The organism is Candidatus Sodalis pierantonius str. SOPE, from assembly GCF_000517405.1.
Lineage (GTDB): Bacteria > Pseudomonadota > Gammaproteobacteria > Enterobacterales > Enterobacteriaceae > Sodalis_C > Sodalis_C pierantonii.
On the sequence record NZ_CP006568.1, the window covers coordinates 2,130,686 to 2,188,356 of the forward strand.

Genomic DNA, 57,671 nt, shown 5'->3' on the forward strand with positions numbered 1-57,671 from the left:
GGAAAACCATCAACTGTCCGACGGCCGCATTGAAATACCGGCGGTGCTACGGCCCTACATGAACGGGCTGACCCATATCGGTTAAGGGTCCGACGATCGCAACGCGCCCGCCGAGGCGCGTTTTTTTTGCGCACCATCAGGCCTGTTTCCTGTTGTTGCGCAAAAAATGCGGCGACAGATTTTGGCCGATTGACTTTTTATGCCGTAGTGGCATGATGCGCGCAATCTCTTCTCTGAGGCTGCGTTTCCCATACCATGTCCGCCTATTCTCGCCCGGTGCTCTTACTGCTCGCGGGCCTCTTGTTATTGACGATTTCCATTGCCGGGCTGAACACGCTGGTGCCGCTCTGGCTCAGCCACGCCTCGCTGCCCACCTGGCAGGTCGGCCTGGTCAGTTCGTCCTATTTTACCGGTAATCTGGCAGGTACCTTGCTCGCTGGGGTGCTGATTAAACGGTTCGGCTTCACCCACAGTTATCATATGGCCTGTTTGCTGTTCGCGCTGGCCACCGCGGCGTTGGTGCTGGCGGATGGGTTCCCTAGCTGGTTGCTGCTGCGGTTCCTGGCCGGCGTTGCCTGCGCGCTGATTTGGGTGGTGGTGGAAAGCGCGCTGATGCGCAGCGGTACCGTTCATACCCGCGGCCAGCTGCTGGCGGCCTATATGATGATTTATTATTTGGGCACCGTCGTTGGGCAGTTGCTGCTAAGCGGCGTCGCCACCGCGTTGACGGCGGTACTGCCGTGGGCGGTCAGCCTGATGGTGAGCGCGATGCTCCCCTTGTGGTTCGCCCCACTGGCGCCTCCCAGCGCGAGTGCGCCGCGGGTCGCGCTCTGGCCGATGCTGTTGCGCCGTAACGCCAGGCTGGGCGTCAACGGCTGTATCATTTCGGGCATCGTGCTCGGCTCGCTGTACGGCCTGATGCCACTTTATCTGTCCCATCTCGGCCTGAGCGATGGCCACGTCGGCTATTGGATGGCGCTGCTGGTCAGCGCCGGTATCCTTGGCCAATGGCCGGTCGGGCGCCTGGCGGACCGCTACGGTCGTCTGATGGTGCTGCGGGTGCTGGTGTTTATGGTTATCCTCGGCAGTCTGGCGATGCTGAGTCATGCCGCGATGGCGCCGGCGCTGTTTGTGCTTGGCTGCTCCGGTTTTACCCTTTATCCGGTGGCGATGTCCTGGGCCTGCGAAAAGGTCAGCCCGGATGAACTGGTCGCCATGAACCCGGCGCTATTGCTCAGCTATACCCTCGGCAGCCTGTTCGGTCCGTCGATGACCGCCATGCTGATGCAGCGTTATTCGGATCATCTGCTGTTTGTCATGATTGCGGCGGTGGCGCTGGTGTACCTGGTGATGCTGCTGCGCAAATCGGATCGCCACCATACGCCGGTGGCCACCGCCTGAGATCAACGCCGGCTGAGGCACATCCTGCCGATGACTTAGCCGGCGTGAGCGCGTCTGCTCCCGGCGCCGGCATGCTTTTGCCCCGCGTACCGATTCGCCGCCGACGCGCTTTTCTCGCGTTAGAAACGGCCAGGCCTGCCGCCCCCGAGTCCGCTCTGGCGCCGGCTGGCTTACGCCGCGGAGGCGGTCCTGCCGTCGGCTTTTGCAGCCAGTGCGGTCTGACTCACCGTTGCGCGGTTGAGGGGGGCGGCACCGCGTCCTGGTACTAAACGTTTTCCGCCAGCGTTTGCGGCAGCGCGCTCGGTTGCATTTGCGCCTGCTCGTCATCATCGTGACGCATGAAGCGCCAGCAGCGGGTGTGATAACGCGCGACGCTATTGCGATGCGCCACGCTGACCAGCGTAATGTGCGGCAAGGTGTCAATCAGCAGACGATACATAAGCTGCTCATTCTCATCATCCAGCGCGCTGGTCGCTTTATCTAGAAACAAAATCTCCGGCTTTATCAGAAGGGCGCGGGCGAACGCCAGCCGCTGCTGTTCACCGGGCGAAAGCCAGTGGCTCCAATTGGCCTCGTGATTGAGGCGCGGCAGCAGATGTTTGAGGCGACACTGTACTAACACCTCATGCATTTGCGCTTCGGTAAAGTAATCCGGGTATCGGGGTAGCACAGCGCGCCTTTCAGTGTGCCGATGGGAATATAACTGCGCTGCGGTAAAAACAGCAGCTTACGATCCTCTTGCAGAGAAATGCCGCCGCTGCCATAGTGCCAAATGCCGGCTATGGCCCGCAGCAGCGTGGATTTACCACAGCCGGACGGCCCGGCCACCAGCACCCGCTCGCCGGGAGCAATGGACGCGGTGACCGGCGCAAAAAGGGCGCGGCCGTCGGGAACGTTGAGCGTTAACGCCCGCAAAGATAGCGCCTGAAGCGGGTCTCGCGCACGTTCGATAGGCGTATTTTGACTGCTATGGCGGTCTACCGTGGCGTTAAAACCCGCCAAACGGTTGATACAGGCTTTCCAATTAGCCAATTGGGTAAAGGCATCGATAAACCAGGACAGCGAGCCCTGAATCTGGCCGAAGGCGGAGTTAATCTGCATCAGCGTACCGAGCTGGATAGCGCCGGAGAAGTAGCGCGGGGCGGCCACCAGGATGGGAAAGATAATGGCAAACTGCCCATAAAAGTTGCTGGCGACGTTCAGCCGGCGACCGACACGCATGATGGACCACCAGTTATCCTTGATCGACGCGAAGCGGTCGTCCAGTTGTTTAGCCTCGCGCGGTTCACCTTGATAAAGCGCAATGGCATCGTTGTTTTCGCGAATGCGGATCAGCCCGAAACGGAAATTTGCCTCAAACTTCTCCTGCATAAAGCCCAAACTCACCAGAGGGCGGCCCACTTTCCAAATGATAAGGGAACCGACGCCGGCGTACAAAATGGCAAACCAGACCATATAGCCCGGAATGGTCACGTAATGGCCGCTGAACACAAAACTCAGCGGGCCGCTTACCGACCAAAGAATTGAAATAAAGGTGACGAAAGTGACCACACTGGACAGCAGGCCAAGGGTCAGCGAAAGGGTGCCGTTGGTCAAGGCGTTCAAGTCTTCGGCGATACGCTGATCGGGGTTATCCACCGTTTGCTGCTGTTCCGTATGATAGTAAACGTGATGAGACAACCATTTTTCCATGTACTGCCGGGTCATCCAGCGGCGCCAGTGCATCTGCAACCCTTGGGTGAGATAGATCTTATAGATGGAAAGCAGGATATACAGCAGCGCCAGCCAGGTGAATTTGAACAGTTGGCTTTTAAACACCGGGAAGTTTTTCGTTTGCAGCGCGTCATAAAACACCCGGTTCCATTGGTTGAATAACACGCTTAAATAAACGATAGCCAAAGACAGAATGATAATACGGCCAACAGGCCCCAGGCTCGCCATTTTTCTTCTGAACGTCAATACGGCGCAATTAGCCGCCAAATGTCCCGCCAGCGGGCTGCTTTAATGTAGTTTGCTTTCATAACCTCTAATCACATTTATTGTTCAAACAAATACGATATGACATTATACATTATGTATTGTTCATAAATTTGCAGGATTAGTAAGTAAACATGTAATACACCGGGGTTGGCGAAACGCCAGAGCGCGTCACGGGGGGGAGACAGGTCGCGGCCCGCCCACGGCGGGCTGTCGCTCGGCGCGCTCGCCTTAGTACATCACCTTGTGGCCATAGCCCGCCAAAATATCGCACACGCGATTCATGGTTTCGGTAGTGGGCGGTTTAACGCCTTCCAGCTTGTACTCCTCGCCCATGGCGATCCATTTATGTTTGCCCAGTTCGTGGTAAGGCAGCAGCTCGATTTTCTCGATATTGCTCATATGCTGGGTAAACTCGCCGAGCATATGGACCGATTTATCGTCGTCCGACCAGCCCGGCACCACCACATAACGCAGCCAGGTACGCTTGTTGATCTTGGCCAGATAGCGGGCGAAATCCAGGGGACGGTGATTGGACACCCCGACCAGATTCTGGTGGATATCGTCATTCATCTCTTTGATATCCAGTATCACCAAATCGGTGACCTCCAGCAGTTCGTCAATCACAGGATCGTAGCGACGAACAAAACCGTTGGTATCCAGACAGGTGTTGATGCCCTCGGCATGGCAGGCGCGGAACCAGTCGTGCACGAACTCCGCCTGCAAAATCGCTTCGCCGCCGGACGCGGTAGCGCCGCCGCCGGACGCGTTCATGAAATAGCGATAGGTGATCACCTCGCGCATTATCTCCTCAACGGTGATCTCCCGCCCGCCGTGGGTATCCCAGGTATCGCGATTGTGGCAATACAGACAGTGCATCAGGCAGCCTTGGAAAAAAATGATAAAACGAATGCCGGGGCCATCGACGGTACCGCAGGATTCAAAGGAATGGATACGACCAGTAACAGACATGGCAGGGAGTTCTCCATTGATAATGGAATAATAAATTTTGGCTGAAAGCCTGCTTACGGTAAGTATAGCCGTCAGACAAAACGCGCTGTTCCATTGGGCGCGCCGCGCCGAGTAAAAAGGCCCCACTTTCGTGGAGCCTTTATTTTACGCCCTTTAAGACGGTGTGGGAAATTACATTGATTCAGTGAAGGTACGGGTGATGACGTCCTTCTGCTGTTCTTTGGTCAGCGAGTTGAAGCGTACCGCATAACCGGACACGCGAATGGTCAGGTTCGGGTAATCTTCCGGATATTCCATGGCTTTCACCAGCATTTCCCGGTTCATCACGTTGACGTTCAGATGCTGACCGCCTTCAACGCCGGCTTCATGATGGAAATAACCATCCATCAGATCCGCCAGGTTGGCCTTACGTACGTCGTCGTCTTTACCCAGCGCTTTCGGCACGATGGAGAAGGTGTAGGAAATCCCGTCCTTCGCATAGGCGAACGGCAGTTTTGCCACCGAGGTCAGCGAGGCGACGGCGCCTTTCTGGTCACGGCCGTGCATCGGGTTGGCACCCGGTCCAAACGGCGCGCCGGCGCGACGGCCGTCCGGGGTATTACCGGTTTTCTTACCATACACCACGTTGGAGGTAATGGTCAGAATCGACTGGGTCGGGACGGCGCCGCGGTAGGTGGTCAGCTTCTGGATTTTCTTCATGAAGCGTTCAACCAGGTTGCAGGCGATGTCGTCGACGCGCGGGTCGTTATTACCAAACTGCGGGTATTCGCCTTCAATGTTGAAGTCGATAGCCAGGCCGTCTTCGTCGCGGATAGGGGTGACTTTGGCATATTTAATAGCGGACAGCGAGTCGGCGGCGATGGACAGACCTGCGATGCCGCAGGCCATGGTGCGTTAGACATCACGGTCGTGCAGCGCCATCAGCGAGACTTCGTAGCTGTATTTGTCATGCATGTAATGGATGATATTCAGCGCGGTGACATACTGTTTGGCCAACCAGTCCATGAAATGGTCGGTACGTTCCAGCACGCGATCATAATCCAGTACTTCGTCCACCAGCGGTTCCCATTTCGGACCGACCTGCATTTTCAGTTTTTCATCCACGCCGCCATTGATAGCGTACAGCATGGTTTTCGCCAGGTTGGCGCGAGCGCCGAAGAACTGCATTTGTTTGCCGACCACCATCGGACTGACGCAGCAGGCGATAGCGTAGTCGTCGTTGTTGAAGTCCTGACGCATCAGGTCATCGTTTTCATACTGCACGGACGAGGTGTCGATGGACACTTTCGCGGTGAACTTCTTGAAGTTCATCGGCAGTTTTTCCGACCACAGGATGGTCATATTCGGTTCCGGTGACGGCCCCATGGTGTAGAGGGTGTTCAGGAAACGGAAGCTGTTTTTGGTTACCAGGGTACGGCCATCGACGCCCATACCGCCGAGGGATTCGGTTGCCCAGATCGGGTCGCCCGAGAACAGTTCGTCGTATTCCAGTGTACGCAGGAAGCGCACCATACGCAGTTTCATGACCAGATGGTCGATGAGTTCCTGAGCCTGGTCTTCGGTCAATTTGCCGGCCTTCAGATCGCGTTCGATGAACACGTCCAGGAAGGTGGACACGCGGCCGAAGGACATGAGGGCGCCGTTTTGGGATTTCACGGCGGCCAGATAACCGAAGTAGGTCCACTGCACGGCTTCCTGCGCGGTGGTGGCCGGTCCGGCGATATCGCAGCCGTATTTGGCGGCCATCTCTTTAATCTGAGCCAGTGCGCGGTGCTGGTCGGCGATTTCTTCGCGCAGGCGGATGGTCTGTTCCAGATCTTCGCCGTTTTCCAGTTTGGTTTGCAGCGACTGGAACTGGGCGAATTTATCTTTCATCAGATAGTCGATACCGTACAGGGCAACACGACGGTAATCGCCGATGATGCGGCCACGGCCGTAAGCGTCGGGCAGACCGGTCAGCACGCCCGCTTTACGATAGCGCAGGATGTCGGGGGTGTAAACATCGAAAACGCCCTGGTTATGGGTTTTACGGTAGTCGGTGAAGATTTTCTTCAGGCCCGGATCCAGCTCGCGATCGTACGCTTTGCAGGAGCTTTCCACCATTTTGATGCCGCCGAACGGAATGATGGCGCGTTTAAGCGGCGCATCGGTTTGCAGGCCGACGATCTTTTCCAGTTTTTTATTGATATAGCCGGCGTCATGGGAGGTAATGGTGGTGGCGACATCGGTATCAAAATCGACCGGCGCATGAGTGCGGTTCTCGATTTTGATCCCTTCCATCACTTTTTCCCACAGCGACGTCGTGGCGGCGCTGGCGCCCGCCAGGAAAGCTTCGTCGCCTTCATAGGGAGTGTAGTTTTTTTGGATGAAGTCACGCACGTTGACTTCTTTCTGCCAGTCGCCTGCGGCAAAACCTTCCCAGGCCGTGGACAGTTTGTTATTCAGATCGGTCATTATACACCTACCTTCTAATGTGGATTTCGACAATCCGGCTTTGGCGGCACAACTTAGTGCTGGTTGTCACCGTGCAGATAAATTACCTAATACGTTAACCCTACCAGTAAACCACCGCCGATAATGTTGCCGATCGTAACCGGAATCAGATTGTCGGTGATGAAATTGGCGACCGTCAGGTTGGAGAACTGCTCCGGCGCCGTCCCAATGGCCTGCCAGAACGCTGGCGGGGCAAAATTCTTGATAACGATCCCCGTCGGAATCATAAACATGTTGGCGATGCTATGCTCAAACCCGCTAGCGACAAACATCGTGACCGGCATAATCATGGCGAACATTTTATCGAACATGCTGCGACCGGAATAACTGGTCCAGACCGCCAGGCAAACCATCAAGTTTGCGAGAATACCGAGGCAGACCGCCTCAACAAAGGTGTGATGCATTTTATGATCGGCGGTCTGCAATACGTTCAGACCCCAGGCGCCGTTGGCGACCATATGCTGACCCGCAAACCAGATGAGGGCCACAAATAGACAGTGCGCCTATCAGGTTGCCGATATAAACATTGATCCAGTTACGCACCAGCTGCGCCCAACTAATACGGCCGCTAGCCCGGGCCACGACAATCAGTACCGACGAGGGGCTTTGTTGAATAAATCGAACTTTTAGGTGACTGGCGGCTCTGATCACTACATTCGTTTCAACATCAGGTCCCCATGGCAAAGCAAAAGTTTAAAATTACCAACTGGCCCGCATATAACAATGCGCTCAGGCAGCGGGGGGACCTGACAGTATGGCTTGATGAGTCAGCCATTGCTGCATGGACTGAGAGTACACCACCTGAACATCGTGGCCGGCCGCTTCACTACACCGATATGGCCATTACCACGGTTCTGATGATAAAGCGCGTGTTTAACCTTTCGCTCCGGGCGTTACAGGGTTTCGTTGACTCGATTTTTAAACTGATGGGGCTGTCGCTGCGCTGCTCAGATTACTCTCTGGTCAGCCGGCGAGCAAAAACCGTCGACATCAGCATAAAAACGCCAACCCGCGGCGAAATCTCACACCTGGTCATCGATGGCACCGGCCTGAAAGTCTTCGGCGAAGGCGAATGGAAAGTCAGGCAGCATGGGGCTGAGAGGCGCAGAGTATGGCGCAAGCTTCATCTGGCAAGTAGATAGCGTGACACATGAAATTATCTGTGCCGATTTATCGCTAAGCGGTACGACAGATGCGCAGGCGCTGCTCGGGCTGATTAACCAAACCCACCGGAAAATCAGGGAAGCGTCGGCTGACAGTGCTTACGATACGCGTTACTGTCATGATGCTCTGCTGAGGAAAAAAATAAAGCCGCTTATCCCACCGCGAAGTGGTGCGCAATATTGGCCAGCTCGATACCATGAGCGTAACCATGCGGTGGCAAATCAGCATCTGAGCGGCAATAACGATACCTGGAAAAAGAAAGTAGGTTATCACCGGTGTTCACTGGCTGAAACGGCCATGTTCCGGTTTAAAACACTTCTGGGTGGTCATCTGAGTCAGCATGACGCTTTGTTGAATAAATCCTTAATTTTTGACGACTTCCTCCCTATCAGGGCGATTGTTACATGATGCGGACGCTGTTTGGCATTCCTAACAACGTGATCCGGTTAAGCGCTTTGACCATTGCCATAGCCTCACCTACCTGCGCGTCATAGTCATGCAGACTCAGATGACCACCCAGAAGTGTTTTAAACCGGAACATGGCCGTTTCAGCCAGTGAACACCGGTGATAACCTACTTTCTTTTTCCAGAGCCTGTTTAGAAATTTGTGTATTTGCCTGATTTTGATATGTTCAATCCAACATCAAAAACAGGTTAATTTATGGACGAAAAACAGTTGCAGGCTCTGGCTAACGAACTGGCCAAAAATCTCAAAACCCCTGAAGATCTCAGTCACTTCGATCGGCTGCTGAAAAAAATCAGCGTCGAAGCAGCTCTCAATGCCGAAATGACCCATCACCTCGGCTACGATAAAAATCAGCCTAAACCGGGGACCAACGCCCGCAACGGCTATTCCACAAAAACCGTTACCACTGGCGATGGCCCGCTGGCGCTGCGTACTCCGCGCGATCGTGACGGTTCCTTTGAACCGCAACTGGTGAAGAAGAACCAGACCCGGATTACCGGGATGGATAACCAGATTTTATCGTTGTACGCCAAAGGGATGACCACCCGCGAGATCGCCGCCGCGTTCAAAGAGCTGTATGACGCCGATGTCTCGCCGGCGCTGGTCTCAAAGGTCACCGATGCGGTCATGGAGCAGGTTGTCGAATGGCAAAACCGGCCTCTGGATGCAGTCTATCCCATTGTTTATCTTGACTGTATCGTTCTAAAAGTCCGGCAGGACAGCCGCATCATCAACAAATCTGTGTTCCTGGCGCTGGGCATCAACATCGAAGGCCAGAAAGAGTTGCTAGGTATGTGGCTGGCCGAAAATGAAGGCGCAAAGTTCTGGCTGAACGTGCTGACAGAGCTGAAAAACCGCGGCCTGAACGATATCCTTATCGCCTGCGTAGACGGGCTGAAAGGTTTCCCTGACGCTATTAACGCGGTGTATCCGGAGGCGCGGCTCCAGCTGTGTATCGTACATATGGTGCGCAACAGCCTGCGGTTCGTCTCCTGGAAGGACTACAAGGCCGTCACCCGCGACCTGAAAGCTATCTATCAGGCCCCTACGGAAGAAGCCGGCTTGCAGGCGCTGGAAGCGTTCTCCAGTGCCTGGGACATCCGCTACCCGCAAATAAGTCGAAGCTGGCAGGCAAACTGGGCCAATCTGGCCACGTTCTTTGCCTACCCAACGGACATCCGCAAGGTGATCTACACGACCAACGCCATCGAGTCGTTAAACAGCGTGATCCGGCATGCCATCAAAAAGCGCAAGGTGTTCCCGACCGACGACGCAGTGAAAAAGGTGGTGTGGCTGGCGATACAGGCGGCCTCACAGAAATGGACAATGCCTTTGAGGGACTGGCGCATGGCAATGAGCCGCTTTATTATCGAGTTCGGTGACCGCCTGGACGGTCACTTCTGAGAAAAGGCATTTACACAGAATCGTGTACAGGGTCTTTTTCCAGGTATCGTTATTGCCGCTCAGATGCTGATTTGCCACCGCATGGTTACGCTCATGGTATCGAGCTGGCCAATATTGCGCACCACTTCGCGGTGGGATAAGCGGCTTTATTTTTTTCCCCAGCAGAGCATCATGACAGTAACGCGTATCGTAAGCACTGTCAGCCGACGCTTCCCTGATTTTCCGGTGGGTTTGGTTAATCAGCCCGGGCAGCGCCTGCGCATCTGTCGTACCGCTTAGCGATAAATCGGCACAGATAATTTCATGTGTCGCGCTATCTACTTGCCAGATGAAGCTTGCGCCATACTCTGCGCCTCTCAGCCCCATGCTGCCTGACTTTCCATGCGCCTTCGCCGAAGATTTTCAGGCCGGTGCCATCGATGACCAGGTGTGAGATTTCGCCGCGGGTTGGCGTTTTTATGCTGATGTCGACGGTTTTTGCTCGCCGGCTGACCAGAGAGTAATCTGGGCAGCGCAGCAACAGCCCCATCAGTTTAAAAATCGCGTCAACGAAACCCTGTAACGCCCGGAGCGAAAGGTTAAACACGCGCTTTATCATCAGAACCGTGGTAATGGCCATATCGGTGTAGTGAAGCGGCCGGCCACGATGTTCAGGTTGTGTACTCTCAGTCCATGCAGCAATGGCTGACTCATCAAGCCATACTGTCATGTCCCCCCGCGGCCTGAGCGCATTGTTGTATGCGGGCCAGTTGGTGATTTTAAACTTTTGCTTTGCCATGGGGACCTGATGTTGAAACGAATGTAGTGATCAGAGCCGCCAGTCACCTAAAAGTTCGATTTATTCAACAAAGCCCCTGTCACCTATAAAAGTGTCGCGTGGCTTAAGTCAACTCAGCGCACGAAAACTGGCGGCGAGCGTCTGGGCGCCGTACATGCGGGCGAAGGCGTGCTGGTAGGATGCCGCCGCGCGCCCGCCCTCGTTTTTCAATTGCAGCAGCGTATGCAGGCAGCGGTAATAATTATCCCGCTCCGCGCTGAACACCGACGCGTTGAAATCCCGTGTCCATTCGGTCCACAGCAGCGCCTGTACATGGTCGCCGCCGGCCAGCGCCAGCATGGCTTTCAATTCACCCACCCGCAGGGTAAACCAGCCATTATCCCTGCCGGTGGCGAGACCCAGGAGTTCCCGCACCCGGGCGAAATCGTCCAGACCCAGCGCGTCAATCTGCTCGATAAGCGCCAGATAGCACGCCTGGGGCCACCGGCTGGCGGGCAGTTGGCAAAGGGTGGCGCGCAGATCGATGGCCATGGCATTGTTGGCCAGCAACAAATCTTCCGCCGGATAAATGTCAGACATACCCGGAACCAGGATACGGCAGGCATAAACCCCCAGATGCTGATAATCGGCGATATAAACCTCGGTTCCGCGCGCTTGGAATATCCCCATTAACGTGGCGAACTCTTCTGCGGTGGTGCCGCTGAAATCCCAGTCCGCGAAGGCATAATCCGCCTCCTGCTTAAACATATCCCAAGAAATCAGGCCGCTGGAGTCGATAAAATGGGTTTCCAAATTGGTCTGTTCGGCGACCTCTTCATTATCGAACGTCGGCGGCGTGAAGACGTCGAGATCTTTCAGGCCGCGCCCCTGCAGCAGCTCAGTTACCGTGCGCTCCAGCGCCACACCGAAATCCGGATGGGCGCCAAACGAGGCGAAACAGGTACCGTTGGCGGGGTTGAACAACACGACGCAGATAACGGGAAATTGCCCGCCCAGCGAGGCATCGAAGGCAAAAATGGGAAACCCCTCGTCCTCAAGGGTGGCGATGGCTTCCACTACGCCGGGATAGCGCGCCAGAATCGGCTGCGGAATGGCCGGTAAACTGATAGCCTCCGCGATGATGCGGTTTTTGACGTAGCGCTCAAACACCTCAGACAGCGCCTGCACCCGGGCTTCGCTGGCGGTATTGCCCGCCGACATGCCGTTGGAAACATACAGGTTACCGACAATGTTCATCGGAATGTAGACCGTGGCGCCGTCGGACTGGCGGCTGAAAGGCAGTGCGCAAATCCCGCGTTCGGTATGGCTGGACTGCAAATCCACCAGATCGCGCCCGGTCAATTCCTGGTCCGGATTGTAAAAGGCGCGCAGATGATCGTCCAGGATGCCGTCCGGCAGCCCGCCGTCGGTCGGAAGCGCGAACCAGCGCTCGTTGGGATAATGCACAAACTCGCCGCCGGCGACCGTAGCGCCAAGATAAAAATCGGCGAAAAAATAGTTGGTGGAGAGGCGTTCAAAATACTCGCCCAGCGCCGCTTTTCGGGTCGTCCCCTTGCCGTTGGTAAAGCATAGCGGGCAGTCGCGATCGCGGATATGCACCGACAAGATATGGGGCACGGGATTAAGCCAGGAGGCTTCTTCGATAGTGAAGCCAAGTGCGCCTGAAAGCGGGCAATGGAGTCTTCCAGCGCCGCATCTTTGCCTGGAATAAAGGTCTGTGTCATCAGGGTCACTTATTATCAACGGAAACCGCCATAATACGGTGTTTTCTCCCCCGGCTCCATGTATTCTCTTAAGCATTAAGCATTAAGCATTAAGCATTAAGCATTAAGCATTAAGCATTAAGCATTAGGCGTTGCGGCCGGCCGTGGGCGGTGTTACAACCATGGTAGGTTATTTTGCGGTATTACTGGCAAATCGTGGTGAGGGAAAATGAATCAGGTGTTTAATTTTAGCTCTGGCCCGGCAATGCTGCCGGCGGAAGTGTTGCGCAAGGCGGAGCAGGAATTGTGTAATTGGCATGGCCTGGGCACATCGGTCATGGAAATCAGCCATCGTAGTAAAGAATTTCTCGAAGTGGCGCAATCCTCAGAACAAGACCTGCGCGAGCTGCTGGCGATCCCCGACAATTATAATGTTCTGTTTTGCCACGGCGGCGCGCGCGCGCAATTCGCCGCGGTGCCGATGAATCTGCTGGGGGATGCCGCCAGCGCCGATTATATTGATGGCGGCTATTGGGCGCACAGCGCGATAAAAGAAGCGCAAAAATATTGCGACCCGCGGGTGATTGATGTCACCACCGAAATAGACGGCCTGCGTGCGATTAAACCGATGCGCGACTGGGCCTTATCCGCTGACGGCGCCTATGTCCATTATTGCCCGAATGAAACCATTGATGGCCTGGCCATTGATGAATTGCCGGATTTCGGCGATCGGGTGGTGGTGGCGGACTTCTCCTCCACGCTCTTGTCGCACCCGCTGGACGTCAGCCGCTTTGGCGTAATCTACGCCGGCGCGCAGAAAAACATCGGGCCGGCCGGGCTGACGCTGGTCATCGTGCGCGAGGATCTGCTGGGCCGCGCGAGCAAAGCGTTGCCGTCCATTCTTGATTACAGCGTGCTGGCCGAAAACGATTCCATGTTCAATACGCCGCCGACCTTCGCCTGGTATCTCTCGGGGCTGGTGTTCAAATGGCTGAAAGCGCAGGGCGGGCTGGCGGAAATGGATAAACGCAATCAGGCCAAGGCGTCCTTGCTGTACCGCACCATCGACGAGAGCGATTTTTATCGTAATACCGTCGCGCCGGCCAACCGTTCGCGCATGAATGTGCCGTTCCAATTGGCGGACAGTTATCTGGACGCGCTGTTCTTGCAGGAGGCCCAGGCCGCCGGCCTGCATGCCCTGAAGGGACACCGGGTGGTGGGCGGCATGCGCGCATCGCTGTACAATGCCATGCCGCTGGCAGGCGTGCAGGCGCTGGTGGACTTTATGCTGGGGTTTGCCCGCCGCCACGGGTAACGTTCGCCGCCGCGCCGTGGGCAGCACGCGGCGGTGTGGCCGCTTTGCCGAGCCGGGTTGCCCGTTGCCCACGCTGTAGTCCGATGCCCGTTGACCATTGGCCGTAGACCGTAAAGCGTAGACCACTGACCGTTAACCTTAGACCGCGCCGTTGCGCGGTGTGTCGGTCTGTCAGCCGAACGGCGTTGGCTGTTGCCGGTGCGTTGTGTTCCGCTTGCGTTGCCTGGGGCCTCGATTTGTCGCCGGGCGGGGTGCGCGTTACCCGCGTAGTCCTGGTTTGCCGCCATCGTTGCGGCGTTGCTGCAAAGTATTTTCCTTATAAGGGCGAAGCCGGCCTCGGGTCGGCCGCTACCGAATCATCCTGGCGCCGAGGGGCTGCCGGCGCCAGGCGTTATTGTTTGCTGGAGAACGTGTTACACATGCAGGATTCCCTGACCTTAAATCCCATCGCGCGCGTCGATGGCACCCTCAATTTGCCGGGTTCCAAAAGCGTTTCCAATCGCGCCCTGTTGCTGGCGGCACAGGCCATCGGCACCACACGCCTGACCAACCTGCTCGACAGCGACGATGTCCGCCATATGCTGACGGCCCTGGGCCAGCTCGGCGTCAATTACCGCCTGTCGGCGGACCGCCGCAGCTGTGAAATTGACGGCCTCGGCGGCCCGCTGCGCGCGGATGATGCGCTGACGCTGTTTCTCGGCAACGCCGGCACCGCCATGCGCCCGCTGACCGCCGCGCTGTGCCTACAGGCGCAGGATGTGACGCTGACCGGCGAGCCGCGCATGAAAGAGCGGCCGATTGGCCATCTAGTGGACGCGCTGCGCCAGGGCGGGGCGCAAATTGATTATCTCGAACAAGAGCATTATCCGCCGCTGCGTTTACGCGGCGGCTATCAAGGCGGCGATATCACCGTCGACGGCAGCGTCTCCAGCCAGTTTCTCACCGCGCTATTGATGATGGCGCCGCTGGCGCCGCAGGACAGCCGCATCCGCATCAAGGGTGAACTGGTGTCCCGACCCTATATCGATATCACCCTGGCGTTAATGAAAAGCTTCGGAATTACGGTGCGCCACGATAATTACCAGGTGTTTTACCTCACCGGCAACGGCGTCTACCGTTCGCCGGGGGATTATCTGGTGGAAGGGGATGCCTCCAGCGCGTCCTATTTTCTGGCGGCGGCGGCGATCCGCGGCGGCATCGTGCGGGTCACCGGCATCGGCCGCCACAGCGTGCAGGGCGATATCCGCTTCGCCGATGTGCTGGGGAGCATGGGTGCCACCCTTCGCTGGGGCGACGACTACATCGAATGCAGCCGCGCTACGCTGCACGCTATTGATATGGACATGAATCACATCCCCGACGCGGCGATGACCATCGCCACCACCGCGCTGTTCGCCAGCGGCGGCACTACCACGTTACGCAATATCGCCAATTGGCGCGTCAAAGAGACCGACCGGCTGACGGCGATGGCCACCGAGCTGCGCAAAGTGGGCGCCACCGTCACCGAAGGGGAGGATTATCTGTCCATCACGCCGCCCACCAAACTGACCGCCGCCCGCATCGGTACCTATAACGACCACCGCATGGCGATGTGTTTCGCGCTGGTGGCGCTGTCCGATACGCCGGTGACGATTCTCGATCCGCAATGTACCCACAAGACCTTCCCGGACTTTTTTGCCCGACTGGCGGCGTTAAGCACGCCGGCCTCATCGCATTCGGCGATATGATAACGGGTAAAAGTAACGTTTACGCGTAATGAAGGGTATAATGACGCCTAATGAAGCCTAAGGGATCCCTTAGGCTTTCTTACCCGTTGCGCTTAAAGGAGAAGACAATGACGGTTATAGCTCCGGTAATCACCATCGATGGACCGAGCAGTGCAGGGAAGGGGACGCTCTGCAAAGCGTTGGCGGAAGCGTTACAATGGCATTTACTGGATTCCGGCGCGATCTACCGGGTGTTGGCGCTGGCGGCCCTGCATCACCAGGTAGCCATCGACAGCGAGGAGGCGTTGGTGCCGCTCGCCGCTCATCTCGATGTCCGCTTCGAGGTTGAACAGGGTCAGTTGACAGTGGTGCTGGAGGGGGAAGACGTCAGCCAAGCCATTCGCAACGAGACCGTCGGCAATACCGCGTCGCAAATCGCCACGTTTCCGCGCGTGCGTGAAGCGCTGCTGCGGCGTCAGCGCGCATTTCGCGCCGCGCCGGGCCTCATCGCCGATGGCCGCGACATGGGAACCGTGGTATTTCCCGATGCGCCGGTAAAAATCTTTCTGGACGCGTCGTCGGAAGAAAGGGCGCACCGCCGCATGCGGCAGTTGCAGGAAAAGGGCTTTAGTGTTAGCTTTGAACACCTTTTATCCGAGATAAAAGAACGTGACGATCGCGATCGCAATCGCACGGTGGCGCCATTGGTGCCGGCGGCTGACGCGCTGGTGCTTGACTCCACCCGCCTGACTATCGATGAAGTGATAGCCAAAGCGCTGGCGCGCGCCAGGCAAATTCTGGCGCTATCGTAACGATATCGTCATTAAATTACCCCGCAGCGAGGAAAGGCAGCGGGGCGTGTATAACAACCCCATCAGGCAGGATGCCGGATGGACGTTAATCAAAAAATCTGAAGATTATCAAATATGACAGAATCTTTTGCTCAACTCTTTGAAGAATCCCTGAAAGAAATCGAAACCCGCCCGGGTTCCATCGTTCGCGGTACCGTTGTGTCCATCGCGAAAGGCGTGGTTCTGGTTGACGCCGGCCTGAAATCCGAATCTGCCATTCCTGTCGAGCAGTTCCGCAACGCCCAGGGCGAGCTGGAAATCGAAGTGGGCGATCAGGTTGACGTCGCTCTGGATGCAGTCGAAGACGGTTTCGGCGAAACGCTGCTGTCCCGTGAAAAAGCCAAGCGCCACGAAGCCTGGCTGATGCTGGAAAAAGCATACGAAGAAGCGGCCACCGTGATCGGCGTTATCAACGGGAAAGTCAAAGGCGGTTTCACCGTAGAACTGAACGGTATCCGTGCGTTCCTGCCGGGTTCTCTGGTCGACGTGCGTCCGGTTCGTGACACTCTGCATCTGGAAGGCAAAGAGCTTGAGTTTAAAGTGATCAAGCTGGATCAGAAACGCAACAACGTGGTGGTTTCCCGTCGTGCCGTTATTGAATCCGAAAACAGCGCCGAGCGCGATCAGCTGCTGGAAAACCTGCAGGAAGGCATGGAAGTCAAGGGTATCGTCAAGAACCTGACCGACTACGGCGCCTTCGTTGATCTGGGCGGCGTTGACGGCCTGCTGCACATTACCGATATGGCCTGGAAGCGCGTGAAGCATCCGAGCGAAATCGTGAATGTTGGCGACGAAATCACCGTTAAAGTACTGAAATTCGATCGTGAGCGTACCCGTGTCTCCCTGGGCCTGAAACAGCTGGGCGAAGATCCGTGGGTCGCTATCGCGAAACGCTACCCGGAAGGCACCCGCCTGACCGGCCGCGTGACCAACCTGACCGACTACGGCTGCTTCGTTGAAATCGAAGAAGGCGTTGAAGGCTTGGTGCACGTTTCCGAAATGGACTGGACCAACAAGAACATTCATCCGTCCAAAGTGGTTAACGTGGGCGACGTGGTGGAAGTTATGGTGCTGGACATCGACGAAGAGCGTCGTCGTATCTCCCTGGGCCTGAAGCAGTGCAAAGCCAATCCGTGGCAGCAGTTTGCTGAAACCCATAACAAGGGCGACCGCGTTGAAGGCAAAATCAAGTCGATCACCGACTTCGGTATCTTCATCGGCCTGGACGGCGGCATCGACGGCCTGGTTCATCTGTCCGACATATCTTGGAACGTGGCCGGCGAAGAAGCCGTGCGCGAATACAAGAAGGGTGACGAAATCGCGGCCGTGGTTCTGCAGGTTGATGCAGAGCGCGAGCGTATCTCCCTGGGCGTGAAGCAACTGGCTGAAGATCCGTTCAATAACTATTTGTCTTTGAACAAGAAAGGAGCTATTGTTACCGGTAAAGTCATAGCAGTTGACGCAAAAGGTGCTACAGTTGAATTAGCGGGTGGAGTGGAAGGTTATCTGCGCGCCTCTGAAGCTTCGCGCGACCGCGTGGAAAACGCTACGCTGGTCCTGAACATCGGCGACGATGTGGAAGCCAAATTCACCGGCGTCGATCGCAAAAATCGCGTTGTCAGCCTGTCCGTTTGTGCCAAGGACGAGGCGGACGAGAAAGAAGCTATCAGCACCGTGAACAACAACCAGGAAGAAGGCAACTTCTCCAACGCAATGGCTGAAGCCTTTAAAGCGGCGACCAAAGGCGAGTAATAATAACAAGGGAGCGGAGGCGACTCTGCTCCTGGACGGTAATTAAGTTGTTATGCTGCTCTTGAAGAGAGCCGCGTAAACTTGGAGGAATTATGACCAAGTCTGAGCTTATTGAAAGACTAGCTGGCCAGCACGCTCATATCCAGGCAAAAGTGGTTGAGGATGCAGTGAAAGAGATGCTTGAGCATATGGCGACGACGCTCGCCAGCGGCGAGCGCATCGAAATCCGCGGTTTCGGCAGTTTTTCTCTCCACTACCGTGCCCCGCGCGTCGGCCGCAATCCGAAAACCGGTGATAAAGTGGAGCTGGAAGGCAAATATGTTCCGCATTTTAAACCCGGTAAAGAGTTGCGCGATCGCGCCAACATCTACGGCTAACAGCCGTGGCCCGGCGCCAATGTTATTGCAAACCTGAAAAGCCCCCCCTAGCGGCGGCTTTGCCATTACCATCCGCGCTGGCGTCGCCGGCTGCGCGCGGCTCTGCTGTGGCTGCCGCTGGCGGGCCCCCTGTTGCGCCACCACGCGCTTCATCAGCTGTTCCAGACGCTGTCGATGTGCCACAGCGCTGGATCGGGCGCTCGCGGTGGCGGCTCGCGCCGTGGGGCATCCCCGCTATCGTCAGGCGCTGCTACGCTGTCGGCTGTCGGCACGACCTGCGTCGCGGCAAGGCATTGCATCAGGCGCCGGATGCGCTGTTTCCGGCGCACTGCCGCTGGCTCATTCGCAGCGGCGAGCTTACCGGCACGCTGGATGAGATCCTGGCGCAGTGTCACGGCGAGCAGGCGCGGCAAAAGGCCGAACAGCTGGCGCAACTGGCCGAGCCCGCGCTGCTGCTGACGGGTGCCATGGTGTGCGGACTGGCGGTAATACTTTATGTACCGCTGCTGCAGTTGGGGGGGAAGTTTTTAGCCAATTTTAAGCGCGGGACAGCCGCGGCGGCCGCGCTCGGCGGCGAGCTAAGAGATGCAGGTCAAGCACGCTTTTGCCGCATTTCCCCGCGTGAGCTCGGCGGCGCCAACATGGCTGAGGTAAACGGCAGCTGGGGCGCCAACGCCACATCCAGGTGCGCAAGGGCCGCCACGGCCGCGTTCGCCGACGCCGGGCTTGCGGCACCCGGACGCACGCCGATGCGGCAGCGCCCGGCGCGGGTTACAGCTGGGTGAAGATCCGATTTTCCTGCTCGGCGACACGGATGAAAGTGGTGCGTTTGGTCAACTCCTTCAAGCGCGACGCCCCAACATAGGTACAGGCGGAGCGCAGACCGCCGAGAATATCACGAATGGCATATTCCACCGGGCCACGCAACGGCAGCCTGACGGTTTTGCCCTCGGCGGCGCGGTAATCGGCCACTCCGCCAACATGCCGCTTCATTGCCGACTCGGAGCTCATGCCGTAAAACAGCATAAAGCGCTCGCCGTTCTCCTCCACGATGGTGCCTTCGCACTCGTCATGCCCAGCCAGCATACCGCCAAGCATCACGAAATCTGCACCGCCGCCGAACGCCTTGGCCACATCGCCTGGTACCGCGCAGCCGCCATCGCTCACTATTTGGCCGCTTAGCCCGTGGGCGGCGTCGGCACACTCGATTACCACCGACAGTTGAGGATAGCCGACGCCGGTTTTGACCCGGGTGGTGCACACCGAGCCAGGACCAATACCGACTTTGACGATATCGGCGCCGGAGAGAATGAGCTCTTCCACCATTTCCCCCGTGACCACATTGCCGGCGCAGATCACTTTATCCGGGCAGGCTTCGCGAGCTTTTTGAACAAAGGTCACAAAATGTTCCGAATAGCCATTGGCGACATCAATGCAGATAAAATTCAGCTGCAGCGACAGCGCCAGGATCTGCTTTATTTTCTCGAAGTCGGCCGCGGAGGTGCCGGTGGAAACCATCACATGACGGAGTACCAATTCCGGCGCGCGCGCCACAAATTCGCGCCACTGATCCACGCTATAATGCTTATGCACCGCGGTCAGCACGTCGAAGGCGGCCAGCGCCTCTGCCATGTGAAAAGTGCCGACGGTATCCATGTTCGCGGCGATAACCGGCACGCCGGACCAGTGAAGGCCAGGATGTTTGAAGGTAAAGTCGCGTTGCAGTTCAACATCGGAGCGGCTTTTCAGCGTGGAGCGTTTCGGCCGGATAAGCACATCTTTGAAACCTAACTTCACATCTTCTTCTATACGCATAGGGTTTTCCTGGTAAAAGGCGACGAGTCGCTAATCAATATTGGATACAATTTGCCTATTCCAGTAGCGGTATCATACGCGGGATTAAAGTTAGGGCAAGACTGCAGAATCTGCCCATTTTACGCTACAATCGTACCAATTTACCTTGGGCCGGGAGAGTCCCTTCAGGGTGAGGCAGTTAACGTGACGCAATACATTGTTGCCCTGACCAGCGGTATCGGCAGTGGTAAAAGCACGGTGGCCAACGCCTTCGCCGCCCTCGGCGTGCCCCTGGTGGATGCCGACGTGATCGCACGGAAGATGGTCGAGCCGGGCAGCCCGGCCCTGCGTGCCATCGAGCAACGATTTGGTCCGGCGGTGCTGAACGCGGACGTGTCGCTGGATCGCGCCGCGCTTAGAGCGCGTATTTTCAGCGATCCGAAAGAGAAAGCCTGGCTTAACGGTCTGCTCCATCCGCTTATTAAACGGCAAACCGAGCAGCAACTGCGCTCCGCCCGCGCGCCGTACGTGTTGTGGGTTGTGCCGCTGCTTATTGAGAATAACCTGCAACAGCGCGCCGATCGGGTGCTGGTGGTGGATGTGGAGCGCGAGGTCCAGATCGCGCGCACGCTCAGCCGGGACGGCGTCAGCCGCGCGCAGGTGGAGAACATTTTGGCGGCGCAGGTGCCGCGTCAGCGGCGTCTGGCCTGTGCGGACGATATTATTGATAATAGCGGGCGCCCCGAGGAGATAACGGATCGCGTTGCTACTTTGCATCGACGCTATCTTACGCTTGCGGCATCAGCAACCCGACAGGATAAATCACCATGAGTGACGTTTACTCGGCAACGGTGCTGTTTGAACACCCGTTAAATGAAAAAATGCGGACTTGGCTGCGGTTGGAGTTCCTACTACAGCAGCTTTACCGGCATCCGGCTTTAAGCGAAATCGCCAACGCGCTGACGTTTTTCCGTACTTTAGCCGATCTGCTGGACGTCCTCGAACGTGGCGACATCCGCAGCGAAATGATCAAAGAGCTGGACCGCCAGCAGCAAAAATTGCTGCAGTGGGAAGGCGTGCCCGGCGTCGACAGTGAACGCGTTAGCGCCCTGCGCACCGATTTCAAACGCTGCGCCACCACGCTGATGGCGGCCCCGCGCCTGGGCCAAGCGCTGCGTGAGGATCGCCTGATCGGCGCCGTGCGCCAGCGGCTATCCATACCCGGCGGCGGCTGTAGTTTTGACCTGCCGGCGCTGCATATCTGGCTGCATCTGCCGCAGCCGCAGCGCGACGCCCAGGTGGATGGCTGGCTCCAAACCCTGGATCCGCTCAACGCCGCGCTGACCCGCATTCTGGATATCGTGCGCCATTCAGGCCCGTTCAAAAACCAAATCAGCTTAAACGGCTTCTTCCAGGATAACGCCGAGGAGGGGGATTTGCTGCGGTTGCGCATCCCTGTCGAGCATCAACTCTATCCGCAAGTTTCCGGCCATAAAACCCGTTATGCTATCCGTTTTTTATCCCTGGACAGCGAGAACGGCGTGGTGCCGAACCGCCTGCCGTTTGAACTGGCCTGTTGTTAGGAGCAATTAATCATGAGCGACGATATTGTTAACGTCACCTGCCCAACCTGCGGCAAAGGGGTAGAGTGGAGCCAGAAAAGCCCGTTCCGGCCGTTTTGCAGCAAACGCTGCCAGTTGATAGATCTTGGCGAATGGGCGGAAGAGGAAAAGCGTATTCCAAGCGATGTGCAAATCACCGACAGCGACGAGTGGAGTGATGAAACCCGCCACTGTGCAGATTCCGACGACCCTGTACACGATTCTGTGTAAATGCCTTTTCTCAGAAGTGACCGTCCAGGCGGTCACCGAACTCGATAATAAAACGGCTCATTGCCATGCGCCAGTCCCTCAAAGGCATTGTCCATTTCTGTGAGGCCGCCTGTATCGCCAGCCACACCACCTTTTTCACTGCGTCGTCGGTCGGGAACACCTTGCGCTTTTTGATGGCATGCCGGATCACGCTGTTTAACGACTCGATGGCGTTGGTCGTGTAGATCACCTTGCGGATGTCCGTTGGGTAGGCAAAGAACGTGGCCAGATTGGCCCAGTTTGCCTGCCAGCTTCGACTTATTTGCGGGTAGCGGATGTCCCCAGGCACTGGAGAACGCTTCCAGCGCCTGCAAGCCGGCTTCTTCCGTAGGGGCCTGATAGATAGCTTTCAGGTCGCGGGTGACGGCCTTGTAGTCCTTCCAGGAGACGAACCGCAGGCTGTTGCGCACCATATGCACGATACACAGCTGGAGCCGCGCCTCCGGATACACCGCGTTAATAGCGTCAGGGAAACCTTTCAGCCCGTCTACGCAGGCGATAAGGATATCGTTCAGGCCGCGGTTTTTCAGCTCTGTCAGCACGTTCAGCCAGAACTTTGCGCCTTCATTTTCGGCCAGCCACATACCTAGCAACTCTTTCTGGCCTTCGATGTTGATGCCCAGCGCCAGGAACACAGATTTGTTGATGATGCGGCTGTCCTGCCGGACTTTTAGAACGATACAGTCAAGATAAACAATGGGATAGACTGCATCCAGAGGCCGGTTTTGCCATTCGACAACCTGCTCCATGACCGCATCGGTGACCTTTGAGACCAGCGCCGGCGAGACATCGGCGTCATACAGCTCTTTGAACGCGGCGGCGATCTCGCGGGTGGTCATCCCTTTTGCGTACAACGATAAAACCTGGTTATCCATCCCGGTAATCCGGGTCTGGTTCTTCTTCACCAGTTGCGGTTCAAAGGAACCGTCACGATCGCGCGGAGTACGCAGCGCCAGCGGGCCATCGCCAGTGGTAACGGTTTTTGTGGAATAGCTGCTGCGGGCGTTGGTCCCCGGTTTAGGCTGATTTTTATCGTAGCCGAGGTGATGGGTCATTTCGGCATTGAGAGCTGCTTCGACGCTGATTTTTTTCAGTAGCCGATCGAAGTGACTGAAATCTTCAGGGGTTTTGAGATTTTTGGCCAGTTCGTTAGCCAGAGCCTGCAACTGTTTTTCGTCCATAAATTAACCTGTTTTTGATGTTGGATTGAACATATCAAAATCAGGCAAATACACAAATTTCTAAACAGGCTCAAACAGGCTCATTCCGACGTATCCGATCAGCTGTTCCGGCGACATCCGATCAGTTATTCCGATATTTTCCGATCACCCATTCCAGTGATATTCGATCACGTGTTCGCTCATCTTCTGACTCGGGTTTAGTCTATTTTTCCTGTGCTGGCTACTCCTTGCTCTTTGCGTAGTGATTCGCCTTTAAGTTCCAGTCTATAGCTGGGGTGTACTAACCGATCGAGTAACACGTCAGCTGTCGTGGGGTTTTCTATCAGTCCATACCATTTTTTCACCGGCAGTTGACTGATCAGGATGCTGCTGCTTTTGTCGTAGCGATCTTCCATCACCTCCAACAGCATCGTTGCCTGCATCGGACTTATTGATTCTAGGCCCACGTCGTCCAAGATCAGTAACTCTATTTTTTCTAACTGCTTAAGCTGTTTTAGATAGGTCCCGTCTACCTGACACTGGTGAAGATGGGCCAGCAACCGACCCACTCGCCAGTAACGCACGCTATATTGCTGCCGGCATGCCTGCTCACCAAGCGCACAACTGAGCCAGGTTTTGCCCGTACCTGTCGGCCCCGTGATGAGTATGCTTTTCTGATATTTCAGATATTGTCCCCCTAGCAGATCTCGCATCTGTTCCGGTGTCACTCCTCGGCTAGGGATATAACGGATATCTTCCGGTTTTGCCTGCAAGCGCATTTGCGATTGCCGTCGCATACGGCATATGTGGTTGTTTTTTCTATGCAAATTTTCCGCTTCTACCATCAGCGACAACCGCTCCTCGAACCCCAGCTCCCCATAACTCCCCGGGAGTTCGCGTTGCGTCTCCAACGCCTGGACCATTGCCGACAACTTCAGCTCTCGCAGAGCCATTAACAGTGTATCCATATTTATTCTCCTTAGTGATAACTGTCCGGACCTCGGAGGTTTTCGTGAACCAGCATTGATACGCCGGCTACGTCCTGGGTGACCTCACTTTCACGACCGTGTTTCAATACGTTGGCTATGAAAGAGCGGTTAATGCACCCTTTCTCCAACGCCAGCGCGCAGGCCTTCTCCAGTCGCGTCGTCTCATAGCGCCGTTGCAGATTGAGTAGCCCCAGCACGGAGCGGTAAGCCTGCTCCGAATAGGCTTTGCTCTTTTGGATGGACTCGACCACTTTCAGTGTGCACACACCCACCGACAGCGCCCAACTGCACAGCCTTTCCGGCGTCCACTGACTCTGCCCCTTATGGTTAGCCGGCATGTGCGCCGCCTGAGTCGTGTGCCTATAGGCGTTATCGCTGCGAGGGTGCGTAGCCACGCAGACGCCCTTATGGTGAATTTGCACCAGCCGTTGGGTGGCGATGACGTCAACGCGCTCGCCAACCAGCGGATGCGGCACCGAGTACCAGTTTTTGCCGTAGTCTATGTGGTAATCAGGTCCCACTCGGGCAACGAGATACTCACTGTATTCCCATTGTGTGGGCGGTAGAGGCCCAAGAGCCGGTTTGTCCAGCTGCTCGAAGCGTTCAAGGCGACTTTGTCCGCCGTAATGACGCATCGGGCGCAGATTCAACTCATGATTGAGTTCTCGTATCACCTGGTTGAGTTCGGCCAGCGAGTAGAACCTACGTTTACGCAACCGGGCCAAAACCCAGCGTTCTACCAGCTGCACAGTTGATTCTGCCTTCGCCTTGTCTTTCGGTTTTCTCGGGCGCGCCGGTAGCACCACTGCCTCATAGTGATTTGCCAGCGTCTGGTAGCTCTGGTTTATGACCGGCTCATAGCGGTCAGGGGTGCTGACAGCGCTGCGCAGATTATCAGGTATCATCAGCTCCGGAACCCCACCCATGAAGTGCAGGCAGCGGCTATTGGCGTTGAGCCACGATGCCATGTCCTGGCCTTCGCAGGCTTCGATATACGCATAGCCTGACACGCCCATGGCAGCGACGAAGATAGCGACCTGGCGTACGCTACCGGTCGCAGGGTTGACGATAGGTACGGTGGGGCCATAGAAGTCGATGAAGAGCTTTTCGCCAGCCTTGTGCTCCATGCGCATGGAACGCCGCTGCTTCTTTTTCCAGTCATGGAACAGTGCACAAAACTGTGAGTAACCGAGGGCATCACCGCCCACGGCGGACTGATATTCCATCCAGAGCAGCTGCTTGGTCATGCCCTTGCGGCTTAACCCGGTATCGATATCAAGCCAGCTGGGTAAGGTATTGATAACTTTTCCGGATTTGCCGGGATAGAGCAGGCGGTCGAGGTCGACGGGGGACAGTTCCGCCGGCAATGGCCAGACCAGGTTAGCTACCGTGAATCGGCCGAGGATATCGTGCACGGTAGTACAGCCTATGCCGAGCGCTGCTGCGATAGTGCGATTCGAGCGACGCTGCTCGAATTTCATACGTAATACATTAATATAGATGCACATTTCCGTTCTCGCTTTCTTCTTTTTACGTGCCATGCATGCCCCCGGAAGCTAAAAGTCTCCAGAGTATGGCGGAACAGAAGATGAGCGATCGGACAGAATCGGAATCGCTGATCGGGCGACCGGAATAAGTGATCGGATGAAATCAGAATTAGTGATCGGGTGAAATCGGAATCAGTGATCGAATGTGACCGGAACCAGCACACTGAGCGAACGGCGCCCGCAGCGACATACGTCACCGTCGCTGGCGGTACATCTTGGCGGTAGATGTCGCGTCCGGCACCTCTTTTTTCCCTCGGTCTTCTTTTCATCGAACCACTAACGTCACGCCAATCCTTCGAGAAATAAACACGTTTGCCGTAGAGGGACCGCCGCCCGCCGAGACATCGCGCCGCATCGAGTCCCCGCCCGCTGAGAAAGGGAGCGTGCCAGTCCGCCCTCCGTTGACCACCACTCAGCATCGCGCTGCCGCACGCTGGCCAATAGCGCGGGATTAATCCGCCGTCAGTTGGCGAATGATAGCCGCGTTGGCCGGCGGAAACTCTTCAGCCTTTAGCGCCTGCTGCGGGCACCAACGCACCGGCACTCCCTCGTTGCCGCAGGGAGTGCCGCGCCACTGCTCCACCAGAAAGAAATAAAACGCCAGCTGCCGCTCGGCGAAGTGATGCTGGGTCGTCGCCAGCAAATGGGCCTGCTCGACATCAATACCGGTCTCTTCACGCAGTTCGCGATACAGCGCCTGTTCGGGATTCTCTCCCGGCTCGACTTTGCCGCCGGGGAACTCCCAAAAGCCGCCCATGTGGACTTCCGCCGGGCGGCGGGCGATAAATATTTCCCGCCGGGCGTTACGGATGATACCCACCGCGATGGTTCGTATCGTCATAGCTGTCAGCGCTCCTTAAGGTTATCCCGCACGGCTAGGCCGCGCGTCTTAAAAAAAGTGTAACCTCTTTTCAATAAAACGCCCGGCGAACCGGGCGTGACGAACGACTGCTGGCCGCTTGGCATCGGCTTACTGCAATTTGCCGTGGCAGTGTTTGAATTTCTTGCCGGAACCGCACGGGCAAGGATCGTTGCGCCCGACTTTGCTGCCTTCCTGCGCCGAAGAAGCGCTGCCGGTGGCGAGTTCCGCCACCGGCGCCTGATGGCTTAGCTGCTGCTGTCTAGCCAGACGTTCGGCCTCTTCGCGCCGTTGCTGCTCCATCGCTTCTACCTCTTCCGGCATGCGCACCTGCGCCTTGCTAAGGGTGCTGATCACTTCATATTTCAACGATTCCAGCATGGCGGCGAACATCACAAAGGATTCGCGCTTGTACTCCTGCTTCGGATCTTTTTGCGCATAGCCGCACAGATGGATGCCCTGACGCAAATAGTCCATCGCCGCCAAATGCTCTTTCCATAGGGAATCAAGCGATTGCAACATGACGCCTTTCTCGAAATTGCGCATCATATCGCTGCCGACGATCTCCTCCTTACGCTGATATTGAACCAACGACTGCTCAAGCACGCGCTCACGCAGGGTCTCTTCGTGCAGGCCCGGCTCGTCGTCCAACCATTGGGCGATAGGCATCTCCAGATCAAAATCATCTTTCAAGCGCTGCTCAAGCCCGGGCACATCCCACATTTCTTCCAGCGATTGCGGCGGAATGTAGCTATCGAGGATAGTTTTCAGCACATCCACGCGGATGCTCTTAATGGTCTCGCTAATGTCCGCGACGTCGAGCAATTCGTTGCGCTGGGTGTAGATTGCGCGGCGCTGATCGTTGGCGACGTCGTCATACTCCAGCAGTTGCTTACGGATATCAAAGTTGCGGCTTTCCACCTTACGCTGGGCATTGGCAATCGCCTTGGTGACCCACGGGTGCTCAATGGCTTCACCCGGTTTCATGCCCAATTTACGCATCATGCCGGAGACGCGATCTGATGCGAAAATACGCATCAGGGCATCTTCCATCGACAGGTAAAAACGGGATGAGCCGGCATCGCCCTGACGGCCGGAGCGGCCGCGCAGCTGATTGTCGATACGGCGCGATTCATGACGCTCGGTGCCGATGATATGCAGGCCCCCGGCGGCAAGCACCGCCTCATGGCGCGGCTGCCAGGCATCTTTGATAGCGACGATCTGCTGCTCGTCCGGCGCTTCCAGGGCCGCGATTTCCGCCTGCCAGCTGCCGCCCAGTACGATATCGGTACCGCGGCCGGCCATGTTGGTGGCGATGGTCACCGCCCCCGGCTGGCCCGCCTGGGCGACGATCTCCGCCTCCATGGCGTGGAATTTGGCGTTGAGCACTTTATGCGCGATGCCGGCTTTTTCCAGCTCGCCGGAAACCAGCTCTGATTTTTCAATGGAGATGGTCCCTACCAGAACCGGCTGGCCGCGTTCGGTGCAGGTTTTGATGTCCTCGATAATCGCGTCGATTTTTTCCTTTTCCGTCATGTAGACCAGATCGGCCAAATCTTTGCGGATCATCGGACGGTTGGTGGGCACCACGATGGTATCGAGTTTATAGATGGAGCTGAACTCAAACGCTTCGGTATCGGCGGTGCCGGTCATCCCGGCCAGTTTCTCATACAGGCGGAAGTAGTTCTGGAAAGTGATGGACGCCAGCGTCTGGTTTTCATTCTGAATCGCCACGTTTTCCTTCGCTTCCACCGCCTGGTGCAGCCCGTCGGACCAGCGGCGGCCCGGCATGGTGCGGCCCGTGTGTTCGTCGACGATGATAACTTCACCGTCTTTGACGATGTAGTCCACATCGCGGGCGAACAGCACGTGGGCGCGCAGAGCGGCGGTCACATAATGCATCAGCATGATGTTGGCGGGGGAGTAGAGCGATTCGCCCTCCTCCATGATACCGGCTTTCACCAGCAGCTCTTCAATCAGCACCAGCCCCCGTTCGGTCAGGTTCACCTGGCGGGATTTCTCATCCACCGAGAAGTGGCCCTCGCCCTGAAAGCTTTCGGAATCCTCTTTGTCCTGGGGGATCAAATGCGGGATCAGTTTGTCGACGCGGCGATACATATCGGAGCTGTCTTCCGCCGGGCCGGAGATAATCAGGGGGGTGCGGGCTTCATCGATCAGAATAGAATCCACCTCATCCACCAGCGCGTAATGTAATTTACGCTGCACCCGCTCCTCCGAGCTGAACGCCATATTGTCGCGCAGGTAGTCAAAGCCGTACTCGTTGTTGGTGCCGTAGGTGATATCGGCGGCGTACGCGGCTCGCTTGGCCGGCGCCGGTAGCCCCGGCAGGTTGATGTCGACACTCAGCCCCAGAAACTCAAACAGCGGACGGTTGTTTTCCGCATCGCGCTGCGCCAGATAATCGTTCACCGTGACCACATGGACGCCTTTGCCGCTGAGGGCGTTAAGGTAAGCCGGCAGCGTGGCGGTCAAGGTTTTCCCTTCACCGGTGCGCATTTCGGCGATACAGCGATCGTTAAGCACCATACCGCCCATCAATTGCACATCGAAATGGCGCATGCCGAATACGCGCTTGCTGGCCTCGCGCACCACGGCAAAGGCTTCCGGCAGCAGGCTGTCGACGGTCGCCCCTTTGGCGATACGCTCGCGGAATTCGACGGTTTTGGCCGCGAGCTGTTCGTCGCTCAACTGCTCCATTGCCGGTTCCATCTGGTTGATGGCGTCCACCGCCGTGCTCATGCGGCGCAGAGTACGATCGTTACGGCTGCCAAAAATTTTGGTAAGTAATTTTGCTAGCATAGTCAGTCACATCTCATCACGGCCCCGTCCATCGGCGGCCAAAAGTCGTTTGCGGGAAAGTTACGGTCCTTCAGGGTCAGGCGGCCGCGCGCGGGCCGGCCCGTATTCCCTGCAGCTGCGCCAGACGGATGCCGGTACGGTGGTCGATGAAGACGACATGGCCCGTTTGACGCAGGCGGCGCACCGGCATCGGCTGCCGCGCTTCGCGATTGAGCAACAGGCCGAGAGTGGTAAGCAATACTTGATGCTGCACGCGCAGCGGCGCGACGGCCTCGGGCACCGGCGCGGGGACCCAGGCAATGGAGAGATGACGGATGACGGTGCGTATGGCATGCTGGTGCCAATAATCGACGGCGTAGGCGGGGCGACGCGGGACATCCTTCAGCCGCGCCAGCTGGCTGAAGCCGGCCTGGAAGACGCTTTGCCGGCTGAGGCTGACGCAGCTGTCGGCCTGGTGCAGCATCTCCTAAGCGCCGCCGGGCAATAACGGCACGCCAAATCCGGCCGCGACCATCCCCCACAGGAGATGCGACCAGAAATAACGTCTGCCAAATTGTCGCCAACGATTTAAAATACCCATTACCCGATAATGTCTTCCGCCGGAGTGTTGTTATGCGCGATAGTCGTCCACATCCCATCGACAGCCTGTTTGGCGACGCCGCCGAGACGGGCCGCGTGTCCCTCTCAAAGATTCAGCAGCGGGCCATCATGCTGCTTAAGCTCAACCGCGCGGTCAGCGCGCTGTTGCCGGCACCGCTGCGCCCCTGGTGCCGCGTTGCCAACGTCCGCCAGGGCGTGATGGTGCTGGAAACCGCCAATGCCAGCTGGAAGATGCGGTTACGCTATGAACAACCTCAATTATTATCCGCGTTAAGAGCGCAGATTCTACCATCATTGTCGTCCATCGACATCAGGATTAACCCTGGCTTGGCGAGAAAACAGGAATTGAACGCGCAAAATAACGACAGCGGCCGGCAACATCACCGGCCGCTCGGGGAAAAGCCGCGGCAATTGAGCGTACAGAGCGCGGCGTCTATTCGTCATGTGGCGGCGCGCAGCGAAGGGAAATTAAAGAACGCGCTGGAACGACTGGCGGAGCTGGCCGGAGAGAGTGCCAACCCCGCCCGTCGCGGGAAATAGACGCCTAACTGCTAACCCTGCCGGCGTAAGCCGGGACGCCGCCGTGAGGCGCTGCTCCACCGTCCGCCGACGACGCTCATGCCATAACGAAGGAAGGCGCCTTGAACGCCAGCGGCAGTTCCGCCTCGTCCTCGAAGGTCACCAGTTCCCAAGCTTCCTGGCGCGCCAGCACCGCCTGCAACAGCTTGTTGTTCATGGCGTGGCCGGATTTGAAGGCGGTAAAAGCGCCAATGATGTTATGGCCGCACATAAACAGGTCGCCGATGGCGTCGAGCATTTTGTGGCGGACAAACTCATCTTCAAAGCGCAGGCCGTCTTCGTTCAGCACCCGGTAGTCATCGACCACGATGGCGCAGTCGAAGCTGCCGCCCAGGGCCAGGCCGCGAGATTGCAGGTACTCGATATCGCGCATGAAGCCAAAGGTGCGCGCGCGGCTTATCTGGCGAACGAACGACTCCGCGGAGAAGTTCAGGAAATAACGTTGCGAGCTGGCATCAATCGCAGGATGTTTGAAGTCGATGGTGAAATCGAGCGTAAAGCCGTTATACGGCGCCAGCTCGGCCCATTTATCCCCATCCTCGACGCGCACCGCCTGTTTAAGACGCAGGAATTTTTTGGCGCAGTTAAGCTCCTCAATGCCGGCATCCAGCAGCAGGTAAACGAAGGGGCTGGCGCTGCCGTCCATGATCGGGATTTCAGGTGCATCCACTTCAACGATGATGTTGTCGATCCCCAACCCCGCCAGCGACGCGTTCAGGTGCTCAACGGTGGAAATGCGCACGTCATGCTCGTTCACCAAGCAGGTGCACAGCATGGTGTCGCGCACCGACCGGGCGTCCGCGGGGAAATCCACCGGCGGGTTCAAATCGGTTCGACGATAGATGACCCCGGTGTTTGCCGGTGCAGGGCGTAGTGTCAGTGTGACCTTTTTGCCTGTATGTAACCCCACACCGGTGGCCTGCATGATACGTTTTAATGTCCGCTGTTTGATCATCGGTTTCTCTCGCAATGTTTAACCATGCCGCCTACTCTGCCCAGTATAGAGGAGAGTGGGCGGGCCAGTTTAGCACAAAGAGCGGCATTTCCCAAAATGGCACGGTTTAATCCGCCTGTTTACGCAGGAACGCCGGAATATCCAGGTAGTCGAGTTCCTTACTTCCCTGGGCGTTTTGCTCATTGACCGCCTTGGCCGCCGTTTTCTGCTCCTGAGTGAGCGAAGACAAGCCCGCGGCGTGATCGCGGTAGCGGTTATCCATGACCGGCTGGCTGCTCTGCTTGTTGGTCACCAGCGTGATTTCCGGGCGCTTGTCCATGCCGATGCCGGTGGCCACGACGGTAACGCGCAGTTCGTCGTTCATATCAGGATCCAGCGAGGTACCGATGACCACGGTGGCGTTGTCGGAGGCGAAAGCGCGGATAGTGTTACCCACGGTTTCAAATTCGTCCAGACGCAGGTCGAAGCCGGCGGTGATGTTGACCAGTACCCCGCGGGCGCCGGACAGATCGATATCTTCCAGCAGCGGGCTGGAAATCGCCATTTCCGCCGCTTCTTCCGCGCGATCCTCGCCGCAGGCGACGCCGGACCCCATCATGGCGTAACCCATCTCCGACATGACGGTGCGCACGTCGGCGAAGTCGACGTTCATCAGGCCCGGACGGGTGATAAGCTCGGCGATACCCTGCACCGCGCCTTTCAGTACGTCGTTGGCGGCGCCGAAAGCGTCCAGCAGCGAAATACCGCGGCCCAGGACTTTCAGCAGCTTATCATTGGGGATGGTGATAAGCGAGTCGACATGCTTGGAGAGTTCAGCGATGCCCTGCTCGGCGAACGCCATGCGTTTTTTGCCTTCAAAGTTGAAGGGCTTGGTGACCACGGCAACGGTCAGGATACCCAGATCCTTGGCGACTTCCGCGACAACCGGCGCGGCGCCCGTGCCGGTACCCCCGCCCATGCCGGCGGCGATAAACACCATGTCGGCGCCCTCAAGCGCGGCCCGCAGCGCTTCGCGATCCTCCTCGGCGGAGTTGCGGCCGACTTCAGGATTGGCGCCGGCCCCGAGCCCTTTGGTGATACCGCTGCCGATCTGGATAGTCTGGCCCACCGCCGTCTTACGCAATGCCTGCGCATCGGTATTCACCGCGAAGAAGTCCACGCTTTCGATGCGTTCGCGCACCATATGCTCGACCGCGTTGCCGCCGCCGCCGCCAACGCCGATGACTTTAATCACCGCGTCGTTGGTTAATTCCATAGGTTCAAACATAATTTCTCTCCGTTTTGTTCCTGTCGCTTCGGAATCGGCCGCCTGCACAGCCGGGTTCCGTCTTGAAAATCGTTAAAATTCTTTGCGCAGCCAGCCGCTGAACCGCTTAAACCATGTGCTGACCGACGTTCGTCTTTCCACATCCACTTCGCCGCTTAAATGTGATTCTTTACCGTAATGCAGCAGCCCAACGGCGGTCGAATAATAGGGCTCCTGCGCATAATCCGTCAGACCGGTGATATTCAGGGGCTGGCCGATGCGCACCTGGGTATGGAATACCCGTTGCGCACAGGCCGCCAGACCGTCGATTTGCGCCGCGCCGCCGGTCAGCACGATGCCCGCGGCCAGATGGTGCTTTACCCCCTGCGCCCGCAGCTGTTCTTGTAGCTGTAAAATTTCATCGTTGACCAGGTTCAGCAGCTCGGTATAACGCGGCTCGATCACCTCGGCCAGGGTCTGGCGCTGTAGGCTGCGCGGCGGCCGTCCGCCGACGCTCGGCACTTCAACGCTTTCGTCCTTGCTGACCACCAACCCCAGTGCGCAGCCGTGGCGAACTTTGATCGCCTCGGCGTCGGTGGGCGGCGTGCCGAAGGCATAGGCGATGTCGCTGGTGACCACGTTGCCGGCATAGGGGATCACCTTGGTGTGGCGCAGCGCGCCGGCGGTATAGACCGCCATGTCCATGGTGCCGCCGCCGATATCCACGACGCACACGCCCAGCTCGCGTTCATCTTCCGTCAACACCGCATAGCTTGATGCCAGACCGGCGAAAATCAGTTGGTCAACTTTCAGCCCGCAACGTTCAACCGCTTTGACAATGTTCTTCGCCATATCATTATGGCAGGTAATCAGGTGAACTTTGGCCTGCATCCGCACGCCGGACAGGCCAACCGGGTTTTTTATTCCTTCCTGATAGTCAATCGCGTAATCCTGCGGAATCACGTGCAAGATGCGGTGCTCGTCGCGCACCCGCACCGATTTGGCGGTATGCACCACATTCTCGACGTCTTCCTGCGTCACTTCTTCTTCGGAAATCGGCACCATACCGATTTCATTCTGGCAGCTGATATGTTTGCCGGACAGGGCAAGATACACCGACGAGATCTGGCAGTCCGCCATCAACTCCGCCTGATCGATGGCGCGCTGCACGCATTTCACCACCGATTCCAAATCGTTAACGCCACCTTTGTCCATGCCGCGCGACGGGCAACTGCCGACACCGATGATATTCACCATACCATCGGGCAGCACCTCCCCTACCAGCGCGGCCACCTTGGCCGTGCCGATCTCCAGTCCTACTACCAGTTTTCTGTCCGTCGTCTTGATCATTGTTGTTCTGCCTGTGCCTGAGTCTGTTGCTGATTACTGTTTTCCGGCTCGATATAGGCCGCCGCCCATCCGATGGCCAGGCCCGAGTCATAGCGCAGGTCCACGTAACTTATGTGCTTATTATCGTTCCGGGCCTGCTGGAGCAGAACCGGATAAATCCCGATAAAGCGCTGCAGGCGCCTGGCTCTGTCGTCCCGGCCCAGCTCCAGCCGAGTATCGTCCTTTAGCGTTAACTGCCATGAATGGCGGGCGCTCATGCTGACCGCCTTGAGCTGAAACTTGGCGGCCGTCAGCACCTCATTCATAGTGCGGTAGCCGGTCAAGACGTCTTGCTCGCTGCCTTCCGGGCCATAGAGCATCGGCATGGGCTGATTGCCGATGCGCTCCGCCGGCGCGCTGAACACCTTGCCGCTGCCGTCCAGCAGATGTAAATCATTCCAGCCCGCCACCGGCACATATTCCACCACGTGGATTTTCAACTCGTCCGACCACTGTTTACGCACGCTCACCTGCTTAATCCACGGCATGCGCTCTATCTGCTGCTGGATGACGTTGACGTCCTGCGTCATAAAAGTACCCGGCGCTCCCTGCGCCAGAATCGCCTGGCGAATATCGTCATTGGTGGTGTAATGACGCTCGCCGGTCACCACCAGCCGGGACAGCGGTAAACGATGGGGGTCTTTCATCCAGCCCACAACCATCCAGCCTCCCCAGACGATGGTGCTAAGCACCATCAACAGGAAGATCAATCCCGCGAGCTGGCCGCCGTTGCTGCGTCCCGCAGCGGCCCTCTCCGTCTCACGGTTGCGTACGTTTATCGCCGCCTGCGACATGTCAGGCCGCTCCCGCCGCGACGACCGTCGGCGCATGCCGGCACCGGCCTGGCCGTTTAACCATGACGTCCCTCGCCCGGCTGCGGCTGCAGCCTGCTATCGGCCAGTTTACGGGCGATTTTGCCCACCGTGCCAGCACCCTGCATCAGCACCAAATCGTTATCCTCCAAGGCCTGCGCCAGCGTCGCCGGCAGCGCATCCATATCCGGCACCAAAATCGGGTCCACCTTGCCACGCCCGCGTATGGTGCGGCACAGGGAACGGCTGTCGGCGCCGGGGATCGGCGCTTCGCCGGCGGGATACACATCCAGCATCAACAGCACATCCACACCGGACAATACGTTGGCAAAGTCGTCGTACAAATCCCGCGTGCGGGTGTAACGGTGCGGCTGAAACACCATTACCAGCCGTTTGTCCGGCCAGCCCGCCCGCGCCACTTTGATGGTGGCATCCACTTCGGTCGGGTGATGACCGTAATCGTCAACCAGCATGACCTCACCCGTTTTACCGTTGACGTGGGTCAAATCATAGCTGCCCAAATCGTCAAAGCGGCGGCCCGTCCCTTGAAATTGCAGCATCGCCTGCAAAATACTCTCGTCATTGATGCCCTCTTCGGTCGCCACCGCAATCGCCGCCACCGCATTCAGCGCGTTGTGCCGGCCCGGCGCATTGAGCTCCACGCGCAAATCGGGCTTATCCTGCCGAGTGAGGGTAAAACTGCCGCGCGCGCCGTCCTGACGGTAATCGGTAATGCGCAAATCGGCATCGTCGCTAAAACCGTAGGTGGTAATCTGTCGCCCAACGCGGGGCAGCAGTTCGCGGATCACCGGATCGTCGATACACATCACCGCGCGGCCGTAAAACGGCAAATTGTGCAGAAAGTTGATGAATGTCTGCTTCAAATTCTCAAAGTCGCCCTGGTAAGTATCCATATGGTCGGCTTCGATATTGGTGATAATCGCCACCATCGGCTGCAAATGCAGGAAGGAGGCGTCGCTTTCGTCGGCCTCGGCAATCAGGTAACGGCTACAGCCCAGGCGGGCATGTACGCCGGCGGCTTTCACCAGGCCGCCGTTAACAAAGGTCGGATCCAGACCGGCCTCGGCGTAAATACTGGCCACCATCGCGGTTGTGGTGGTTTTGCCGTGGGTGCCGGCGATGGCGATACCGTGACGAAAACGCATCAACTCCGCTAACATTTCCGCGCGCTGAATCACCGGAATACGCGCCTCTTTGGCCGCCACAATCTCCGGGTTATCGGGGGCGATAGCGCTCGACACCACCACCACGCTGGCGTCGCTGATGTTTTCCGGGCGGTGGTTAAAATAGATCTGCGCGCCCAGGTCGGTCAGTTGCTGCGTCACCGCGCTCGGCGCCAGATCGGAACCGCTGATTTGATAGCCCTCGTTTGCCAGCACTTCCGCGATACCGCCCATGCCGGCACCGCCGATGCCGACAAAATAGATTTGCCTGACGCGGCGCATCTCGGGGACAAAAGTTCGCAGTTTAGCCAGTTGTTGTGTAGTCACAGTATTATCGCTTAAGTCAAAAAAAACGCTCTGGACGGCCCGTCCGGTCTTGTCGGCGCGCGGCTTAGACACCCGCCGCCGCCGCCACTTCCCGCGCCACCCGCTCCGTCGCGTCGGGAATAGCCGCCGCCCTGGCGCGCTGCGCCATACTCAGCAGCATCGGCCGATCCCAGCCTGCCAGCACGTCGCTGATCCGCTCGGCGGTAAAGGCCGGCTGTTCGATGATTTTCGCCGCGCCCGCCTGCTCCAGCGGCCGCGCGTTCCAATACTGCTGACAATCTTTGTGCATAAACGGCACAAACAGCGCCGGCAGACCGGCGGCGGCGATTTCGCTCACCGTCAGCGCGCCGGCGCGACATACCACCACATCCGCCCAAGCGTAGGCGGCGGCCATATCGTCGATAAACTCCACCACCAGGTGCTGCGTCTCGCCGGCCGCCGCGTAGGCCCGGTTGACCTCCTCCAGCGCCCCTTTGCCCACCTGATGCCACAGGGTCAAGGTGCCCGCCAAGCGGGCGGCGACCGCCGGCATGGTCTGATTCAGCACCCGCGCGCCTTGGCTGCCGCCGATCACTAAGACCCGAATCGGGCCGGTGCGTTCGAGAAAGCGCACGTCGGGCGCCGGCAGCGCCAGTACCGCATCGCGTACCGGATTGCCCACCACATCGGCATGGGGGAACGCGCCAGGAAACGCTTGCAGCACTTTGCGGGCGATTTTCGCCAGACCGCGATTAGTCAGGCCGGCGATGCCGTTCTGCTCATGCAGCACGACCGGAATGCCGCAGCTCCAGGCCGCCAGACCGCCGGGTCCGGAGACATAGCCGCCCATCCCCAGTACCACATCCGGCCGCCAAGCGCGCATGATGCGCCGCGCCTGACGCCAGGCGAGCCAGATGCGCACCGGCGCCATCAGCTGCGCTTTCATACCCTTGCCGCGCAGGCCGCTGATGCGAATAAAATCGATGTCGATTCCGTGCTGCGGCACCAAACTGGCCTCCATGCGATCGGCGGTGCCGAGCCAGCGAACCTGCCAGCCCTGCGCCATCAGGTGATGGGCAACCGCCAGCCCCGGGAACACATGTCCACCGGTACCGCCCGCCATCACCATCAGCCGCCTGGTCTTTTCCATCATCGCGGTCCCCTAGCAAACGCCTGCGCCTTGGCCAGGCGCGTCTCAAAATCCACTCTCAGCAGCAGTACAATCGCCGTCGACATAATCAGCAGGCTGGAGCCGCCGTAGCTGATTAACGGCAGCGTCAGCCCTTTTGTGGGCAGCATGCCGGCGGCGGCACCCACGTTGACCAGCGCCTGGAAGCTGAACCAGATACCGATGGAGCAGGCCAGGAAACCGGAAAAGCGCCGGTCGATTTCCAGCGCTTTGCGGCCGATGGACATCGCACGGAACGCGACTAAAAAGACCATCAGCAGCGCCAGCACCACGCCGAAATAACCCAGTTCTTCCCCCAAAATGGCGAAAATAAAGTCGGTATGGGCTTCCGGCAAATACTCCAGTTTCTGTATCGAATTGCCCAGACCCTGCCCCCAAAACTCGCCGCGGCCAAAGGCCATCAGCGATTGAGTAAGCTGGTACCCGCTGCCGAAAGGATCATCCCACGGGTTCCAGAACGAGGTCACGCGCCGCATACGGTACGGCTCGGCGATAATCAGCAGCACCACCGCGAAAATGCCCGAACCGATAATCGATAAAAATTGCCACAGTTTGGCGCCGGCCAGGAACAGCATCGCCAGGGTGGTGACAAACAGCACCACCACGGTCCCGAGGTCGGGCTGCGCCAGCAGCAGTACCGCCAGCAGCACCATCACGCCCATGGGTTTGCAAAACCCCCAGAAGTTAGTACGCACTTCCTCCACCTTGCGCACCAGATAACTGGCCAGATAGCAAAACAGCGCCAGCTTTGACAATTCCGCCGGCTGGATACGCAGCGGACCGAGCGCAATCCAACGCGACGCACCGTTAACCGAACTGCCAACCACCAGCACCACCAGCAGCATCACCAGGGTGATAAGCAACATTACTGAACTGTAGCGCTGCCAGACCGCCATCGGGATCCTAAGCGTTGCCAGCGACAGCACAAACGCCAGACCGAGGTAGAAGGCATCGCGCTTGGCGAAATAGAACGGGTCGTCCGACAGGCGCACCCCGATGGGCATCGACGCCGAGGTCACCATCACAAAACCGATACCGGCCAGCCCCAGCGTCAGCCACAGCAACGTGCGGTCATACAGCACATGGGTCGGCGCTTCCGGCTCGCGCGCCCCCATCACCCACGCCTTCAGGCGGGGAATCAATCCTAAACCGGGAATGCGCATCAGCCCACCTCCCACGCCAGGCGCGTGAAGACCTCACCGCGCACTTCAAAATTGCTAAATTGGTCCAGGCTGGCGCAGGCCGGCGACAGCAGCACCAAATCCCCTGCCCTCACCCGCGTGCCGATGATACGCATCGCCTGCTCCAGCGTCTCGGTGAGGGTGGCGGCGTCGGGATGCAGGGACGCCAGCTGCGCGCCGTCCTGCCCGAAACAGTACAGCTGCACCCGGTCGCCCTGCACCAAAGGCGAAAGCGGGGTGAAATCGGCGGATTTGCCATCGCCGCCCAGCAGCAAATGCAACGTACCCGCCACTGCCAGCCCGTTCAGCGCCGCTTCCGTGCTGCCCACGTTGGTGGCTTTGGAGTCGTTAATCCAGAGTACACCGTGGCGGTCATGCACCAGCTCAAAGCGATGCGCCAGACCGCGAAACTGCCGCAGCGCCGCCAGGCTGGCCGCCCGCGGAAGACCAATGGCGTCCGCCAGCGCCAACGCCGCCAGGGCATTAGTGTAATTATGGCGGCCGCCGACGGTCATTTCGGCGCAATCCAACAGCGGTTCGCCGCGCGCCATTAACCAGGTGTTGCCCGCGCGCTGGCTAAGATAATAATCGCCGCACTCAACGCCGAAGCTGACGCAGCACGCGTCATGTCCGCGTTCCGGCAGAGTGAGCGCATCGTCGGCGTTGACCACGCACACCGCGGCATTGTGATAAATTTCCAGTTTGACCGCCCGATACTGTTGCAGGCCAAGCGGATAACGGTTCATATGATCTTCGCTGATATTGAGCACGGTCGCCGCCGCCGCTTTCAGGCTGTGGGTGGTTTCCAGTTGGAAACTCGACAGCTCCAGCACATACAACTGGCGGGGCGCTTCCAGCAACATCAGCGCCGGCAGGCCGATATTACCGCCGACGCCCACCTGCCAGCCGGCGCCAGCGGCCATTTCGCCCACCATGCGGGTGACGGTGCTTTTGCCGTTGGAGCCGGTTATCGCTACCACCGGCGCCTGCGCCTGGCGCGCAAACAGCTCAATATCGCCGACAATAGCGATGCCGGCCGCCGCCGCCGCGGACAACGCAGGATGCGACAGCGGGATGCCGGGGCTGGCGACGATTAGCGTGGCGTCGAGCAGCCACGCCTCGTTCAACGATCCCAGGTGGCACGGAACATCGGCCGACAGCTTCTCCAGACCCGATGGCGTAAATCGGGTGTCCATCACCCGCGGCGTCACGCCGCGGCGGCGAAAGAAGTCAACGCAGGAAAGGCCGGTAAGCCCCAGCCCGATGATGACCACTTGTTCGCCCCGATAGTCCGTCATGATTACCGCACCTTCAGCGTCGCCAGCCCGATAAGGACCAGCATCAGCGAAATTATCCAGAAGCGCACAATAACGCGCGGCTCCGGCCAGCCCTTCAATTCATAATGGTGATGAATGGGCGCCATACGGAAAATGCGCTGACCGCGCAATTTGAACGACCCCACCTGTAAAATCACCGACAGGGTTTCCACCACGAACACCCCGCCCATAATCAGCAGTAAAAATTCCTGGCGCAGCAGCACGGCGATAGTGCCGAGCGCGCCGCCCAGCGCCAGCGAGCCGACATCGCCCATAAAGACCTGCGCCGGGTAGGTGTTGAACCACAAAAACCCCAGACCGGCGCCGACGATCGCCGTACACACCACTACCAACTCCCCGGCGAAACGCACGTAGGGAATATGCAGGTAGCCTGCGAAGTTCATGTTACCGGTCGCCCACGCCACCAGCGCCAGGCCGGCGGCGACGAACACCGTCGGCATAATCGCCAGGCCGTCCAGACCGTCGGTCAGATTGACCGCGTTGCTGGTGCCGACGATAACGAAGTAGGCCAACAACACATACCACAGCCCCAGCTGCGGCATAATTTCTTTGAAAAACGGCACCACCAGCTGGGTCGCCGGCGTATCTTTTCCCACCGCGAACATGGTGAACGCCACCGCCAGCGCTATCACCGACTGCCAGAAATACTTCCAGCGAGCGATAAGCCCCTTGGTGTCTTTGCGCACCACTTTGCGATAGTCGTCGATAAAACCCACGATGCCGTAACCCACTAGAACAAACAGCACGCACCACACATAGGGATTGGACGGATAGGCCCACATCAGCACCGAAATCGTGATCGACGTGAGGATCATCAGCCCGCCCATGGTCGGTGTACCGCGCTTGCTGAAATGCGATTCCGGGCCGTCATTGCGTACCACTTGCCCGATTTGCAGTTTTTGCAGCCAGGCGATAAGGCGCGGCCCCATCCAGAGCGACAAGAACAACGCGGTCAGCAGGCTGACGATGGCGCGGAACGTCAGGTATGAAAAGACGTTGAACCCCGAATAAAATTGGACCAGATGTTCGGCCAGCCAGACTAACATGGTGCTTTCTCCTGTAACGCGCGCACCACTTGATCCATTGCGGCACTACGTGAACCCTTCACTAATACGGTCATTACCGCCTGCTCTGACAACAACTGCGCCAGACGGGCGGTGAGCGCCGCTTTGTCCTGAAAATGCTCGCCCCGATCGCTAGGCTCACCGATAAGGTGGCTCAGATTGCCGACGCTTAATACCTTGTCGATACCGGCCAGGGCGACAGCTTCGCCCACCTGCCGATGGCACTCGGCCGCTTCGTCGCCCAACTCCGCCATATCGCCCACCACCATCACCCGGTAGCCCGGCATATCCGCCAGCAACTGCGCAGCGGCGGTCATGGAGCTGACGTTGGCGTTATAGCTATCGTCCAGCAGCAGTTGCCCGGCGCCGAGCGCGATGGGGAACAGCCGTCCCGGCACGGCCTTGAGCTGCGCCAGGCCGGCGGCGATGGCCGGTAGTCCGGCGCCCACCGACAGCGCCAGCGCGCTGGCGGCCAAGGCATTGGCGACATTATGCCGTCCCGGCAGCGGCAGCCGCACCGAGCACTTCCCGTGCGGGCTGTGCAGGATGAAACTCACCCCCTGCTGATCGCTTACGATGTCGCTGGCAAAGAAATCCACGCCTTCGGCAGCGTGTACGGCAAAACGCCAGACCGCTTTGTGGCCCAGCATCTGTTGCCAGTGCGGCCAGTCGTGGCTATCGGCATTGAGGATGCCGCGGCCGTTGGCCGGCAGTCCGGCGAAAATTTCACCCTTGGCCTGCACGACGCCCGACAGCGAACCGAACCCGGCCAGATGCGCGGCGGAAAGGTTGTTTACCAGCGCGGTTTCCGGCCGCACCAGATCGGTCGTCCAGGCAATTTCGCCGAGATGATTGGAGCCCAGCTCAATCACCGCGAAATCATGCTCCGGCGTCAGACGCAGCAGCGTCAGCGATACGCCGATATCGTTATTGAAATTTCCCTCGGTCGCCAGCACGCGCCCGCACTGGCGCAGGATAGCGGCGGTCATCTCTTTGACCGAGGTTTTGCCGGAGGACCCCGTCAGGGCCACCACCCGCGCCGGCACCTGCTGGCGCACCCAGGCGCCCAATTGCCCCAGCGCGCGGCGGGTATCGGCGACAATCAGCTGCGGCACGTCCAGCGGTAGCCGGCGATTGACCAGCAGCGCCACGGCGCCGGCGGCGACCGCCTGTTCGGCGAAATCATGGGCGTCGAACTGCTCGCCCTTCAGCGCGACAAATACACTGCCTTCGGCCGCGCTCGGCGCCCGCGAGTCGGTGACCACAAACAGGATAGTGCGATCGTCGCCCACCCGTTCGGCGTTGATCACCGGTGCGATAGCGCTGAGAGTAAAGGGGATCATGCCATCACCCCCAGAGCAGCCGCGCCACGGTGGTGCGGTCTGAGTAGTCCAGCCGCTGCTGACCGATGATTTGGTAATCCTCATGGCCCTTGCCGGCCACCAGCACCAGATCCGCCGGCGCGGCCTGCATAATGGCGCTGGTTACCGCCTCGGCGCGGCCTGAAATCGTCTGGGCGCGGCCCTCATCCAGCAGACCGCTCTTAATGTCGTTGATAATGTCCTGCGCCGCTTCCCCGCGCGGGTTATCGTCGGTAATAATTACCCGGTCGGCGTACTGTTCGGCGATAGCGCCCATCAGTGGCCGCTTGCCTTTATCGCGATCGCCGCCGCAGCCGAACACACACCAGAGTTTACCGTGGCAATGCAGTCTGGCCGCCGTCAGCGCCTTTTCCAGTGCGTCAGGGGTATGGGCATAATCTACCAGCACCGTGGGACGGCCTTCGGCGTGAAAGACTTCCATGCGGCCGCAAACCGATTGCAGGCGGCTGGCGCTGTCAAACAGCGCCGACAGCGGGTAGCCGAGCGCCAGCAGCGTGGTCAGCGCCAGTAACAGGTTACTGACGTTGAATTCCCCGATTAATTGGCTGTGGACGATCCCATCTCCCCAGCTGGAGCGGAAGGGAATATCCGCGCCGCGCGCATGATAGCGTACCTCGCCCGCACACAGCCAGTCGCCCTGCCGTTCCGGCGGCAGCGCGCCGCTGACCGCTACCGCGATCGCCTGCGGCAATTGGTGCAGCCAGCGCCGGCCGGTGGCGTCATCGGCGTTGATAATGCGCTGACCGACGTCAAGCTCGCCGAACAGCCGCCATTTGGCCGCTTCGTACTGCGCCATATCGCCGTGATAATCTAAATGGTCGCGGCTCAGATTGGTAAAGACCGCAGCGGCGAAATGCAGACTGCTGACCCGGTGCTGCACCAGGCCGTGGGACGAGACTTCCATCGCCGCGAAGGTCGCGCCCTGGCGCTGCAACTGCGACAGCAGCTGCTGGACTTCGACCGGTGAGCCGGTAGTGTTGTCGGCCGGATGGATGTGGCCCAGCACGCCGTTGCCGACGGTGCCTATCACCGCACTGGTCTCGCCCAATAACTGCGCCCATTGAGCCAAAAGATGCGTGGTGGTGGTTTTGCCGTTGGTGCCGGTGACGCCAATCAGGCGCAGCACGTGCGACGGCTGCTGATAAAAGCGCCCCGCCAGCGCCGATAACCGCTCTTGCAGCCGGTGAAGATAGATGACCGGCACGCCGTGCAGCTCACGCATTTCACCTTCTTCGGCTTCGCCTTCCGCTTGTGCCACGACGGCGGCAACGCCTTGCGCGATCGCCTGGGGAATATAGCGACGCCCGTCCGTCTGATGGCCGGCGACGGCCACAAACAGATCGCCCGCAGTCGCGGTGCGGCTGTCCAGCGTCATTTCCCTCAGCACGCGTCCCGGCGCGTTAGGCACCCAGGGCGCGAGCAGCTCACGCAAATTACGATCGGTCACCTGATGCCTCTTTTCAATTATTGACGACCATGTCGGATTTCTCGCCGGGCTGCGGCAACGCATCCGGCTCTATGTTCATTGTACGCAGTACGCCGCCCATGATGGCGCCAAATACCGGCGCGGAGACCGCCCCGCCGTAGTATTTGCCGCCCTGCGGATCGTTTATCACCACCACCAGCGCAAAGCGCGGATTACTGGCCGGCGCGACTCCGGCGGTATAGGCGATATATTTATTGATATAATTACCGTCCGGCCCGACCTTTTTGGCGGTACCGGTCTTGATGGCGATGCGATAGCCCTTGATCGCGGCTTTGGTACCGCCGCCACCCGGCAGCGCCACGCTTTCCATCATGTGTACCACGGTACGCACCAGCGATTCGGGAAACACCCGCTCTCCCGCCACCGGGGGATCGACCCGGGTAATGGAAAGCGGGCGTAAAATGCCCATACCGCCGATCGTGGCGTAGACCCGCGCTAATTGTAACGGCGTTACCATTAGCCCGTAGCCGTAAGAGAAGGCGGCCCTCTCCATGTCGGACCACCGTTGTTTATGGGGATATAAGCCACTGCTTTCTCCGACCAGCCCCAAATTGGTCGCCTTACCCAATCCAAAGCGCGAGTAAGTTTCTACCAGCGCCGAGGACGGCATCGCTAACGCCAGCTTAGACACACCGACGTTACTCGATTTCTGCAAAATACCTGTCACGGTTAATTCGGCATAGCGCGCCACATCCTTGATTTGGTGGCCGCTAATCATGTAGGGCAGCGTATTGAGTACGCTGTTTTCCCGCACCACGCCGCGCTGCAGCGCGGTCATCACCACCATCGGCTTGACCGTCGAACCCGGCTCGAAAATATCGATGATGGCGCGGTTGCGCATCACGTCCATGGTGGTGCCGGTCAAATTATTGGGGTTGTAGGAGGGGCTGTTGGCCATGGCCAGCACTTCGCCGGTGTTGACATCCACCAGAACCACCGTACCCGATTCGGCCTTATTGAACGCCACGGCGTTATTCAGCTCGCGATACACCAGCGCCTGCAGCCGTTCGTCGATACTCAGCGCCAAGTTGTGCGCCGCCTGACTGTCCACCGAGGAGATATCCTCGATGACCCGGCCGAACCGGTCTTTACGCACCGTACGCTCGCCGGGCTGGCCGGTCAGCCAGCGGTCGAAGCTTTTTTCGATGCCTTCAATGCCCTGGCTATCGATATTGGTCACGCCGATAAGATGCGCGGTTACCTGACCGGCGGGGTAATAGCGCCGTGACTCCTGACGCAGATAAATACCGGGAAGTTTAAGTTTATGGATGTAATCGCCGATAGCAGGATTAACCTGGCGCGCCAAATAGACAAAACGCCCTTTGGGATTGGCGTTGATGCGTGAGGAGAGCTGATCGAGGGGAATGGAAAGCGCATCGGACAGCGCTTTCCAGCGGCTGTCGGCGCTAATACCGCCATGATCGTTGAGCTCTTTCGGATCGGCCCAGATGGCGTTGACCGGCACGCTTACCGCCAGGGGACGGCCGGCGCGGTCGCTTATCATGCCGCGCGCGGTGGGGACTTGCTGCACGCGCAGCGAGCGCATATCTCCTTCACGCACCAGTTTGTCAGGATTGATGACCTGCAAATAGGCCACCCGCAGCATCAACCCCACCAGCGCCAGCAGGATGCAACCGCACAGCAAGGCGAAACGCCAGCTGACAAAGCTGGTCTGATTCTCCTGGCGTTTCAGTTTCATCGTGCGTGCTGCGGCTTTCATGTATCGTTAGCGATCCCTGTGTAGATTACGGTTGAACCACAATATTCTCTTGCGACGGATCCACATGCTGCATTTGCAGTTTCTCGGTGGTGATACGCTCAACGCGGCTGTGATCGCCCAGCGCGTTTTCCTCCAGGATCAGGTTGCGCCACTCAATATCCAGCGTGTCCTTCTCCAGAAGCATCTGCTCACGTTCAGCGGTCAGCCGCCGGGTCTGGTGGGTGGTGGTCACCACCAGACCCGCCGAGACCAGGACCGCAATCAACAGCAGCAGCGGCAGCTTGCCGTGGCGCAACAGATCGCTGCCGATGATCCCGATAAGGCCGTGCCGCTCGTTGCCGATCATGGCGCCAGCTTATCGGCGAAGCGCAGCATCGAACTGCGCGCGCGCGGGTTATCGTTAATCTCCCGCGCCGACGGCTGCATTTTCCCGGCCGCTTTCAGTTGGCGCCGATCCTGATGCTGCGCGGCGATCTGCGCCTCCGTGAGCGGCAGACCCGCCGGCACCTGCGGCCCGCGGCTGTGCTGACGGATAAAATGTTTCACCAGCCGATCCTCTAGCGAATGAAAGCTGATAACCGACAACCTACCGCCGGGGGCCAGCACCGTCAGCGCGCTGTCTAGCGCCCGTTCGATCTCTTCCAGCTCGCTATTGATGTAAATGCGGATCGCCTGGAAACTGCGCGTCGCCGGATGTTTATGCTTATCGCGAAACGGACTGGCGTCGGCAATCAACGCCGCCAGTTCGCGGGTGCGGGTCATCGGCTGCTGGCGATTTCGCGCCACGATGGCCTGAGCAATGCGCTTGGCGAAGCGCTCTTCGCCGAAAGTTTTCAACACCCAAGCAATATCTTCCGCCGACGCTTGCGCCAGCCACTGCGCGGCGGACTGACCGCGCGTGATGTCCATGCGCATATCCAGCGGTCCGTCGCGCATAAACGAAAAGCCGCGTTCCGGATCGTCAAGCTGCGGCGACGAGACGCCCAGATCCAGCAATATGCCGTCAACCCGGCCCAGCAGATCCCTTTCCGCCATGTAATCCGCCATGGCGGAAAATGGCCCATGGATAATGGTAAAACGCGCATCCTCAATGGCCCGCGCCGCTTCGATGGCCGCGGGATCGCGATCGATAGCGAACAGTCGTCCCTGCGCATTCAGCTTTAACAAAATAAGACGTGAATGCCCGCCGCGTCCGAAGGTTCCGTCCAAATAGACGCCATCTGGCCGGAGGTTCAGCCCCTTCACCGCTTCGTTCAGCAACACGGTGGTATGTAAATAATTCTCTGACATGGCTATAGCGATAAGTCTTGCAGCCGGTCGGTAAGCGGTAGCTCCGCCGACAGCTCAGCGTCGATGTCATCCTTGACTTGTTGATACCAGGTCTGTTCGTCCCACAACTCGAACTTATTGAATTGCCCAACCAGCATCACTTCTTTTGACAGTCCGGCATGCTGCCGGAGCGTCGGCGCGAGCAGTATTCTGCCTGCGCCATCCATCTGGCACTCGCTCGCATGCCCCAGCAACAACCGCTGCACCCGGCGTTCCGCGGGGTTCATGCTCGACAATCGCGACAGCTTTTGTTCAATGATTTCCCAGGCCGGCAGGGGGTAAAGCAGCAGACATGGCTGATGGAGGTCAATGGTACACACCATTAAACCTGCCGATTCCTCATTCAGCTTTTCCCGATGACGGGTAGGCACGGCTAGCCGGCCTTTGCTGTCAAGGTTAACCAAGGTTGCGCCACGAAACATGCGTCCGTTTACCCCTTAAAAACCTTAATCACCACTTTGCCCCACAAATTCCCACGCAAAAGAGTGTACGAATGGTGTCAAAACATTGTCAAGCGACTAAATGACTCAGAAGGGATTATTTACATCGGTAATTACCATTTGGCAGGTAAATGCGTAATACATCGCAAAAAAAGCTAAAAATAACATCACTCTATTCATCTTCATTCTGTACAAATTAAAAATATAAATATTCGCGCCTACCAAACCCCTGACGGCCAAAAATCGGGTATAATGGACTTACAGGAAGCGGGAAAGCGCCGCGCGACGCTTGGGCGGATGAAGCAAGGGGGGAGTAACAGAAGGGTTTACCATTCCTCTTTTTTCATACTGCGCAGTTATTTTAACGTCTTTATTAATCGGGCGGAAGCGTTCTGTTCGGCGGCTTAAAATACACCTTCGCTTTTATATGCCCTAATCTTTGTTGATTTTATCATCAAATGTTTATTGGTTAAACGCCCGCTTTATTTTATCGCCAGACTATTCCTAAAAGCGACGCAATTCATTTTTCTTACCGCGCTGGCGCGTTAAAACGTCGGCAGGGTCAGCGGCAAACCCATCACCTCCAACCAATTGATTATCATTATTTTTTATTAACTGACGGCGAGAAATCGTCCCGAAGCCCCCCAGCGGTCATTTTATTGGCACAAATATCGACATTTAACATTTAAATAAAAATTATAATCTACTTCACTTAACACAAGTAGTGATGTACTCTACGCAGCATAAATAATACCTTACAAATCACTTTGGCTGCCGCTTCCCTCGCCGCACGCCCATGATCTTTTCGCGCTGGAGCCGTTACGTTATGTTTGCTGAATCATCCCGTTTACGTAGTGCCGCGGCGGATACCTTTGCGCTGGTGGTGTACTGTTTTTTTACCGGGATGGCGATTGAGATCCTACTGTCCGGCATGAGCCTACAGCAGTCGCTGTCGTCGCGGCTGCTGGCGATTCCGGTCAATGTGATTATCGCCTGGCCATTTGGCCAGTATCGCGACGCGGTGCTGCGTCTGGCGTGGTTGCACGGGCCCAAACAATTCTGGACCCGTAATTTGGCGGATTTGCTGGCATATGCCAGCTTTCAATCACCGGTTTACGCGGTCATTCTTCTGGCGGTGGGGGTGGAATGGCAGCAGCTGATAGCGGCGGTGGCCAGCAATGCGGTGACCTCTATGGTGCTTGGTGTGGTGTACGGCTACTTCTTGGAATATTGCCGCCGGCTGTTCCGGGTGACCGGGACATTGCCGGTCACCTCAGCGCCGTCCCGACAGTTACGTCGACGCCCGGTTCGGCGGCGCGTGATTAATTCCGGCTTAGCTGACCGCGCCGGAACAGACTGCGGCGAATACGCGTCAGGCCCGACTTGGGTCGATGGGGCTCGTCGAGGCTGGCGAGCACCAGCTCCAGCACCCGCTCCGCCACTTCCCGATGGCGCTGGGCAACCGCCAGCACCGGACATTCGAGAAAATCCAACAGCTCGTTATCGCCGAACGTGGCAATAGCCAGATTGGTCGGCAGCCGACCGCTGCGTTTCAGCGTCACGTCCATCACACCTTGCAGCAGTGAAAACGATGTGGTGAACAGCGCCTGCGGCATCGGATTGCTCTCCAGATAGCGGCCAAACAACCCCGCCGCCGCTGAACGCTCGTAGCTGTTGGCATAGAGAAAGTCCGGCTTGCGCCGATCCTGACCCCAGCCGCGGCGAAAGCCCTGTTCGCGCAGAAAACTCACCGACAGCTCCGGTAGCGCGCCAAGATACAGCACGTGCTCCCCCGGAAACTGGCTGAGCTCCTGGGACAACATTTTCGCATCTTCCTCATCCGCGCCGACGACGCTGATAAAGTGCTCGCGATCCAGCGCGCGATCGAGTGCGATGATGGGGAAGGCGTCATTGGCCCAGCGCTGGTAGAACGGATGCTCCGACGACAGGGCGGTAGAGACGATAATGGCGTCCACCTGCCGCTGCAGCAGATGCTCTACGCAGCGCATCTCGTTGTCCGGCTGGTCTTCCGAACAGGCAATCAATAGCTGATAGCCGCGCTGACGCGCCTGGCGCTCGAGATAGTTGGCGATGCGGGTATAACTGGTGTTTTCCAGATCGGGGATAACCAGGCCGATGGAGCGGGTGCGCCCGGCGCGCAGGCCGGCGGCGATCGCATTTGGATGGTAATTATGTTCCCTGACCACTGCCATAACCTTTTCCACGGTTTTATCGCTGACGCGGTATTGTTTCGCTTTGCCGTTAATGACATAACTGGCGGTTGTGCGCGAAACACCAGCCAAGCGCGCGATTTCATCCAGTTTCACATAGACCCCTTTATGCTTATCAATTAACCCTTTGCCCGAATGTCCATAGTCGCACCGGGGAATTCAACCATGCTACAACTATCAGCACAAAATGCTAAGGGAAAATCCAGCGGTCCGTCGCGAGCGCCGTAAGCGCTTGGCTGACGTGGCTGACATCATGAATGCAGTGGAAGAAACGGCAACAGAACTACGGCACGGTATCAGGCCAGGTAGGGCTAACCATGAAGGCGTCAGCGCAGCGCTGCTCAGCGAGCTATCAGGCCGGCCAGGGGTCCCCTCCGTCCCCGGTAAACCCGGCCAGATACGGCCTTACAGCCTACCCTGCCGCTTCGGGGGAAACGCGCCGGTGCAGGATTCAGCTCGGCGTTAAAGCCCTCATGCGCCGGGCGTTACAACCTTTGCGCCCGGCGCATTAAGGGACGCTTAGCCGATAACGCCAACTGCGGCCACCGTTAGTCAAGCGTTCAGCGCATCACTTTGTCGCCGCGCGACAGCCCGACAATACCCGAACGGGCGACTTCAACGATTTCCGCCACTTCGCGCACGGTGGCGAGAAACGCGTCCAATTTCTCGCTGGTGCCCGCAAGCTGTACGGTATAAATGGCCGGGGTGACGTCGACAATCTGACCGCGGAAGATTTCAGCACAGCGTTTGATCTCTTCGCGCCCGAATCCGCTGGCCTGTACTTTCACCAGCATAATCTCCCGTTCCACATGACTGCCGCCCCCCTGCCCCAGTTCGCTGACGCGCAGCACATCCACCAGTTTGTGCAGTTGCTTTTCGATTTGCTCCAGCACTTTCTCATCGCCCATGGTCTGGATGGTCATGCGCGAAAGGGTCGGATCGTCGGTGGGAGCCACGGTCAAACTTTCAATGTTGTAGCCGCGCTGGGAAAACAACCCGATCACCCGGGATAACGCGCCGGATTCGTTTTCCAGTAATACCGATACAATACGGCGCATGATCAGGTCCTCTCCGTTTTACTTAACCACATTTCATCCATACCGCCGCCGCGGATCTGCATGGGGTAAACGTGTTCCGTTCCATCCACCATCACGTCCACGAACACCAGACGGTTTTTCACCGCCAGCGCCTGCGCCAGCTTGGATTCGAGCTCGTCCGGCCGCTCAATCGCGATGCCGACATGACCATAGGCCTCCGCCAATTTCACGAAGTCCGGCAGGGACGCCATATAGGATTGGGAGTGGCGTCCGGAATAAATCATGTCCTGCCACTGCTTTACCATGCCCAAATAGCGGTTGTTCAAACTGACCACCACCACCGGCAAATCGTATTGCAGGGCGGTGGACAGCTCCTGAATATTCATTTGAATACTGCCGTCGCCGGTGATACACAGCACCGTTTCCTGCGGGAAGGCCATTTTCACCCCGAGTGCCGCCGGCAGGCCAAAGCCCATGGTGCCCAGGCCGCCGGAGTTAATCCAGCGCCGCGGTTCATCGAACGGATAATACAACGCGGCAAACATCTGATGCTGACCCACATCGGAGGTGACGTAAGCGTTGCCCTGCGTCAGCCGGTACAGCGTCTCTATCACCGCCTGGGGCTTGATTTTATCGCTGCCGCTGTCGTATTTCAGGCAGGCGCGGGCGCGCCACTGCTCGATATCCCGCCACCAGTCGCGCAGCGCGTCGAACGGCTGGCGGCTCTCGCCCTGCTCCAGCAGCTCCAACATCTGTTCGAGAACATGGCGGGCGTCGCCGACGATCGGCACGTCAGCGGTGACGGTTTTGGAGATCGACGCCGGATCGATATCGATATGCAGCACCGTGGCATCCGGGCAATATTTCGCCAGGTTATTGGTGGTGCGATCGTCGAAGCGCACCCCTACGGCGAAAATCACGTCGGCGCGATGCATCGCCATATTCGCTTCGAAGGTACCGTGCATGCCCAGCATACCGAGGCTTTGCCGATGGCTGCCGGGGAAACTGCCCAGCCCCATCAGCGAGCTCACCACCGGCAGATTCAGCTGTTCCGCCAACTGGCGCAGTTCGCGGTGGCAGGCGGAGGTAATGGCCCCGCCGCCGGTGTAAACCACCGGCCGCTCGGCGGCGAGCAGCGTCGTGAGCGCGCGCCGGATTTGCCCTTTATGGCCCTGGACCGTGGGGTTGTACGAGCGCATCGACACCGAATCGGGATAGAGGTAGGGCAGCTTGTGCGCGGCACTCAGGATGTCCTTGGGCAGATCGATAACCACCGGCCCCGGTCGCCCGCTGGCGGCGAGAGATAGAAAGCCTTTTTCAGCACCTGCGGGATATCTTCGGTTTTCTTTACCAGAAAACTGTGTTTCACCACCGGACGCGAGATCCCTATCATATCGCACTCCTGAAAGGCGTCGTAACCAATCAGCGAGCTGGCCACCTGGCCTGACAGCACCACGAGCGGAATCGAGTCCATATAGGCGGTGGCGATGCCGGTCACCGCATTGGTGGCGCCGGGACCGGAGGTCACCAGCACCACGCCGACCTCGCCGGTGGCGCGGGCGTAGCCATCGGCCATGTGCACCGCGCCCTGTTCGTGACGCACCAGCACATGATCGATCCCGCCGACCGTATGCAATGCATCATAAATATCCAGCACGGCACCGCCGGGATAACCGAATACCTGCTTTACGCCCTGATCAATTAATGACCGGACGACCATCTCGGCTCCTGACAACATCTCCATGGTTTGCCTCCTGGCTTACAGTGTTACGCCGACAGCGGAACGCCTTTCCGATTGTCGTGAGGGACAAGGAATAAGCACCCTGAATACGGTGTTGTTATATTTTATGGCCGATTACGATAGCGCCTGTTAATGATGCAGGCAAACAGCAAAAATTCCCGCGCGAATAACGGCTCTATTTATTACGCTATCGCGCCGCGCCACCGCAAGATATTCCACTGGTTATCCCACTATTTTTGACGGGTTATTTCTGTCTGTAGGTCAATTTTAGCAGGGGTGCGTAAAAGCACGCGCCGGCAAATCCCGCGCTAGCGCCGCAGGGACGCGATGAACGGTTGACCGCGCGCGCCGAATGCGGTACCAATAAGCCTATTAAACGAATTCACTATTGGAATGCAGAGAGTTTATGTTCACGTCTATCCGTCTATTAAGCCTACTACCTACACGCAGAAATGATGCGCGGCAGGCTGGTGCACGGTATTCAGAATTGAATTCGGGCCACTCCAGATAAAAACCCGCGCACTGCGCGGGTTTTTTATGCCTGACGTGTGCGGAAACCTACAGAATAAGGATCGACCATGAGCCAACAAGTCATTATTTTCGATACGACGCTGCGTGATGGTGAACAGGCATTGCAGGCAAGCTTGAGCGTGAAAGAGAAACTGTAAGTTGCGCAGGCGCTGGAAAGAATGGGCGTTGACGTCATGGAGGTGGGTTTTCCGGTGTCCTCCCCAGGTGACTTTGAATCCGTGCAAACCATTGCCCGCCAGATCAAAAACAGTCGCGTCTGCGGCCTGGCGAGCTGCGTCGATCGCTATATTGATGTCGCGGCCGAAACGCTGCGCGTGGCGGAGGCCTTCCGTATCCATGTTTTCCTGGCCACCTCGACCCTGCATGTGGAATCCAAGCTGAAAAAGAGCTTTGACCAGGTGGTTGAAATGGCGGTGCACTCGGTGAAACGCGCGTGCAACTATACCGATGACGTGGAATTTTCCTGCGAAGACGCCGGCCGTACCCCGATCGATAACCTGTGCCGTATCGTCGAAGCCGCCATCAACGCCGGCGCGCGCACGATCAATATTCCCGATACCGTGGGCTACACCACCCCGAATCAGTTCGGCGGCATCATCACCTCGCTGTTCCAACGGGTGCCGAATATCGACAAAGCCATTATTTCGGTCCATTGCCACGACGACCTGGGCATGGCGGTAGGCAACTCCATTGCCGCGATCCAGGCCGGCGCCCGCCAGGTGGAAGGCACCCTCAACGGCATCGGCGAACGCGCCGGTAATACCGCGCTGGAAGAGGTGATAATGGCGATCAAAGTGCGCCAGGACTTGCTGAACGTCCACACCGGCATTCATCATCAAGAAATCTACCGCACCAGCCAGGTGGTCAGCCAGCTGTGCAATATGCCGATTCCCGCCAATAAAGCGGTGGTAGGCGCCAATGCCTTCGCCCACTCTTCCGGTATTCATCAGGACGGCGTGCTGAAAAATCGCCAGAACTACGAAATCATGACGCCGGAAACCATCGGTCTGAAAGAGGTGAAACTGAACCTGACCTCCCGTTCCGGCCGCGCGGCGGTGAAACACCGCATGCAGGAAATGGGCTATCAGGAAAGCGATTACTCCCTGGACGAGCTGTACGACGCTTTCTTGAAGCTGGCCGATAAAAAGGGCCAAGTCTTCGACTACGATCTGAAAGCGCTGGCGTTTATCAACAATCAGCAGGAACTGTCGGAGCATTTCCGCCTAGACTATTTCAGCGTTCAGTCCAGCTCCTCCGATATCGCCACCGCCTCGGTGAAACTGGCCTGCGGTGACGAGCTCCACGCCAAAGCCGCCACCGGCAACGGCCCGGTAGATGCCGTCTACGAGGCACTGAACCGCATTACACAGTTCTCCATTCAGTTAGAGAAGTACCAGTTGACCGCCAAGGGCCACGGCCGGGATGCGCTGGGCCAGATAGATATCGTGGTCAAGTATGAGGGACGCCGCTTCCACGGCGTCGGTCTGGCCACGGATATTATCGAATCCTCCGCCCAGGCGATGGTCAATGCGATGAACAACATTTGGCGCGCGCGGCAGGTCGGTATCGAACTGCGTCGCCTGCACCAGCACAACAACAGTCAGGATATGCAGGAAACGGTGTAATGATGAGCAAGACTTACCATATTGCGGTTTTACCCGGCGACGGTATCAGCCCGGAAGTCATGGCGCAAGCCTATAAGATCCTCAATGCGGTGAGCCAGCGGTTCGGCGTGCGTATCTCCACCAGCGAATATGATGTGGGCGGCGTGGCTATCGACCGTCACGGCAGCCCGCTGCCCGCAGGCACTTTGGCCGGCTGCGAGCAGGCGGACGCGATTCTGTTCGGTTCGGTGGGCGGCCCGAAATGGGAACATCTGCCGGCGGCAGAACAGCCGGAGCGCGGCGCGCTGCTGCCGCTGCGTAAACACTTCAAGCTGTTTTCCAACCTGCGGCCGTCGCGCCTGTATCCGGGGCTGGAGGCATATTGTCCCCTGCTGGCCGATATCGCCGAACGCGGGTTCGATATTCTGTGCGTGCGCGAGCTGACCGGCGGGATTTATTTTGGTCAGCCGAAAGGCCACGAAGGTAGCGGCTCGCCCGAGCACGCTTTTGATACCGAAGTCTACTACCGGTTCGAGATTGAGCGTATCGCCCACATCGCCTTTGAATCGGCGCGCAAACGGCGCAACAAAGTGACCTCCATCGATAAGGCCAACGTGCTGCAAAGCTCTATTCTGTGGCGCGAGGTGGTAAATCAGGTGGCGCAGGACTACCCGGAGGTGGCGCTGTCGCATTTGTATATCGATAACGCCACCATGCAACTGATTAAAGATCCGTCCCAGTTTGACGTGATGCTGTGCTCCAATCTGTTCGGCGATATTCTCTCCGACGAATGCGCCATGATTACCGGCTCGATGGGCATGTTGCCCTCGGCCAGTCTGAATGAACAGGGCTTCGGCATGTATGAGCCCGCCGGCGGCTCGGCACCGGATATCGCCGGCAAAGATATCGCCAACCCGGTGGCGCAGATTCTGTCCACCGCCCTGCTGTTGCGTTACAGCCTGGGGCTGGACGACGCCGCGGACGCCATTGAGCGCGCGGTCAATCAGGCGCTGGAAGCCGGGCACCGCACCGCCGACCTGGCCGGCGGCGGCAGCGCGGTGGGCACCGTCCGCCAGCCGGGCAAAACCTTTGCCACCATGGACCACAATGTGTCCACTCAAACCAAAGATATCAACGCCTGCGGCGAAATAGCCCGCATCCAGATGCAGGAATTAATGAAAAATTGCGCGGAATTCGGCGTGTAGCTGTATGACCTGAATCACCCCTATCAGGGGCTTGTGCATGTCATAGGCCCGGAACAGGGAATGACCCTGCCGGGGATGACCATCGTCTGCGGCTATTCCCATACCGCCACCCACGGCGCCTTTGGCGCGCTGGCGTTCGGTATCGGCACCTCGGAAGTGGAACATGTGCTGGCGACCCAGACGCTGAAACAGTGCCGGGCCAAAACCATGAAAGTGGACGTGACCGGCCACGCCGCCCCCGGCATTACCGCCAAGGATATCGTCCTGGCGATAATCGGTAAAATCGGCTCCGCCGGCGGGACCGGCCACGTGGTGGAATTCAGCGGCGACGCCATCCGCGCGCTCAGCATGGAAGGCCGCATAACCCTTTGCAACATGGCTATCGAGATGGGCGCCAAAGCGGGCCTGGTGGCACCGGACGACACCACCTACGCCTATTTGTAGAACCGGCAATTCGCGCCCAAGGGCGACGATTGGCACCAAGCCGTCCTGTATTGGGACACCCTGAAATCCGACGATGATGCCCATTTCGACAAGGTGGTGACGCTGGATGCGCAAGATATCGCGCCGCAGGTCACCTGGGGCACCAACCCCGGACAGGTCATTGCCGTCAATCAGCTTATCCCGTCGCCGGAGTCGTTCAGCGATCCGGTGGAGCGCCACTCCGCCGCCAAGGCGCTGGCCTATATGGATTTGCAGCCCGGCATCCGTCTGACCGACGTGACGATTGACAAGGTCTTTATCGGATCTTGTACCAACTCGCGCATCGAAGACTTGCGCGCCGCCGCCGCCGGCGTGCAGGCGATCGTGGTGCCCGGCTCGGGGCCGGTCAAAGCGCAAGCGGAAGCGGAAGGGCTGGACAGGATCTTTCTCGAAGCCGGTTTTGAATGGCGCTTGCCCGGCTGCTCGATGTGTCTGGCGATGAACAATGACCGCCTGAACCCCGGGGAACGCTGCGCTTCGACCAGCAACCGCAATTTTGAAGGCCGTCAGGGCCGCGGCGGACGTACCCATCTGGTCAGCCCGGCGATGGCGGCGGCGGCGGCCGGCCGTTTCGCCGATATCCGCAAATTGAATTAAGGAAAGAGTGATGGCTAAATTTACGCAACATACCGGTATCGTGGTGCCCCTTGATGCCGCTAACGTGGATACCGATGCGATCATCCCCAAGCAGTTTTTGCAAAAAGTGACCCGCACCGGTTTCGGACAGCATTTATTTAACGACTGGCGCTTTTTAGATGACGCCGGGCAACAGCCCAACCCGGATTTCGTGCTGAATCAGCCACGTTACCGCGGCGCCAGCATTCTGCTGGCGCGGGAAAATTTCGGCTGCGGCTCTTCCCGTGAGCATGCGCCCTGGGCGTTGACCGATTATGGCTTCCATGCAGTGATAGCGCCGAGCTTTGCCGATATTTTTTACTCCAATAGCTTCAACAATCAGCTGCTGCCGATTACGCTGCCGGAAGATCAGATAAACACGCTGTTCGCCATGGTGGCGGCGCAGGAAGGGATGACCTTCACCGTTGATCTGGAGCGGCAACAGGTGGTGGCCGGTAATGAGGTTTATCTCTTCGAGATAGACAGCTTCCGCCGCCATTGCCTGATTAACGGCCTCGACAGTATTGGCCTGACGTTGATGCATGATGACGCGATAAGCCAATACGAAAGCCGTCAGCCGGCCTTTCTGAACTGACAGCCCCTAGACGCCGCCCCTAACGGGTGCG

At 58.2% G+C, this 57,671-nt stretch carries 37 protein-coding genes and 14 pseudogenes (1 of these 51 cut by a window edge); 19 read left to right on the forward strand and 32 right to left on the reverse strand.

Going from position 1 to position 57,671, the window contains the following annotated elements; genetic code table 11:
- Both serS and SOPEG_RS10885 read left to right on the forward strand, forming a co-directional pair.
- Positions 1-85 carry the 3' end of a serine--tRNA ligase gene (gene serS, locus SOPEG_RS10880; protein WP_025245355.1) on the forward strand. The gene continues 1,208 nt to the left of window position 1, outside the view, so the window shows 85 of its 1,293 coding nt (coding positions 1,209-1,293); its start codon lies beyond the left edge, outside the window; its stop codon occupies positions 83-85.
- A 170-nt stretch (positions 86-255) separates the two neighbouring features.
- Positions 256-1,401 (forward strand): MFS transporter, encoded by a 1,146-nt coding sequence (locus SOPEG_RS10885; RefSeq protein WP_025245356.1) that lies wholly within the window; start codon positions 256-258, stop codon positions 1,399-1,401.
- Positions 1,402-1,666: 265 nt separating this feature from the next.
- On the opposite strand, the pseudogene SOPEG_RS10890 reads toward SOPEG_RS10885, so the two are convergent.
- The 4 genes and pseudogenes from SOPEG_RS10890 to focA all read right to left on the reverse strand — a co-directional run.
- Positions 1,667-3,422, reverse strand: a pseudogene (locus SOPEG_RS10890) (ABC transporter ATP-binding protein/permease).
- Between the two features lie 187 nt (positions 3,423-3,609).
- Complete coding sequence (pflA, locus tag SOPEG_RS10895) at positions 3,610-4,350, reverse strand: pyruvate formate lyase 1-activating protein (protein WP_025245357.1); 741 nt, start codon at positions 4,348-4,350, stop codon at positions 3,610-3,612.
- 171 nt (positions 4,351-4,521) lie between these two features.
- A pseudogene (gene pflB, locus SOPEG_RS10900) lies at positions 4,522-6,804 on the reverse strand (formate C-acetyltransferase).
- Between the two features lie 86 nt (positions 6,805-6,890).
- A pseudogene (gene focA / locus SOPEG_RS10905) lies at positions 6,891-7,443 on the reverse strand (formate transporter FocA); the annotation flags it as partial.
- 77 nt (positions 7,444-7,520) lie between these two features.
- Between focA and SOPEG_RS26285 the strand changes: the two are divergent.
- Positions 7,521-8,415 (forward strand): annotated as a pseudogene (locus SOPEG_RS26285) (IS5 family transposase).
- On the opposite strand, the pseudogene SOPEG_RS27445 reads toward SOPEG_RS26285, so the two are convergent.
- Positions 8,408-8,605 (reverse strand): annotated as a pseudogene (locus SOPEG_RS27445) (IS5/IS1182 family transposase); the annotation flags it as partial. The pseudogenes SOPEG_RS26285 and SOPEG_RS27445 sit on opposite strands and share 8 nt — an antisense overlap.
- Positions 8,606-8,668: 63 nt before the next feature.
- Here SOPEG_RS27445 and SOPEG_RS10920 point away from each other — a divergent pair.
- Positions 8,669-9,877, forward strand: a complete 1,209-nt coding sequence (locus SOPEG_RS10920) for an IS256-like element ISSoEn2 family transposase (RefSeq protein WP_025244030.1) — start codon at positions 8,669-8,671, stop codon at positions 9,875-9,877.
- A gap of 33 nt (positions 9,878-9,910) precedes the next feature.
- Here the strand turns inward: SOPEG_RS10920 and SOPEG_RS24640 are convergent.
- Together SOPEG_RS24640 and ycaO are read right to left on the reverse strand one after the other, a co-directional pair.
- Positions 9,911-10,655, reverse strand: a pseudogene (locus SOPEG_RS24640) (IS5 family transposase); the annotation flags it as partial.
- A 111-nt stretch (positions 10,656-10,766) separates the two neighbouring features.
- A pseudogene (gene ycaO / locus SOPEG_RS10930) lies at positions 10,767-12,379 on the reverse strand (30S ribosomal protein S12 methylthiotransferase accessory factor YcaO); the annotation flags it as partial.
- A 208-nt stretch (positions 12,380-12,587) separates the two neighbouring features.
- Between ycaO and serC the strand changes: the two are divergent.
- The 6 genes from serC (at position 12,588) to SOPEG_RS22880 (ending at position 19,144) form a co-directional block, all read left to right on the forward strand.
- Positions 12,588-13,673 (forward strand): 3-phosphoserine/phosphohydroxythreonine transaminase, encoded by a 1,086-nt coding sequence (serC, locus tag SOPEG_RS10935; RefSeq protein WP_025245360.1) that lies wholly within the window; start codon positions 12,588-12,590, stop codon positions 13,671-13,673.
- A 419-nt stretch (positions 13,674-14,092) separates the two neighbouring features.
- The gene (aroA, locus tag SOPEG_RS10940) at positions 14,093-15,400 is read left to right on the forward strand and encodes a 3-phosphoshikimate 1-carboxyvinyltransferase (protein WP_025245361.1); all 1,308 of its coding nucleotides are present in this window, start codon (positions 14,093-14,095) and stop codon (positions 15,398-15,400) included.
- A 107-nt stretch (positions 15,401-15,507) separates the two neighbouring features.
- Positions 15,508-16,191 (forward strand): (d)CMP kinase, encoded by a 684-nt coding sequence (gene cmk, locus SOPEG_RS10945; protein ID WP_025245362.1) that lies wholly within the window; start codon positions 15,508-15,510, stop codon positions 16,189-16,191.
- Between the two features lie 114 nt (positions 16,192-16,305).
- Positions 16,306-17,982, forward strand: coding sequence for a 30S ribosomal protein S1 (rpsA, locus tag SOPEG_RS10950; RefSeq protein WP_025245363.1), 1,677 nt, complete (start codon positions 16,306-16,308; stop codon positions 17,980-17,982).
- Positions 17,983-18,074: 92 nt separating this feature from the next.
- Positions 18,075-18,359, forward strand: coding sequence for an integration host factor subunit beta (gene ihfB / locus SOPEG_RS10955; RefSeq protein WP_025245364.1), 285 nt, complete (start codon positions 18,075-18,077; stop codon positions 18,357-18,359).
- A 176-nt stretch (positions 18,360-18,535) separates the two neighbouring features.
- The gene (locus tag SOPEG_RS22880) at positions 18,536-19,144 is read left to right on the forward strand and encodes a type II secretion system F family protein (RefSeq protein ID WP_025245365.1); all 609 of its coding nucleotides are present in this window, start codon (positions 18,536-18,538) and stop codon (positions 19,142-19,144) included.
- Here SOPEG_RS22880 and SOPEG_RS10965 read toward each other — a convergent pair.
- Positions 19,131-20,174, reverse strand: coding sequence for a GMP reductase (locus SOPEG_RS10965; RefSeq protein ID WP_025245366.1), 1,044 nt, complete (start codon positions 20,172-20,174; stop codon positions 19,131-19,133). The genes SOPEG_RS22880 and SOPEG_RS10965 overlap by 14 nt on opposite strands.
- Positions 20,175-20,357: 183 nt before the next feature.
- Here SOPEG_RS10965 and coaE point away from each other — a divergent pair, with 183 nt between their 5' ends.
- From coaE to yacG, 3 genes are read left to right on the forward strand one after another with little or no spacing between them, the layout of a single operon-like run.
- Positions 20,358-20,984 (forward strand): dephospho-CoA kinase, encoded by a 627-nt coding sequence (gene coaE, locus SOPEG_RS10970; RefSeq protein WP_025245367.1) that lies wholly within the window; start codon positions 20,358-20,360, stop codon positions 20,982-20,984.
- Positions 20,981-21,736: a cell division protein ZapD gene (zapD, locus tag SOPEG_RS10975; RefSeq protein ID WP_025245368.1), complete on the forward strand. Its 756-nt coding sequence runs from the start codon at positions 20,981-20,983 to the stop codon at positions 21,734-21,736. Before coaE ends, zapD begins: the two co-directional genes overlap by 4 nt.
- A gap of 12 nt (positions 21,737-21,748) precedes the next feature.
- Positions 21,749-21,985 (forward strand): DNA gyrase inhibitor YacG, encoded by a 237-nt coding sequence (yacG, locus tag SOPEG_RS10980; protein WP_025245369.1) that lies wholly within the window; start codon positions 21,749-21,751, stop codon positions 21,983-21,985.
- 10 nt (positions 21,986-21,995) lie between these two features.
- Here yacG and SOPEG_RS10985 read toward each other — a convergent pair.
- The 6 genes and pseudogenes from SOPEG_RS10985 to secM form a co-directional block, all read right to left on the reverse strand.
- Positions 21,996-23,205: pseudogene (locus tag SOPEG_RS10985) on the reverse strand (IS256-like element ISSoEn2 family transposase).
- Between the two features lie 197 nt (positions 23,206-23,402).
- Complete coding sequence (gene istB, locus SOPEG_RS10990) at positions 23,403-24,152, reverse strand: IS21-like element ISSoEn3 family helper ATPase IstB (RefSeq protein ID WP_025245370.1); 750 nt, start codon at positions 24,150-24,152, stop codon at positions 23,403-23,405.
- An 11-nt stretch (positions 24,153-24,163) separates the two neighbouring features.
- Complete coding sequence (gene istA / locus SOPEG_RS10995) at positions 24,164-25,714, reverse strand: IS21 family transposase (protein ID WP_025245371.1); 1,551 nt, start codon at positions 25,712-25,714, stop codon at positions 24,164-24,166.
- Positions 25,715-26,171: 457 nt separating this feature from the next.
- On the reverse strand, positions 26,172-26,561 hold the full coding sequence (mutT, locus tag SOPEG_RS11000; protein ID WP_025245372.1) for an 8-oxo-dGTP diphosphatase MutT: 390 nt from the start codon (positions 26,559-26,561) through the stop codon (positions 26,172-26,174).
- A gap of 129 nt (positions 26,562-26,690) precedes the next feature.
- Positions 26,691-29,399, reverse strand: a complete 2,709-nt coding sequence (gene secA, locus SOPEG_RS11005; RefSeq protein WP_025245373.1) for a preprotein translocase subunit SecA — start codon at positions 29,397-29,399, stop codon at positions 26,691-26,693.
- 76 nt (positions 29,400-29,475) lie between these two features.
- Positions 29,476-29,979, reverse strand: a pseudogene (secM, locus tag SOPEG_RS11010) (secA translation cis-regulator SecM).
- A 32-nt stretch (positions 29,980-30,011) separates the two neighbouring features.
- Here secM and SOPEG_RS11015 point away from each other — a divergent pair.
- Entirely contained in the window at positions 30,012-30,539 is a 528-nt protein-coding gene (locus tag SOPEG_RS11015) for a DUF721 domain-containing protein (protein ID WP_025245374.1), read from the forward strand.
- A gap of 76 nt (positions 30,540-30,615) precedes the next feature.
- On the opposite strand, the gene lpxC is transcribed toward SOPEG_RS11015, so the two are convergent.
- From lpxC to mraZ, 15 genes are all read right to left on the reverse strand, one after another.
- On the reverse strand, positions 30,616-31,533 hold the full coding sequence (lpxC, locus tag SOPEG_RS11020; RefSeq protein ID WP_025245375.1) for a UDP-3-O-acyl-N-acetylglucosamine deacetylase: 918 nt from the start codon (positions 31,531-31,533) through the stop codon (positions 30,616-30,618).
- A gap of 106 nt (positions 31,534-31,639) precedes the next feature.
- The gene (ftsZ, locus tag SOPEG_RS11025; RefSeq protein WP_025245376.1) at positions 31,640-32,800 is read right to left on the reverse strand and encodes a cell division protein FtsZ; all 1,161 of its coding nucleotides are present in this window, start codon (positions 32,798-32,800) and stop codon (positions 31,640-31,642) included.
- A gap of 72 nt (positions 32,801-32,872) precedes the next feature.
- Positions 32,873-34,129, reverse strand: coding sequence for a cell division protein FtsA (ftsA, locus tag SOPEG_RS11030; protein WP_025245377.1), 1,257 nt, complete (start codon positions 34,127-34,129; stop codon positions 32,873-32,875).
- Positions 34,126-34,962 carry a cell division protein FtsQ gene (ftsQ, locus tag SOPEG_RS11035; protein WP_025245378.1) on the reverse strand — a complete coding sequence of 279 codons (837 nt, stop codon included), beginning with the start codon at positions 34,960-34,962 and terminating at the stop codon, positions 34,126-34,128. The genes ftsA and ftsQ overlap by 4 nt, the downstream gene beginning before the upstream one ends.
- 56 nt (positions 34,963-35,018) lie before the next feature.
- Positions 35,019-36,491 (reverse strand): UDP-N-acetylmuramate--L-alanine ligase, encoded by a 1,473-nt coding sequence (gene murC / locus SOPEG_RS11040; RefSeq protein WP_025245379.1) that lies wholly within the window; start codon positions 36,489-36,491, stop codon positions 35,019-35,021.
- Positions 36,492-36,555: 64 nt separating this feature from the next.
- Positions 36,556-37,623 carry an undecaprenyldiphospho-muramoylpentapeptide beta-N-acetylglucosaminyltransferase gene (gene murG / locus SOPEG_RS11045; RefSeq protein WP_025245380.1) on the reverse strand — a complete coding sequence of 356 codons (1,068 nt, stop codon included), beginning with the start codon at positions 37,621-37,623 and terminating at the stop codon, positions 36,556-36,558.
- Complete coding sequence (gene ftsW, locus SOPEG_RS11050; protein WP_025245381.1) at positions 37,620-38,822, reverse strand: cell division protein FtsW; 1,203 nt, start codon at positions 38,820-38,822, stop codon at positions 37,620-37,622. The genes murG and ftsW overlap by 4 nt, the downstream gene beginning before the upstream one ends.
- Complete coding sequence (gene murD, locus SOPEG_RS11055) at positions 38,822-40,138, reverse strand: UDP-N-acetylmuramoyl-L-alanine--D-glutamate ligase (RefSeq protein ID WP_025245382.1); 1,317 nt, start codon at positions 40,136-40,138, stop codon at positions 38,822-38,824. The genes ftsW and murD overlap by 1 nt, the downstream gene beginning before the upstream one ends.
- 2 nt (positions 40,139-40,140) lie before the next feature.
- The gene (mraY, locus tag SOPEG_RS11060) at positions 40,141-41,223 is read right to left on the reverse strand and encodes a phospho-N-acetylmuramoyl-pentapeptide-transferase (RefSeq protein ID WP_025245383.1); all 1,083 of its coding nucleotides are present in this window, start codon (positions 41,221-41,223) and stop codon (positions 40,141-40,143) included.
- Positions 41,217-42,584 (reverse strand): UDP-N-acetylmuramoyl-tripeptide--D-alanyl-D-alanine ligase, encoded by a 1,368-nt coding sequence (gene murF / locus SOPEG_RS11065; RefSeq protein ID WP_025245384.1) that lies wholly within the window; start codon positions 42,582-42,584, stop codon positions 41,217-41,219. Before murF ends, mraY begins: the two co-directional genes overlap by 7 nt.
- A gap of 4 nt (positions 42,585-42,588) precedes the next feature.
- Complete coding sequence (gene murE / locus SOPEG_RS11070; protein ID WP_025245385.1) at positions 42,589-44,070, reverse strand: UDP-N-acetylmuramoyl-L-alanyl-D-glutamate--2,6-diaminopimelate ligase; 1,482 nt, start codon at positions 44,068-44,070, stop codon at positions 42,589-42,591.
- A 13-nt stretch (positions 44,071-44,083) separates the two neighbouring features.
- On the reverse strand, positions 44,084-45,829 hold the full coding sequence (locus tag SOPEG_RS11075; protein ID WP_038468634.1) for a peptidoglycan glycosyltransferase FtsI: 1,746 nt from the start codon (positions 45,827-45,829) through the stop codon (positions 44,084-44,086).
- Positions 45,830-45,854: 25 nt separating this feature from the next.
- Positions 45,855-46,175 (reverse strand): cell division protein FtsL, encoded by a 321-nt coding sequence (gene ftsL / locus SOPEG_RS11080; RefSeq protein ID WP_025245386.1) that lies wholly within the window; start codon positions 46,173-46,175, stop codon positions 45,855-45,857.
- The gene (gene rsmH, locus SOPEG_RS11085) at positions 46,172-47,119 is read right to left on the reverse strand and encodes a 16S rRNA (cytosine(1402)-N(4))-methyltransferase RsmH (protein ID WP_025245387.1); all 948 of its coding nucleotides are present in this window, start codon (positions 47,117-47,119) and stop codon (positions 46,172-46,174) included. Before rsmH ends, ftsL begins: the two co-directional genes overlap by 4 nt.
- Positions 47,120-47,121: 2 nt before the next feature.
- On the reverse strand, positions 47,122-47,580 hold the full coding sequence (mraZ, locus tag SOPEG_RS11090; RefSeq protein ID WP_011410413.1) for a division/cell wall cluster transcriptional repressor MraZ: 459 nt from the start codon (positions 47,578-47,580) through the stop codon (positions 47,122-47,124).
- A gap of 844 nt (positions 47,581-48,424) precedes the next feature.
- Here mraZ and SOPEG_RS24645 point away from each other — a divergent pair.
- A pseudogene (locus tag SOPEG_RS24645) lies at positions 48,425-48,856 on the forward strand (L-alanine exporter AlaE); the annotation flags it as partial.
- A 64-nt stretch (positions 48,857-48,920) separates the two neighbouring features.
- Here the strand turns inward: SOPEG_RS24645 and cra are convergent.
- The 3 genes and pseudogenes from cra to ilvI form a co-directional block, all read right to left on the reverse strand.
- Positions 48,921-49,925: a catabolite repressor/activator gene (gene cra / locus SOPEG_RS11095; RefSeq protein WP_025245388.1), complete on the reverse strand. Its 1,005-nt coding sequence runs from the start codon at positions 49,923-49,925 to the stop codon at positions 48,921-48,923.
- Positions 49,926-50,389: 464 nt separating this feature from the next.
- Positions 50,390-50,887, reverse strand: a complete 498-nt coding sequence (gene ilvN / locus SOPEG_RS11100; protein ID WP_025245389.1) for an acetolactate synthase small subunit — start codon at positions 50,885-50,887, stop codon at positions 50,390-50,392.
- Between the two features lie 2 nt (positions 50,888-50,889).
- Positions 50,890-52,610 (reverse strand): annotated as a pseudogene (gene ilvI, locus SOPEG_RS11105) (acetolactate synthase 3 large subunit).
- A gap of 575 nt (positions 52,611-53,185) precedes the next feature.
- Here ilvI and leuA point away from each other — a divergent pair.
- The 4 genes and pseudogenes from leuA (at position 53,186) to leuD (ending at position 57,640) form a co-directional block, all read left to right on the forward strand.
- A pseudogene (gene leuA, locus SOPEG_RS11110) lies at positions 53,186-54,763 on the forward strand (2-isopropylmalate synthase).
- A gap of 2 nt (positions 54,764-54,765) precedes the next feature.
- Positions 54,766-55,809 (forward strand): annotated as a pseudogene (leuB, locus tag SOPEG_RS28770) (3-isopropylmalate dehydrogenase); the annotation flags it as partial.
- Positions 55,810-57,027: pseudogene (gene leuC, locus SOPEG_RS28775) on the forward strand (3-isopropylmalate dehydratase large subunit); the annotation flags it as partial.
- Between the two features lie 10 nt (positions 57,028-57,037).
- The gene (gene leuD, locus SOPEG_RS11125; RefSeq protein WP_025245390.1) at positions 57,038-57,640 is read left to right on the forward strand and encodes a 3-isopropylmalate dehydratase small subunit; all 603 of its coding nucleotides are present in this window, start codon (positions 57,038-57,040) and stop codon (positions 57,638-57,640) included.
- The last annotated feature ends 31 nt before the right edge of the window (positions 57,641-57,671 follow it).

Excerpts from the sequence above, each read along its gene's own strand:
- SOPEG_RS10885 (WP_025245356.1), top strand. The coding sequence starts at position 256 with ATGTCCGCCTATTCTCGCCCGGTGCTCTTACTGCTCGCGGGCCTCTTG.
- pflA (WP_025245357.1), bottom strand. The coding sequence starts at position 4,350 with ATGTCTGTTACTGGTCGTATCCATTCCTTTGAATCCTGCGGTACCGTC.
- SOPEG_RS10920 (WP_025244030.1), top strand. The coding sequence starts at position 8,669 with ATGGACGAAAAACAGTTGCAGGCTCTGGCTAACGAACTGGCCAAAAAT.
- serC (WP_025245360.1), top strand. The coding sequence starts at position 12,588 with ATGAATCAGGTGTTTAATTTTAGCTCTGGCCCGGCAATGCTGCCGGCG.
- aroA (WP_025245361.1), top strand. The coding sequence starts at position 14,093 with ATGCAGGATTCCCTGACCTTAAATCCCATCGCGCGCGTCGATGGCACC.
- cmk (WP_025245362.1), top strand. The coding sequence starts at position 15,508 with ATGACGGTTATAGCTCCGGTAATCACCATCGATGGACCGAGCAGTGCA.
- rpsA (WP_025245363.1), top strand. The coding sequence starts at position 16,306 with ATGACAGAATCTTTTGCTCAACTCTTTGAAGAATCCCTGAAAGAAATC.
- ihfB (WP_025245364.1), top strand. The coding sequence starts at position 18,075 with ATGACCAAGTCTGAGCTTATTGAAAGACTAGCTGGCCAGCACGCTCAT.
- SOPEG_RS10965 (WP_025245366.1), bottom strand. The coding sequence starts at position 20,174 with ATGCGTATAGAAGAAGATGTGAAGTTAGGTTTCAAAGATGTGCTTATC.
- zapD (WP_025245368.1), top strand. The coding sequence starts at position 20,981 with ATGAGTGACGTTTACTCGGCAACGGTGCTGTTTGAACACCCGTTAAAT.
- yacG (WP_025245369.1), top strand. The coding sequence starts at position 21,749 with ATGAGCGACGATATTGTTAACGTCACCTGCCCAACCTGCGGCAAAGGG.
- istB (WP_025245370.1), bottom strand. The coding sequence starts at position 24,152 with ATGGATACACTGTTAATGGCTCTGCGAGAGCTGAAGTTGTCGGCAATG.
- istA (WP_025245371.1), bottom strand. The coding sequence starts at position 25,714 with ATGGCACGTAAAAAGAAGAAAGCGAGAACGGAAATGTGCATCTATATT.
- mutT (WP_025245372.1), bottom strand. The coding sequence starts at position 26,561 with ATGACGATACGAACCATCGCGGTGGGTATCATCCGTAACGCCCGGCGG.
- secA (WP_025245373.1), bottom strand. The coding sequence starts at position 29,399 with ATGCTAGCAAAATTACTTACCAAAATTTTTGGCAGCCGTAACGATCGT.
- SOPEG_RS11015 (WP_025245374.1), top strand. The coding sequence starts at position 30,012 with ATGCGCGATAGTCGTCCACATCCCATCGACAGCCTGTTTGGCGACGCC.
- lpxC (WP_025245375.1), bottom strand. The coding sequence starts at position 31,533 with ATGATCAAACAGCGGACATTAAAACGTATCATGCAGGCCACCGGTGTG.
- ftsZ (WP_025245376.1), bottom strand. The coding sequence starts at position 32,800 with ATGTTTGAACCTATGGAATTAACCAACGACGCGGTGATTAAAGTCATC.
- ftsA (WP_025245377.1), bottom strand. The coding sequence starts at position 34,129 with ATGATCAAGACGACGGACAGAAAACTGGTAGTAGGACTGGAGATCGGC.
- ftsQ (WP_025245378.1), bottom strand. The coding sequence starts at position 34,962 with ATGTCGCAGGCGGCGATAAACGTACGCAACCGTGAGACGGAGAGGGCC.
- murG (WP_025245380.1), bottom strand. The coding sequence starts at position 37,623 with ATGATGGAAAAGACCAGGCGGCTGATGGTGATGGCGGGCGGTACCGGT.
- ftsW (WP_025245381.1), bottom strand. The coding sequence starts at position 38,822 with ATGCGCATTCCCGGTTTAGGATTGATTCCCCGCCTGAAGGCGTGGGTG.
- murD (WP_025245382.1), bottom strand. The coding sequence starts at position 40,138 with ATGACGGACTATCGGGGCGAACAAGTGGTCATCATCGGGCTGGGGCTT.
- mraY (WP_025245383.1), bottom strand. The coding sequence starts at position 41,223 with ATGTTAGTCTGGCTGGCCGAACATCTGGTCCAATTTTATTCGGGGTTC.
- murF (WP_025245384.1), bottom strand. The coding sequence starts at position 42,584 with ATGATCCCCTTTACTCTCAGCGCTATCGCACCGGTGATCAACGCCGAA.
- SOPEG_RS11075 (WP_038468634.1), bottom strand. The coding sequence starts at position 45,829 with ATGAAAGCCGCAGCACGCACGATGAAACTGAAACGCCAGGAGAATCAG.
- ftsL (WP_025245386.1), bottom strand. The coding sequence starts at position 46,175 with ATGATCGGCAACGAGCGGCACGGCCTTATCGGGATCATCGGCAGCGAT.
- rsmH (WP_025245387.1), bottom strand. The coding sequence starts at position 47,119 with ATGTCAGAGAATTATTTACATACCACCGTGTTGCTGAACGAAGCGGTG.
- mraZ (WP_011410413.1), bottom strand. The coding sequence starts at position 47,580 with ATGTTTCGTGGCGCAACCTTGGTTAACCTTGACAGCAAAGGCCGGCTA.
- ilvN (WP_025245389.1), bottom strand. The coding sequence starts at position 50,887 with ATGCGCCGTATTGTATCGGTATTACTGGAAAACGAATCCGGCGCGTTA.
- leuD (WP_025245390.1), top strand. The coding sequence starts at position 57,038 with ATGGCTAAATTTACGCAACATACCGGTATCGTGGTGCCCCTTGATGCC.